Origin of the sequence: Shewanella sp. M16, from assembly GCF_018224605.1 — a bacterium.
GTDB lineage: Bacteria > Pseudomonadota > Gammaproteobacteria > Enterobacterales > Shewanellaceae > Shewanella > Shewanella oncorhynchi.
Window position 1 is genome coordinate 1 of sequence record NZ_JAGTUL010000016.1, and the last position, 57,671, is coordinate 57,671.

The window sequence follows — 57,671 nt, forward strand, 5'->3', positions numbered from 1 at the left end:
GTGATGGTTCACTTAAAAACATGGCATGTGGTATCTGAAACAAAAGGTCAGGATCAGATCAGGGTAATTGAAAATGGTTCAAAAAAATCCCCCGGGGCAAACTGAGGGATTTGTGTAGAAGAGACAGACACTATGGCAGGGATTTTTATTAGGCTGAAGAAAAGCTAAATAATGCGCTTAGGCATTACCCTTCACTTTCATATTCAGTGTTTTGGCGAAATCCAGCATACGCGTTAGCGGAATAAGCGCTTTCACTCTTAAGTCTTCATCCACAAAAATCTCATGGGTGGTTTTATCGCTGTCGGCGAGTGACGCTTCAATTGCCTGCAAACCGTTCATCGCCATCCAAGGACAGTGGGCACAGCTCTTACAGGTTGCGCCATTTCCGCCGGTTGGCGCTTCAATTAAAATTTTACCTGGCGCCGCCTGCTGCATTTTATAAAAAATGCCGCGATCAGTTGCCACGATAAAACGCTCATTTGGCATGGTCTGCGCTGCTTTAATCAGTTGACTGGTCGAGCCAACTGCATCGGCCATCGCCACCACACTGGCTGGCGACTCAGGATGCACAAGAATAGCTGCATCTGGGTAAACGCTTTTCATATCGCGCAGCGCATTAGATTTAAACTCATCGTGAACGATACAATCGCCCTGCCACATCAACATGTCGGCGCCCGTCTGCTTGGCAATATAGCTGCCTAAATGACGATCGGGTCCCCAAATGATCTTTTTGCCTTCGCTGTCTAAGTGCTCAACGATTTCAAGGGCAATACTGGAGGTCACCACCCAATCGGCGCGCGCTTTAACCGCAGCCGAGGTATTGGCGTAAACCACCACAGTATGATCTGGGTGCGCGTCGCAGAAAGCACTGAACTTATCGATTGGACAACCTAAGTCCAATGAACAAGTGGCTTCTAAGGTCGGCATTAAAATGGTTTTTTCTGGGCTTAAAATCTTGGCGGTTTCGCCCATAAACTTGACCCCAGCAACGATTAAGGTTTTTGCTGGGTGATCGCGGCCAAAGCGCGCCATTTCTAAGGAGTCTGAAACGCAGCCGCCAGTCTCTTCGGCAAGGGCTTGGATTTCAGGATCGGTATAATAGTGGGCAACCAGAACGGCATCTTTTTCAATGAGCAGTTGCTTGATACGTGCCTTATAATCGGCTTTTTGCGCATCGGACAAAGGCACTGGTTTAGGCGGAAACGGGTAATCAATGGTTTCTATTGTTGGAGCAAATGGGCTGGGGGCTAACTGACTCATAACACATCCATCAGGATAACGACGTTCGGGAATTATACGTAATCGGGATCAAAAGATTAACCCATTTGTGCAAAGCAAATAAAAAAGGACGCTTTTAGCGTCCTTTTAGTGTCAGTTATTCGTGCCAGTGGCTTAGCGCATCGCTAATAACATCTCTTGAGGCTGCTCAAGATACTGTTTCCACAGATTACAGAAGCGAGCAATCGTACCGCCATCGATCACTCTATGGTCACCTGACCAGCTCACTTGCATGATTTGGCGAGCTTCGACTTCCCCTTTCGCGTTAAAGCGCGGTAGGGTTTGCAACTTACCTAAGGCCACAATCGCCACCTCAGGTTTGTTGATGATAGGCGTAGCCACTGTGCCACCTAAAGCGCCAATGTTCGATATGGAAATCGTGCCGTCTTTCAGATCCGCTGGCGCCACGCGGCCACTGCGGGCTGCTTGGGTCAGGCGGGTGATTTCTGCCGCCACTTCTAAAATGCTCTTATCCTGCACATCTTTGATGTTGGGCACCAAGAGACCGACTTTAGAATCCACCGCCATGCCGATATTGTGACGCGCCTTGTAAGTCAGTTCAGTGCAATCCGCATTCACTTGACTGTTCATCACAGGGAACTGACTTAACGCGAGCGACATCGACTTCATGAAGAAAGGCATCATGGTCAGCTTCACTTCATCTGACGAATACTTCACTTTCATGCTTTCACGCAGTGCAACTAAGTCTGTTAAATCAAACTCTTCACAATAGGTAAAGTGCGGAATGCTCGACACAGATTCCACCATCATGCGTGCCATCACCGCTTTTACGCCGCGGATAGGCTCAACCGTGTCAGCGCGTTGAGTCACTGTCGATGTTGGAACTTGGGTTTGAGATGTTTGAGTCGCTTGAACTGACGCCTCTTTTACCTGAGCCACACTTGGAGCAGAAACATTGCTCGCGCCTTGTTGGAAGCGAGTGATGTCTTCCTTATACACACGGCCGTGCTTTCCTGTGCCAGGTACTCGGCTCAAATCGATATCTAAGGAACGCGCCATACGGCGAACTGCGGGGCTGGCTAAGGCTTTACCTTGGCGAGCAGGCTCTGCACTCACAGCCTGCGCTGCACCTGCCGCATTGGCCACAGTATCTGTATTTGTTGTTGCCGCAGGTGCAGAAGCCGCCTGTTCAACTTCAATGGCAAATAAAGGCGCATGTACTTTAGCTAGCTGACCTTTGCGATAATGCAGTTTGGCAATTTTACCCGCTTTAATGGCAGGAATTTGCACCAGCGCTTTATCTGTCATCACGTCGGCAATCGGTTGATCTTCCTCAACCCAATCACCTTCACTCACCAACCATTCAACTAGCTCACATTCAACAATGCCTTCGCCGATATCAGGTAGTAAGAATTCTTCAATGCTGACAGACGAACTGGATGACGTGGTCGCGTTTGTTACTGCCACTGGCTCAGCAGCTTTTGCGATTGTCGCAGCTGCAGCCGCAACAGATTCTTCACCCGCGATTTCAACGGCACCTTCAATTTGTACGGCATAAAGCGGCGCATGCACTTTCGCAATATCGCCCTTCGCGTAATACAACTTAGTGACCACGCCCGCAAAAGGCGCAGGGATTTGCACTAAGGCTTTGTCTGTCATGACATCGGCAATCGGCTGATCTTCAACGACGGTGTCGCCTTCTTTGACCAGCCATTCAACCAACTCACACTCCACAACACCTTCGCCAATATCCGGCAAAATAAAATCTTTAATCATACCGGACTCCTAGAAGGTCACTGATGCTTTGATGGCTTCAAACGTTTTGAATGCATCTGGCATGTATTCTTTTTCATGAATGAGTGGGTACGGGGTATCTAAACCACAAACGCGGCTGATGGGCGACTCTAGATACAAGAAGCATTCTTGCTGAATCGTCGCCGCTATCTCACCAGCAAAACCACCGGTTAATGGCGCTTCATGGTTAACCAGTAAACGTCCGGTCTTTTTGACTGAATCGGCAACGGTATCGATATCCCAGGGTGACAAGGTGCGTAAATCGATAACTTCACAGGAGATCCCTTCTTTAGCGGCCATGTCGGCGGCTTTTTCAAGGATTTCCATTTGCGCGCCCCACGCCACTAAGGTGATGTCTTTACCTTCGCGAACCACTTCAGCCTTACCCAGTTCAATTTCATAATCGCCCGCGGGCACTTCGCCAACCGATGCACGATATAAACGCTTAGGCTCAAAGAAGATCACCGGATTTTTGTCACGGATTGACGCCAACAGCAGTCCTTTGGCTTGCTCAGGGTTGCGTGGCACCACCACTTTTAACCCCGGCGTCTGGGTAAAATAGGCTTCAGGTGATTGCGAGTGATAATGGCCGCCCGCGATACCGCCGCCATAGGGCGTACGGAACACTAATCCACCGACATCGAACTCATTACCGCTGCGGTAACGGAACTTAGCCGACTCGTTGACGATTTGATCAAACGCCGGAAAGATATAATCGGCGAATTGAATTTCAGCCACGGCGGTCATGCCATTTGAGGCTAAACCATTGGCAAAACCGGCAATACCTTGCTCTGTCAGCGGCGTATTAAAGCAGCGATCGCGCCCGAATTTTTCTTGAAGACCGGAGGTGGCGCGAAATACCCCGCCAAAGTGGCCCACATCTTCACCAAAAACCACCATGCGTTCATCGGCTTGCATGGCAATCGACAAGGCCTCATTGACGGCCTGTAACATATTCATTTCAGCCACGGCTTATAGTCTCCCTGCACTTTTTGGATAGGCTTGCGGATATTTCTTGATATGTTCTTTAAGCTCGGCGAGTTGCTTTTTCAGCACTGGCGTCGGCTTGTCGTACACATCTTTAATAATTTCATCCAGCATAGGCACAGGAATTTTTTCAGCCACTTTTACCGCAGCCAATACTTCTTCACGATATTTTTCATGCAGTTTCACATCATCCGCTTCAGCCAACCAACCTTTGTTGATAAGCCATAATTTGAAGCGTTTAACCGGATCGTGTTGCTGCCACTTGGCTTCTTCATCTTTCGAGCGATAACCAGAGGGATCGTCTGAAGATGAATGCGCGCCGAGACGGTAAGTCATGGCTTCAATCAGCACAGGCGCATTATGCTCAATCGCATAGGCACGTGCTTGCTGGGTTGCCGCTAACACGGCCAACATGTCATTGCCGTCTACACGAATGGTGTGCATGCCATAACCCACACCGCGGCTGGCAATACCGTTTCCAGCAAACTGCTCTTCAGTGGGGGTAGAAATGGCGTAGCCATTGTTACGACAGAAGAAAATCACTGGGCATTTCAGTACCGCGGCCATGTTTAGGCCAGCATGAAAATCCCCTTCCGATGCAGCGCCTTCGCCAAAATAACAAACCGCGACTTTGCGCTTACCTTGCATTTTTAAGCTGTAGCCCACACCAGTCGCCTGCGGGATTTGCGTGGCTAACGGTGACGAAATCGTTTGATAATGCAATGCCGCACTGCCGTAATGGATTGGCATTTGGCGACCTTTACCAAGATCTTTCTCGTTACTGAACATCTGATTCATAAACTGTTCAGTGGTAAAGCCGCGATAACGCAGCGCCGCATGCTCACGATATTGTGCGAGGATCACATCTTCTTGATCGAGTGCGGCCACACTGCCGACAATCGCCGCTTCTTCACCCGTACAGGTCATGTAGAAGCTGATGCGTCCTTGACGCTGGGCGCCAAGCATACGTTCATCAAGTACCCGAGTGAATACACAGGTATCGTAAATTTTAGTGGCTAAGGTTTCATCTATCACAGGCAAAACCGCGGTTTCATAAGTGGTGCCGTCGGCTTGTAGAATTCGAAGGATAGGAATGTGTAGCGATGCCTTATCCAAGAAGCCGACACGGTGCACTGTATCAGTGTTGAGTGTTGCTTTGCTCATATTGTGCTCTTGTTATCTCATTACGCATCAAAGCGTTTTGATGCGTCTGTTTATACGAATATGCCCGACGAACATTACGTTAACGTAAACTACCTATCAACCATTGGCATAGCTCAAACCACAAGTTATCACTGCCACGCATGTATATATTGCTTTACAAGCCTAACGCACGTCCGCATTCACCGCAGGGATCAGGCAAATCACAGTGCGATTGCCAATAGGCACTTTGGCATTAGGGAACACGACAGACTCAAACTCATGTTCCACTTTAATTTCTTGCCCACCTTCCCGCGCTAAAACAAAGCCCTTCGGGAAAGATCTGAAGTTTTCGACATCAGTTGCGAAGGTAAATTCAAAATCATCGAAATGTTTATTGATGACGCGGCACACTTGGTACAAGTTAACCTTATCGGCATCAAATGCATCCAGCTCCAACGGCTTAGCGGTGATTAAGCGCATGAACATTTCATGGGTGGCGATAAAACGCGTCATGTCGTTCTGCCCCATGGGATACACTTTGCCAAGCTCAATGGTAAAGGCATCGGCACCGTAGCGTTCAGAGGAAAAATAGCTGAAGGTCGTGGTCGGTTCATGGTGGAAAAGTACTGTATCGACGCCGCTTGCGGCTAAAAACATAATTTGCTCGCCGCTAAAGGCGCGCCCAGGACGATAGGGATAGATAGCGAACTTTTCATGCTTCGAGGCGCGCATCGCCGTGTGCAGATCATAATGGATGCGCTGACGTCCATCGGCAACCGCAGTATAAAAACGATCGACATAGGCTTCGAGTTTTTTCGCGCGTACTCGCTCAGGGTTCACTAACCCTGGTGGATTGGAATGCTCACCACTAAAGAGACGATTCATGTTTTCGTCAATAATCCGCGTGCCGTTATTAATCGCTAATGGGTTACCAATGAGAAATAAAGTGCGCTGCTTTGCGATGATCTTTTGCTGTAGAAGTTGTTTAATTAAGCTATTGCAGAGTTCAATGGGCGCGGTCTCGTTACCGTGAACACCGCAGGAAAGCACAATATCTTTTCCTTCATTCTTTACTGGTTCGAAAACAATAACACCGGTATCCCACACTTCCACTTGAGTATGATCGCCTAAGTTAAATGAAAATTCGCCATCGAACTGTTCAGGATGGGCTAAGGTGAGCGCTAAAAAATCCTTTGAATCTAACAGAGCTTGTAACACAGAATTCTCCTTATAATGGTGTGTAACAGTATTGGCGCAATAGCATAAGTACAGGCAGTAATAACCACTTAAGCATTTATCTCACCGCGGTTAGTCTCACTCGCACCTAAAAAACGGCTTCAATACTAACACATGTTTTTAGTGCTGTTCTCAGACATTTATTGCCGTAGGACCCAGTTTTAAGCGGAATGACATTCAACTAAGCTGATTGTTAAATTCTTAGGACATTCCCTAAGAATTTCCCATGATAAATATTCCAGCTTGAGGCTTGCTTTTGCACTCAAGTTTTATCACAATCCTTAGCCATCTAGACTTCTATTGGATTTAATTATGGCGTTAGCAACCTTTGGTGCCGGCTGTTTCTGGGGCGTAGAGTATTTTTTTAGACAAGTGAACGGCGTATCGAATGCCACCTGCGGCTATATGGGCGGCAATAATGCGGCGACGAGCTATGAAGAAGTCAAAAAAGGCAAAACGGGCCATGCCGAAGTGGTGCAAGTGGAATTCGATCCCGCCCTTGTCAGTTATGAAGACTTGCTCGATGTATTTTGGAAAAACCACAATCCAACGAGTCTGAACATGCAAGGCGGAGATATTGGCACTCAATATCGCAGTACCATTTTCTTCCACGACCGTGAGCAAAAAGCGGCCGCAGAAGCCTCAAAGTTAGCTTTTGCCCGCTCGGGGCGTTGGGGATTACGCCATATCGTCACAGAAATAGTGCCACTGCAACAGTTCCATGTGGCTGAGGAATATCACCAAAATTACATCGATAAGAATAACTTATCGAGTTGTCATATCGAGTACTAAATACGGTCAAATCAGTATTAGATCAACTACTCACAGCTGAATTAGACACAAACAAAAACGCACTCAAATCTGAGTGCGTTTTTTATTTTGAGACGTTAGCTAAACCTACTACTGCATTAAGCGTTTAGCGCCTTATCAATTAATGCCTGCGCATCTTTGATGATCTCAGCCAAATGCTGCTCACTGATAAAACTTTCGCCGTAGATTTTAAATAACGCTTCAGTGCCCGATGGACGCGCCGCAAACCAACCATTCGCCGTAGTCACTTTGATGCCGCCAATCGCCGCATTATTGCCCGGCGCATGGGTTAACACGTTTTCGATTGTCTCACCTGCAAGCACAGTGGCATTTAAGGTATCGGCATTGAGCAAAGCAAACTTGGCTTTGTTTTCAAGACTGATTGGGCTATCGATACGCTTATAGAAACTTTGGCCAAATTGTTTTACTAACTCTTGGTGACGCTGACCTGGGGTTTTACCTGTCACTGCAAGAATTTCTGCGGCAAGTAACCCTAGAATAAAACCGTCTTTATCCGTACACCAAGTAGAGCCATCACGGCGTAAAAATGCTGCGCCAGCACTCTCTTCACCGCCAAAGGCGATTGTGGCTTCGGCTAAACCGTCGACAAACCACTTAAAGCCCACTGGCACTTCGAGTAACTTTTTGCCGTGGAAAGCACAGATTTTATCGATAAGCGCACTCGATACTAAGGTTTTACCTATGGCTAAGGTATCGCTCCAATCTGGTCTGTGTGTCAGTAAATAATCGATAGCGACCGCAAGATAATGATTCGGATCCATCAAACCCGTACCAGGGCAAACGATGCCGTGACGGTCATAATCGGGATCATTACCAAGGCATAAATCAAAGGATTCTTTATGGGCGAGTAAACCTGCCATCGCATAGGGAGACGAGCAATCCATGCGGATTTTGCCGTCTTTATCCAGCGGCATAAAGCTAAAGCTTGGGTCAACTTTATCATTAACTAACGTGATATCGAGCCCATAACGCGCGGCAATCGGTGCCCAGTAGAAAATCCCTGAACCACCGAGCGGATCAACACCGATATGCAGCTTAGCCTTAGCAATCGCCTGCATGTCGATAACATTTTCTAAATCAGCCACATAGGGTGTAATCAAATCAATGGCGTTGACATAGCCTGATGCCAGCGCTTCGGCATACGCTAATTTTTGCACGCCAGCTAACGCTTGGCGCAAGTAATCATTGGCTCGCGATTCAATCCAAGCCGTGATATTACCTTCAGCAGGTCCGCCATGGGGTGGATTGTACTTGATGCCACCATCCTGAGGAGGATTGTGGGAAGGCGTAATGATCAAACCATCGGACAATGCAGCACCCGTAATATTGGCTTCGCGATTGGCGCAAATCACCCCATGGGAAACCACTGGCGTAGGTGTAAATCCGTCGTTCTGTTGGATTTTCACTGTGACTTTATTTGCCGCCAGCACTTCAATTGCCGACAAATAGGCTGCATAGGATAACGCATGGGTGTCAATCCCAAGGATCAGCGGCCCATCGATATTTGCCGATTGACGGTAGTCCACTACAGCTTGGGTAATCGCCCAAATGTGTTGTTGGTTAAAACTGCCATTGAAGGCGCAGCCTCTGTGCCCAGAAGTGCCAAAGGTGACGCGTTGTTGTACGTCATCCATATTTGGCGTGATGCTGTAATAATGGCTCATCAGTTTTGGAATATTGACCAGATCCGTCTGATTAGCGATTTGTCCTGCCCTTTGATGTATTGCCACCGATGGCTCTCCTGCACTCAATTACAATTAGAAAAAGTAGAAAAATGTCGTACTAACTTGGCTCATCCGCGGATTAAACGCGCTCGGAGATACCCGCTGCTACTGTCGCATCACAACCAAATTGCACTAAAACTTCCGATAAAATAGTGCGTTTCTTGGCGGTATTGTTGTTACTCGTTACCCAGAAACCACTTGTACCAATTTCTTTTGGGTTAGCCGAAGCACTCGCTTCGAGCAGTTGCTCCTTAGAGCGAGCAAAATACAAACGATCGCGCCCTTGGATCTGCAAAATTTGTGAGAATTGCTCTGGGGCTAATTGATACAAACTTTCGAGCAAAAACAGAAAACGACCTACTGCGCCTTTTTGCTGCGATAACTGATGTTCATCGACTAAGCGACTAAAATCATTCACTGCTGGCACTGTTTGCGCCGCGATAGGCTGAATAGGTTCAGCTTCAAGGCTCGGTTGGCTAATCGCCAAAGGCTGGGGTTGTTCGACCGCATCGACGGACAGGCCGAGTAATCGACGAAGAATGTCAGAGGCGCTCTCACCAATACGCTCTGTTTTGCTGGCAATATGACGATAGAGCTCTTCATCTACTTCGATATATTTCATAACCTTAATTATCCTTTGTTATTCGACAGGCTTAACCGAAAAAAGTTTACCACAGCGATCGGGGCAGATCATTGCGATCTGTTACCAGTGTATCTATCTCTATCAATCTGATAAAGCGCCATTATTCTAAAAGTGCGGGAAATAGCACAGCAAACTAGCAGTTAATCGACAATTGCCGAAAAAGCACACAAGTTACTGGCCGCCCCCACTATAGAAATGGCAACTGACTTGTCAAGCCAACGGCATTAAGGGCACAATTCGCGTCACGCTAAGCTAAAAATCTCCAACAGGAATCACCATGAACTTTGTTTCCACAGGCCAAGGACCCGCAGTGCTCTTGATCCACGGCTTGTTCGGTAATCTAGATAACCTCAAAGGTCTAGGGCAAGTATTAGAAAATCAGTATCAAGTTATTCGTGTCGATGTGCCCAATCATGGTTTAAGTGAGCATTGGGATCAAATGGACTACCCTCGTCTGGCCACTGCAATGATCAGCTTGCTCGACGAACTGGCTATTGAACGCGCCCATATTGTGGGTCACTCCATGGGGGGTAAAATCGCCATGGCGACGGCGTTAGCCTTTCCAGAGCGCATTATCAGTATGGTGGCAGCCGATATCGCCCCCGTCGCCTATGAGCCAAGACACGACACAGTGTTTGCGGCATTAGAAAGCCTGCCCTTAGAAGGCCATACCGACAGACGCTTTGCCCTAAACCATTTAATTGACAATGGTATTGACGAAGCAACGGCACAATTTTTACTCAAAAATCTACAACGCACTGATACTGGCTTTCGTTGGAAAATGAACTTAAGTGGCCTAAAGGCTTGTTATCCTAATATTATTGGCTGGCAAAATCAGACACTAAATCCAGTACAAAGCTATGCTGGACCAAGTCTGTTTATTCGCGGCGGCGACTCAAATTATGTCACTAGCGAGCACAGAAGCGCTATCATGGCGCAATTCCCCGCGGCACAGGCAAAAACACTTGAAGGATGTGGTCATTGGTTGCATGCGCAAAAACCCGTCATTTTTAACCGGATCGTGTCTGAATTTATTGACAAACATTCAATGTAAATCAGCAGCAAACTCGACCGAAAGCATATGGCAGCCGCCATCTTGTTGTGATATATTCGCGCCTCTTTTGGCCTTAGAACACTCTCAAGGACTAAGAAAGTATGTTATCTCAGTACATGGAACAAATTGAAACCATCGGCCTGAACCTGTTTTTTGCCTCGATATTTTTCTTTATCGGCATGGCCATCCACGATGTGCTTAAACAAGGTAACGTGCCAAAATTTGGTCGATTTATTGTTTGGTTAGTGTTATTTCTCGGCTGCGCCGGGTTTATTGTAAAAGGTATTATCCAGATCACTTGGGAAGGCTCAGGGATCGGTTAACAATAAGAACATGGCAAAAGAAGCGACAGACAGAACCACTATTGACCTTTTTGCCAACGAAAAGCGCCGGGGCCGACCACGTAGCAATCCTTTGTCCCGTAGCCAACAGCTTAAGGTCAACAAACGCAATCAAATCCAGCGCGATAAAGCCAACGGATTAAAGCGAATAGAGTTAAAGGTGTCACAAGATTTGTATGACGCCTTGAATGAGCAGGCATTGGCCAGTAACATCAGCCGTAGCCAGTTAATCGAATTAATTCTTCAGCAACAAGTTGAGTGCTGAACGAGTACCAGCAAGATTAACCTAATAAGTGAACTAGACATTAAAGGATAGACAATGGCAACTGTAGGTCTTTTTTTCGGTAGCGACACAGGTAACACCGAAGCTGTAGCCAAGATGATCCAGAAAAAACTGGGTAAAAAAATGGTTGAGGTGAAAGATATCGCCAAAAGTACCAAAGAACAGATTGCAGAGTATGACTTGCTGCTGTTCGGCATCCCGACCTGGTATTACGGTGAAGCGCAATGTGACTGGGATGATTTCTTCCCTGAATTAGAGCAAATTGATTTTACTGACAAACTTGTCGCTATTTTTGGTTGTGGTGATCAAGAAGATTACGCTGAGTACTTCCTTGATGCCATGGGCATGGTTGGCGATATTGTTCAGGCCCGTGGTGGTATCATCATCGGCCATTGGCCAACTGCAAGCTACAATTTTGAAGCCTCTAAAGGTCAAGTCGATGACGACCACTTTATTGGTTTAGGTATCGATGAAGATCGCCAGCCAGAGCTGACTGAAGAACGTGTTGATGCTTGGGTTAAGCAAATTTACGAAGAAATGTGTTTAGCTGAATTAGAAGATTAATTCTGTTAACCATTTGATTAAAGCGGCTTTAACGCCGCTTTTTTTATGCATATATTTCTGACTAAGAATAACGACATACCACACTCATGAGCAACACACCTCGCTCCAATCATTGGGATATTTTTTGCACCGTCGTTGATAACTATGGCGATATTGGCGTCACTTGGCGTTTAGCCAAACAAATAGCCAATGAGTATCAGATCCCCGTTAATTTGTGGGTCGACGACCTCGCAAGCTTCTCGCATATCTTACCGACACTCGATCCACTAAAAGCCACTCAAACCTTCAATGGTGTGAATATTATTCATTGGAAAGAGCCTTTACCTATAGAGTTTGTCGCAGGAGCAGTGCTCATCGAAGCCTTTGCCTGTGAACTCCCCGAACAGGTAAAAGAGCAGCTGGCTTATTTACATCAGAACGCCCCAAAATCTGTACCTGTTTGGCTGAATTTAGAGTATTTAAGCGCAGAGGATTGGGTTGAAGGCTGCCATGGTTTGCCATCGTTACAAGCCAATGGTTTGAAAAAGTATTTCTACTTTCCCGGTTTTAGCGCCAAAACGGGTGGACTCATTTGCGAGCAAAATTTGTTTGCAGAGCGTGATGCTTGGCAAGCTGATACTGCCAATAAATTGCAGCTTTTTACTGATCTAGGTCTTAAGGACATTCAGGCACAAGACACAGTGATTAGCGTTTTTAGCTATGAGACCGAGGCGCTACCCGCATTATGTGAGTTATGGCAGCAATCGGTAGAAAAAATCCATGCGCTGCTCCCAAAGGGGCGTAGCTTAAACAGTCTGACACATTTACTGCCCTGTGAGATTGCCGATCTAGTGCCGGGTCAACAGATAAATCATGGTAATTTAACCCTGCACATTTTACCTATGACAGACCAACAGGGGTTTGATCGCCTGCTCTGGAGCTGTGATTTTAATATCGTGCGCGGTGAAGATTCCTTTTTACGTGCCCAATGGGCCGCAAAACCCTTCATTTGGCACATTTATCCCCAAGAAGATGATTATCACCTCGTAAAATTAGAAGCTTTTCTCAAACTTTACTGCGATAATCTGCCACCTAAAATTGCTTGTTATTGGTCTGAATTGAATCTCGCGTTCAACCAAGCACAGCAATCAGCCGTGAGCCTTCACTGGCAAAACCTTAATCCTGTTAATTTGCCCTTGTTGCACCATGCTAAACAATGGCCAATTAATGCATTAAATGCTGCAGATCTCGCTACTCGACTAGTTCAGTTCGTTAAAAACAGCTAAGATACTGCGCGAAAACAGAAAAATCTAAATATAGGAAATAGTGTAATGAAAACTGCTCATGAAATCCGTCCTGGTAACGTGATCATGTTAGATGGCAGCCCATGGGTTGTGCAGAAAACTGAAACAACTCGTTCTGGCCGTAACGCTGCTATCGTTAAGTTAAAGTTGAAAAACTTACTGCTTAACTCTGGTACTGAAACGACTTTCAAAGGTGAAGATAAGTTAGAAGACATCATCTTAGATCGTCTTGACTGCACATATTCTTACTTTGCAGATCCTATGTTTGTATTCATGGATGCAGAATACAACCAATACGACGTAGAAGCTGAAAACCTAGGTGATGCAGCGGCTTATATCGTTGATGGTATGGAAGAAACTTGCCAAGTGACTTTCTATGATGGCAAAGCTATCTCTGTTGAAATGCCAACCACTATCGTACGTGAAGTGATCTACACTGAGCCTTCAGCTCGTGGCGATACTTCAGGTAAAGTGATGAAGCCAGCGACTATCACTGGCGGTGGCACAGTAAGTGTTGCTGACTTCGTGAAAGTAGGCGACAAAATTGAAATCGACACTCGTACTGGTGAATTCAAGAAGCGCGTTTAATCGCCCTTCTCGTTTCCAGACAAAGAAAAGCCAGTGCTTGCACTGGCTTTTTTGTTGCTATTTTTTAGTTGAACATTTTTAAGACTCTTAAGTCATTGAAGGGGTAAAACTTTTATAAGTAATAATTCCCTTATTCATAAAAGCGTTAGCATTGCGGCCCTAAGAAACGTCGCTCCCAAGCCCCTATCTCACTCAAATAACTTTGGAATTCAATTTCCTTCACCGATACAAAGCCAGTGACAAAATCGTCCCCGAGTAAGCGTCGTGCCGAATCACTTTGGCGCATTTGCGTTAACGCAGCTAAAAATGTCTGCGCTAGGTCATGGCTGCTATCGTAGGCGCTCCCGGTTTCTGGTGCACTTGGCGATAATTTTTCTTCTATTCCGGCAAGGCCCGCTGCCAAAGATGCGGCAATCATCAGGTACGGATTAGCATCGGCGCCCGCAATGCGATTCTCTACCCGTCTCGCCACCGGAGCACTCAATGGCACACGTAAGCCAGTGGTGCGATTATCAACGCCCCAACTTAAATTAATCGGCGCTTGACTGCCGGAAATGTAACGTCTAAATGAATTGATATTGGGTGCGAATAACAACATTAAATCAGGTAGATACTTTTGTAATCCGCCGATGTAGTGGTGAAAACGGTCAGTGTCGCTACCATCTGCATGGCTGAAAATATTATGACCTTTCTCATCGACGACACTTTGATGTAAATGCATAGAACTGCCGGGTTGACCCGCTATGGGTTTTGCCATAAAAATCGCATTCAAACCATGTTTTATGGCGATTTCTTTCGCGGCATATTTGAACATAAAGGCTTGATCTGCAAGAGCCAACGGATCACCATGCACTAAGTTAATTTCATATTGTGATAGCCCCATTTCATGGATCCAAGTATCACCTTTAATCCCAATCGCATCGATGGCGGCATTAAACTCATCCCAAAATGGTGCGAGTTCATTGAGCATATTCATGCTAAACGCGGATTGACCATTTTCAGCTCGGCCACTTTTTGAAATGGGCGCCTGATACGGAACACTCGGATCGGTATTCGCCTCCGTAAGATAAAATTCAATCTCGGGTGCCACCACAGGGGTTAACCCCAAGGCTTGGTAACGAGCCAGCACATTTTTTAACATAGAGCGCGGCGCAAATGGACATAAATTACCATCCAGTAATACGCAGTCATGGATGGCAAATGCGCGCGGCACTGTGCTCCATGGGATCATCTTGAGGGTGCTGTAATCGGGGACGAGTAAAAGATCAGGATCAGCATCAGGGAAAACAGGATCGTAGGAATACTCACCGGTAATCGCTTGCATCGAAATAGCTTGGGCAATACGTAATTCAGCACCCTGAGCAAAACTTCGGGCTGGCATAAGCTTTCCCCTTGGATAGCCTGAAATATCAGGGAATAAACACTCGACATCACGTATTGTGCCGTGCTCGAAAAACGCAGTAAGAAGAGTTGAGTCCATTTGATTCGTTTGCCACTAATGTTGAAAATAATACCCTGAAGGATGCAAAGTATAATCAGGCTTTGATTTGAAAAGCTACATGGCGATGATGAAATATGTAAAATATAAATGACAATTTCGTAAAATATAATTTGACATCAGTTGAAAATCTTCATTTAACAGTGTAATCATGTTTATCCTAGTTCAAGCCTCCTCACTCTTTACTCACCTTTTACTCATTCTAGCCGCCTAACCCCATTACGGCAGACATAAAAAAACCAGCCGTAGCTGGTTTCTTATATTAATCGTGACAGAAGTTATGCAATCACAATAAAGCCGATAAATGCTATTACTGCTGCGATAAGTGCATAAGGTAACTGAGTCACAGCATGGCTCACTAAGTTACAACCTGAGCCTTGGGCGGCCAATACGGTTGAATCTGAGTAGAAGCACGCTTGGCTACCAAATGATGATGCAGACAATAAGGCCCCAATGACTAATGGGATGTCCGCCCCAACCGCTTGCGCTAATGGCATCACGATAGGAATCGTCACGGCAAATATACCCCAGCTCGAACCTGTGGCAAATGCGAGTATAGCCATAGATAAGAACACTACCGCAGGCAGCAATTTAGGTGTCATAAATGGGCTTAATGATTCAATGACGTACTGCGGCAGTAATAACTGATCGCACACATCCTTAAACACAAACGCCGCAATCACAGTGCTAATGGCCGGTAGCATGCTTTTAAAACCATCGATCATTTGGTCCATCATTTCTGAAAATGGCATCAAACGCTGCACTGCATAATAAGGAATCGTGATAACTAAGGTCGCCAGCAAACCTTTCCACACGTCGATATCAAAGTACACGGTAAAGGCAACTAACAAACCAATAGGTACTAAAAAGTTATGCAGTTTGCCCTGATTATCGGCGTGCTTAAATTCCTCTTCTATGGCTTTAACCGCATATTCATCCGAAGTTTGAACTTGGTCGAAATCCACTTGCGCTTCCGCGGGTTCACCTTGGGCAGCGCGCAGCTGCGCAGTCTTCATTGGACCAATGGCGGGCACAATACCTAATGCGACAAGTAGCACCATAGCCACAGCTAACCAAGCATAAAGCATGTAAGGAATGGCTTGCATATAAACTGCAATGCCTTGACCTTCGGCTGCCACACCGTTATCCACCAGTAATCCACCAAAAAATACCGCCCAAGTCGATAATGGCACTAACACGCACACGGGCGCGGCGGTGGAGTCCACGACATAGGCGAGCATTTCACGGGACACTTTAAATTTATCCGTTACACGCTTCATGGTTTCACCCACGGTCAACGCATTGAGATAGTCATCGATAAAAATCACGATCCCAAGGATAAAAGTCATTAATAGGGAAGATTTAGGTCCTTTCGCCAATTTAAGTGCATTGCGCCCAAACGCTAATGCGCCGCCAGTTCGTACTAAAAGTGCGATGAGCGCGCCAAAACCACCACACACCAGAATCAACCAACCTATGGTTTCATCGGCCATAACCTTCAATGACACACTAGCAAAATTGTTTAAGACTTGACTGGGATCGAGTAACAGGAAACCGGTTACCGCACCTATGATCAAAGATAAAATAGGACGGCGTAACCAAATAGCTAACACCAATACCACCAAAGGTGGGATGAGACTTAACGCTGTCGGTTCAGACATGCACTTAGGTCCTCTAAATAAATCGCCTAAAAGGCAAATGGTTTTAGAATAACGCCTGAAATCAACACGATTCAGAACGTCAACACAGCTGCTTCATGATGACTAACCCTGAAGATAAAACCCGCGAATTGCTTGCTATCTAAGGTGCCTTGCCAAAAACATCGCGCAGAAAATAAAGCGCATCGAATATTGAGTCAACTATAAATTTAACTTGATAGAAAATAAATTTATTTCCCGCGAGACAATTTTACATAACCGTATAATCTAGAAGACTTTTAACGCCATTGTAACTTAAACATTTATGATCTTCTTAGCTTAATAAGCATTCAATAAATATGCCTAATTATCACAAAATAAAATGCCACTTGCATAAGTTTACCTTATCAAAAATCTGTGATTAAAAATCAACCATTAAGTATCAGCTAAAATACATTTTCTTCTGTCACGATTGATATGGCTAATATAGAGAAATTAAATATGGGTCAGCTAATTCATCTTTCGAAATGAAAAAACATAAACAAGATTCCCCTACCAACCCAATAGATAAAAAATCTTAAAATCATGCCAATGTCAGAACATAAAACTTGTGCAGATTTCTTTAATCGACTGTTAAAGCATATTTAACTGAGGGATATTTATAAAAAAAGCGCAATTCTGTGCTTATCCCCCCTTTCATCTACAATGAAATTTCGTTATGGTGCGCTAACTTAAGCCAAAACTTTATGCATGTTCCGAGGTGTAAATGCGCCCTATCATCAAATCCAACAAGCTGGATACCGTTTGCTATGACATCCGCGGCCCAGTGCACAAGGAAGCCAGACGTTTAGAAGACGAGGGGCATCGAATCCTCAAACTCAACATTGGTAATCCGGCCCCCTTCGGTTTCGAAGCGCCTGAAGAAATAGTGCGCGATGTGATCCTCAATTTACCCAGTGCCCAAGGCTACTGTGAGTCAAAAGGATTATTCTCTGCCCGTAAGGCCATAGTGCAGCATTATCAAGCCCAAGGGATTTTTGGTGTCGATATTGAAGATATCTATATAGGTAACGGCGTTTCAGAACTCATTATGATGGCAATGCAAGGCTTGCTAAATACCGATGATGAGATCTTAATCCCCTCACCAGACTATCCCCTGTGGACAGCAGCGGCGAATCTCGCGGGCGGCAAGGCTGTGCATTATCGCTGCGATGAAGAAGCGGACTGGTTCCCCGATCTCAACGACATTAAAAGTAAAATTTCATCACGTACCCGCGGCATAGTGCTGATTAACCCGAACAACCCAACCGGAGCGGTATACAGCAGAGAATTACTGCTGCAAGTGGTTGAACTGTGTCGTCAACATGATCTGATCCTTTTTGCCGATGAAATTTACGATAAAATTTTATACGATGAAGCCAAGCATATTCCTGCTGCGGGTCTATCAGATGATATTTTAACTGTTACTTTTAACGGTTTATCAAAGGCTTATCGTGCAGCAGGATTTCGTGTTGGTTGGATGATGTTATCTGGCAATCTTAAGGCTGCTAAAAGTTACATCGAAGGCTTAGAGATGCTGTCCTCGATGCGCCTCTGTGCAAACGTGCCCAATCAACATGCGATTCAAACTGCGCTCGGCGGTTATCAGAGTATTAACGAGCTTATTTTGCCTAATGGCCGCCTCACAGTCCAAAGGGATGCCTGTTACGAATTACTTAACCAAATTCCAGGTGTGAGCGTTAAAAAACCAAAGGGCGCACTCTATGCCTTTCCGAAACTGGATATGAAGAAATTCAACCTAAGGGATGATGAGCGTTTAGTGCTGGATTTACTCAGAGAAAAGAAAATTCTGTTAGTGCACGGCACGGCCTTTAACTGGCCTGAGCCTGACCATTTACGAGTGGTTTTCTTGCCCTATAAAGAAGATCTGAAGAAAGCATTTACCGAGTTTGGTGCCTTCCTCGAAAACTATCGACAGTAAAATATCCCTTTAACGGTTTGAGACATAAAGCGATCCTAGCGGTCGCTTTATTTTTAGCTATTTCTTTAAATCCTCTACGCTCATACTCACGTGTCATCCAAGGCTGTGATAATCTAAGACTTCACTAGCGTCAATACTGCCTACTCACTCGTTTCATGTCTTCCATTGCAGCTTGTCGCCTTCCGATTTCACTCTTTAGCAGGAAAACTATGAGTCACTTATTTGCCCATTTAGCTCGCATGAAACTGATCCAACGCTGGCCTTTGATGTACAACGTTCGCACTGAAAATGTTCAAGAACACTCGCTGCAAGTTGCCATGGTGGCCCATGCACTGGTGATCATCAGTAATAAGAAATTCGGCACGACGCTCGATCCCCATCAAGCCACGAGTCTGGCGATTTTTCACGATGCCAGTGAAATTCTCACGGGTGACTTACCGACGCCGGTAAAATACTTCAATAAAGAAATTGAAGCCGAGTATAAAAAGATTGAGGCGATTGCCGAGCAGCGCATGTTAGATATGGTACCTGAGGAATTTAAAGAAGATTATCGCAGTCTGTTCATCAGCGATTACGCCGACCCCGTTTACAAGACCATAGTGAAATCGGCTGATACTCTGTGTGCCTATCTTAAATGCCTTGAGGAAAACCGCGCTGGCAACAGTGAATTCAATACCGCCCGTAAGCGTCTCGAAGACATGCTGGCGACAAATCCAGATCCCGCAGTACAGTATTTTATAAGCTGCTTTGTGCCAAGTTTCACCTTGAATTTAGACGAAATTAACAAGATGCTTTGATTTTCCACTCTCGCTAGGAATGCATATGACTTCAAGTGTTTGGCAAGAACGCCGTCATGGTGAAGATAAACAACGGCGCTTTGATCACCGCAGCCCTTACCAAAGAGACAGGGCGCGTATTCTCCACTCGGCCGCCTTTCGCCGCCTTCAGGCCAAGACCCAAGTGCTCGGCGTTGGCATGAATGACTTCTATCGCACCCGATTAACCCACTCACTCGAAGTCTCGCAAATTGGCACCGGCATAGCTGCTCAGCTCAGACGTAAATATCCACAACATAAACAGCTGCTTTGCTCTATGAGCTTATTAGAGTCCCTGTGCTTGGCCCACGATATTGGTCATCCTCCCTTCGGCCACGGTGGCGAAGTCGCATTAAATTACATGATGCGCGACCACGGCGGTTTTGAAGGCAATGGCCAAACCTTTCGTATTTTATCGAAACTTGAGCCTTACACATTAGATTTTGGGATGAACTTATGCCGCCGAACTATGCTCGGGATTTTAAAATACCCCGCGCCGCACTCGAAGCTGTTTGTCGCGGGTGAACATAATGAAATCACCAACCATAGACAGCTCAAGCCGTCACAATGGCCGCCGGTTAAGGGCATTTTCGACGATGATAACGACATCTTCGCTTGGGTGCTTGAACCTTTGTCTGAGGCGGATAGCCGTCGTTTTACATCAACGCAGCAAGGTTCACACCCCGCCCTGCACCACTATCCGCATTTGCGAACCCAGTTTAAATCCTTCGATTGCTCAATTATGGAACTGGCAGATGACATCGCCTATGCGGTGCACGATCTCGAAGATGCGATTGTGATGGGCATAGTCACAGCGTCCCAGTGGCATCAAGATGTGGCGCCGACACTGACCAACAGCAGTGATACGTGGATAAAACAAGAGCTGGCAGATATTGGCAACAAGCTGTTTTCCCATGAGCATCACCTGCGTAAAGATGCCATAGGCACACTCGTTAATGGCTTTGTCACCGCCATTGTTATCTCAGAAGATGACGTGTTCGAAGAGCCATTATTGCGCTTTAATGCGACGTTAGAGCCAGAATTTGCCATTGCGCTCAATGTGCTCAAGCAACTGGTTTATAAATACGTTATTCGTAAACCTGAGATCCAAATGCTCGAATATAAGGGCCAGCAGATTGTGATGGGATTATTTGAAGCCTTCGCTTCCGATCCCGAGCGTTTACTGCCACTGAACACCCAAGAGCGCTGGCGCGAAAGTGAGCAACAAGGCTTAAACAGTCACAGAGTGTTGGCGGACTATATTTCAGGGATGACCGATGAGTTTGCGGGGCGACTGTATCAACAGCTATTTAGCCCAAAAGCCGGCTCGAATGTGGAACTGAGCAAGGAAATGTAGGTAAGCAGACATTGCGCGGCCCGACTTGCTATAAAGCCAGACTGTTTGTAAATGCTCGTGTTACTGTAAAAACCAGACTTTCTACAGAGTCAGCTATCGCAGCCGTTCTTTATCAAAATGCGAAAGATAAAAGACAAAAACCACCTCGCGGTGGTTTTTTATTTTGTCACTATTTCAAGCTCGATTTATAAAGCGCCGATGGCATCTTTACAAAGTTGAGTGATACGATCCCAATCGCCGTGTTCCATTGCATCCGTTGGCGCAATCCAACTACCACCAATACAATCGACGTTTTTCAGCGCTAAATAATCTTTATAGCTGCTTGGCGTAATGCCACCTGTTGGGCAGAAGCGAATGTCCGCTAGCGGACCCGAGAAGGCTTTAAGAGCATCGACACCACCCGAGGCTTCGGCTGGGAAGAATTTAAAGTGGGTGTAACCGAGCGCCATCCCCGTCATCACTTCTGAAATGCTCGCAACCCCTGGAATTAAAGGGATTGGACCATGCATACCCGCTTTGAGCAGTTCAACCGTCGCGCCTGGGGTAATAATAAACTGCGCACCCGCGGCAATCGCAAGATCAAGCTGAGCTTCGTTTAGGATAGTCCCTGCGCCCACTAAGGCCTCAGGCACTTCTTTAGCGATTTTAGTGATAGCTTCGAGTGCACAAGGCGTACGCAAAGTCACTTCTAACACGCTAATGCCGCCGGCAACCAGTGCTCGCGCTAATGGCACCGCATGTTCAATCTTGTTAATCACCATAACAGGAACAATAGGGCTGCGTTTAAAAATATCTTGTGGCTGTAGTGACCAGTTATTCTCAAGCATTGCGTTATTCTTCCTTTGTATTAATAAAGTTCATCGATGGCATTAGTACAACGCGCACCAGTTTCTGGACTACTTAGATTTGAACGTAGCGCACTAAATAACTCGCGGCCCATCCCATAACGTGAGCGATGTAAATCGACTATTCCCGCGGCTCTGGTGGCAAGTTCAGCTTCAGATACAAGCAGGCTCAGTTCGCCTGTTAACGCATCGACACGGATCAAGTCGCCATCTTGGACTTTGGCAATTAAACCGCCATCTAAGGCTTCTGGCGTCAAGTGAATGGCCGCAGGGACTTTACCCGACGCGCCAGACATACGACCGTCGGTCAGCAGCGCGACTTTAAAGCCTTTGTCCTGAAGCGTTCCCAATAGTGGGGTTAACTTGTGCAGTTCTGGCATACCGTTGGCTTTCGGGCCTTGACCTTTAACCACCACAACACAATCTCTATCCAGAGCACCGGCTTGGAACAAGGCATCGAGTTTGTTTTGATCGTCAATCACCACTGCGGGCGCTTCAACGACACGATGTTGTTCTTGTACTGCTGACACTTTGATCACAGCGCGGCCTAAGTTACCTTTGAGTAATTTTAAGCCACCGTTGCCTTGGAAAGGTGATGCGACTGACGTTAACACTTCAGTATCTAAGCTAGTCGTTGGACCATCGACCCAACGCAGTTCACCGTCGAGCAGCCTTGGCTCTTGGGTATAACGGCGTAAACCAAAACCCGCAACGGTATTCACATCTTCATGCAATAGACCCGCATCGAGCAATTCTTTGATTAAGTACGCCATGCCACCGGCGGCATGGAAATGATTAATATCGGCATGACCGTTTGGATACACGCGCGCCACTAATGGTACAGCATCGGATAATTCAGAAAAATCATCCCAGTTCACAATAATACCGGCAGCACGAGCTGCGGCGACAATGTGCATCGTCAAGTTAGTAGAACCACCAGTAGCCAAAAGTGCCACAATGCCGTTAACCACAGACTTTTCGCTAACCACTTCACCGATTGGGGTATATTGAGTCCCCATTTCAGTTAAACGGCACACTTGCTTAGCCGCCATCTTATTTAACGCTTCGCGCAGTGGATCATCAGGATTCACAAAAGATGAGCCAGGTAACTGCAGACCCATCACTTCAAGCATCAACTGATTCGAGTTTGCCGTGCCGTAGAAAGTACAGGTTCCAGCACTGTGGTAAGACTGAGCTTCAGCTTCTAATAGCTGTGCACGGTCTACTTTACCTTGGGCAAATTGTTGACGAATACGGGCTTTTTCTTTGTTCGGGATACCTGATTTCATCGGCCCTGCCGGCACGAATAACATAGGTAAGTGACCAAAACTTAAGGCGCCGATAAGTAAACCTGGAACGATTTTATCGCAAATGCCGAGCAGTAAAGCGCCATCGAACATGTTGTGAGACAAGCCCACAGCCGTTGCCATCGCAATCACTTCACGACTCAGTAAGCTCAATTCCATACCGGGTTGACCTTGAGTCACACCATCACACATGGCCGGAACACCGCCCGCCACTTGTGCAACACTGCCGACTTCCTGACAGGCTTTTTTAAGCAATTCAGGATAGCTTTCATAGGGTTGGTGCGCAGATAACATATCGTTAAATGCCGTCACTATGCCGATGTTCGCCTTATTCAATTGACGCAATGCATTTTTGTCGTCTGGATTACAGGCGGCAAAACCATGGGCTAAGTTGCCACAGCTCAATGAGCTACGGTGTACACCATGGTTACGGGCATCATTCAATGCGGCGAGATAACCTTCACGTGACGCTTTGCTACGGGCAATAATTCTGTCGGTAACAGCTTGAACTACTGAGTGTATTTCTACTGAGTGCATAGTGACTCCTTAAGCGCTCCAGAACACATCAACGGGCGTTTTACGCTGCGCTAATACGGCTCTGATAGGCATAGCATGGACATCATCACTTTCTAACGCTTGACGATATACGGATAATTTCTGTTCCCCGACCAAGTGCAGATAAATTTGTCTGCTGTTCAGAATCGCACTCTTAGAGAGCGTGATCCTGCCGTGGGGCGCTGTGGTGGGGTTAGTCGCCACGCACAGGGCTTGGGTTGTGAGCGCATTTTCAAGCTCAGCGCTACAGGGAAACCAAGAGCAAGTATGACCATCGTTACCCATGCCTAACACCACAACATCAAAAGGACGTGGGAAGTTAGACAAAGACTCGGCGGCCATATCGGCGCCCGCTTCTGCGGTCGAAAACATGTTTTTTAAACCGCGGAATTTGGCATTCACCGCACGGTTTTGTAATAAATGTTCACGCACGAGACGCTCATTAGAAGCATCGGCGTCGGCTTCAACCCAGCGCTCATCGGCAAGCGTGATATAAACGTCACTCCAATCGATGGATTTCATGCTCAATAGTTGAAATAACTTAAGCGGCGTCGAACCACCGGAAACCACTAAGCTCGCTTTTCCGCGGGCATCGACAGCTTCCTGCAACTGGCTCGCAATTCTATTCGCAAGCTGTTGTTCTAACGCACTTGGCGTATCGAAAGATTTGAATACGGTTTCTTTAATCATCAAAGTCTCCTACTCGTCCCACGAACGGCCATCTTTGGTAATCAAAGCAACTGACGCAACTGGACCCCAAGTACCCGCAGGATAAGGTTTTGGTTTTTCGTTGCTTTGTTCCCACGATTGGATAATGCCATCCACCCAAGTCCATGCCTGCTCGACTTCGTCGCGGCGCACGAACAGCGCTTGATTACCGAGCATAGCTTCGAGTAATAGACGCTCATAGGCATCGGCGATACGTTCATTTTTAAAGGTATCGGAGAAGCTCAAATCGAGTTTAGTGGTTTGTAGACGTTGTTTTTGCTCCAAACCTGGCACTTTGTTCATCATCTGGATTTCAACCCCTTCATGGGGCTGCAAACGGATTGTCAGCTTGTTCGGTGGCAGATTACGGTAGCTTGAGCGATACAAGTTATGCGGTGGGTTTTTGAAATACACCACAATTTCAGAGCTCTTAAACGGCATACGTTTACCGCTACGTAAATAGAAAGGCACGCCCGCCCAACGCCAGTTGTCGATATCCACACGAATAGCCACGAAGGTTTCTGTGTGTGATTGAAGGTTGGCGCCTTCTTCTTCTAAATAACCCGGTACTGGGCTGCCCTTTAAGAAGCCAGCACTGTACTGACCGCGTACGGTATTTTCATACACATTGTCAGAATTAATCGGACGCAGTGATTTGAGCACTTTGACTTTTTCATCACGGATGCTGTCAGCGTCTAAGTTGACCGGTGGATCCATAGCAACGAGCGTTAACACTTGCAGCAAATGGTTCTGGATCATGTCACGCATTTGACCCGCTTTGTCGAAGTAACCCCAACGGCCTTCGATGCCCACTTCTTCTGCGACTGTGATCTGGACGTGGTCAATCGTACGGTTGTCCCACTTAGAGGCAAATAAAGAGTTAGCAAAACGCAGTGCAATCAAGTTCTGTACGGTTTCTTTACCTAAGTAATGATCGATACGGTAAACCTGACGTTCTTTGAAGTAAGCGGAAACTTGGTCATTGATAACGCGAGAAGAGTCTAAATCTGAGCCGATGGGCTTTTCGAGCACCACGCGTGAATCTGGGTGGATAAGATCTTGTTCATGCAAACAACGGCAAATGTCGCCGAATATTGCAGGTGGCGTAGCAAAGTAACTGACCATAACGCGCTCTTCTGGTTTGAGCAGATCATGGAAGGCACTGTAGCCCGCTGAATCGGTAAAGTTAGTGCCTATATAGTGGCAGCGGGACAGGAAACGTTGGAGAGTCTCTTCGCACAAAGGCTCTTTCACGAAGGTGTTTAATGCAAGCGTGACTAATTCGATAAACTCATCTTGAGTAAACTCGTCTTTCGCGACACCGATCACTTTCGTATCTTTATCGAGAAGTTCAGCTTTATCTAGCTGGTATAAAGAAGGTAACAACTTGCGTCGTGCCAAATCGCCTTTAGTACCAAAGAGTACGAAGTCACAAGCTTTGGCGCCTGATGTTGTTTTGCCCATTGCGTTACGATCTCCTTTGTATGTCGTGTCCCTTCATGTCGATGAAGAAATCCACACTTTTGTTGTAATATAACAACAGAATTTGTTAAATGCATCTATTTTTATAAATATTAACATTCTAGCTAACTAGTCACTTGCTGCATAAATCTGATATGCTTTTTGTGCTTAAATTACTGAAGGTAGTAAAGTCTTATTTCAAAATTGTACTGAAAAGTTACTACATAGAGTCTATTAGTGGGCCGCCAGTCTTGATCTGCTCCCACGAAATAAAAATAAATAAAATTACATTCTCAATTTAGCGGACATACGCGTATGAATACCCTAGAAAAGGTTCAAAAAAGCCTCACCCATTTTAGTAAATCAGAACGCAAAGTTGCAGAGGTGATCTTAGCATCACCACAGACAGCTATACATTCTAGCATCGCCACACTGGCTAAGATGGCAGATGTCAGTGAACCTACTGTGAATCGTTTCTGCCGCCGCTTAGATACTAAAGGTTTCCCTGATTTTAAGTTACATCTAGCGCAAAGTCTTGCGAACGGTACACCTTATGTGAGCCGCCACGTTGAAGAAGATGATTCGACTGAGTCTTATACGACAAAAATATTCGAATCTTCAATGGCTTCGCTCGATACCGCACGTCAAAGCCTAGACATTTCAGCCATTAATAAAGCCGTTGATATTCTCACTCAAGCTAAGACTATTTCCTTTTTTGGCCTAGGCGCATCCGCTTCAGTTGCCCATGACGCGCAAAATAAATTCTTCCGCTTTAATGTCCCTGTCATCTGTTTTGACGATGTTCTAATGCAACGCATGAGCTGTATTAACAGTAATGAGGGCGATGTGGTGGTATTGATTTCCCACACTGGCCGCACTAAGTCATTGATTGAAATAGCGCGTTTAGCGAGAGAAAATGGTGCAGCTGTGATTGGTATTACCGCCCGCAACTCGCCTTTGTCAATGGAATGTACACTGCCCGTGACAATGGAAGTGCCAGAAGATACTGACATGTATTTACCTATGGCCTCGCGTTTAGCCCAATTAGTCACTATAGATGTATTGGCAACGGGTTTTACCTTACGTAGAGGCCCACGTTTCCGCGATAATTTGAAACGAGTGAAAGAAGTGTTAAAAGAGTCTCGCATCAATAAAGATCCGATACTGTAACTCACTTCCTTTTCTAAAAATGGCTAGTGTTGATCCTTAACCTAGCCATTTATCGTGCAAATATCAGCGATACCTCACAATTTTCATACATAACTTTAGATCAATTTGATTGTAACTTTACTACAAAATTTGGAATTGCATGGTAATATAGTCCCAAGATTTTTTTTAACTTTAACGGAGTATCCTTATGTTCCGCAGAACCAAAATCGTCACCACTCTAGGTCCCGCTACCGATCGTGATGATAATCTACGCCGCATCATCGCGGCAGGTGCAAACGTTGTACGTCTTAATTTCTCCCACGGTTCCCCAGAAGATCACTTAAAACGAGCAACTCAAGCGCGCGAAATCGCTAAAGAGTTAGGCGTTCATGTGGCCATTCTTGGTGACTTACAAGGCCCTAAAATCCGCGTTTCTACTTTCAAAGACAATAAGAAAGTACAACTCGTATTAGGTCAAGCCTATGTACTTGATGCCGAGTTAGCCAAAGGTGAAGGCGACGAGACCCAAGTGGGTATCGATTACAAGCAATTGCCAGACGATGTGACTGTTGGCGATATCCTGATGTTAGATGATGGCCGTGTTCAATTACGCGTTGAGCGTGTTGAAGGCCGTAAAGTGCATACCACAGTGACTGTGGCAGGCCCTTTATCTAACAACAAAGGTATTAACAAACAAGGCGGCGGACTTTCTGCTGCTGCGCTGACCGAAAAAGACAAGGCTGACATTCTCACTGCAGCAATGATCCAAGTGGATTATTTAGCCGTGTCTTTCCCGCGCAGTGGTGCTGACTTGGACTATGCACGCGATCTTGCCCGTCAAGCAGGTTGTAATGCGTTGATCGTTGCTAAAGTTGAACGTGCTGAAGCGGTTGCGACCGATGCAGCTATGGATGATGTGATCTTAGCGTCTGACGTTGTTATGGTTGCCCGTGGTGACTTAGGTGTTGAAATTGGTGATGCAGCACTCGTTGCGGTGCAGAAGAAGTTAATCGCCCGTTCACGCCAACTGAATAAAGTCGTCATCACTGCCACTCAGATGATGGAATCGATGATTTCAAGCCCAATGCCAACCCGCGCCGAAGTAATGGACGTGGCGAACGCTGTGCTTGATGGTACCGATGCTGTGATGTTATCTGCTGAAACTGCTGCCGGTGACTTCCCAGAAGAAACCGTTAAGGCAATGGCAAACGTGTGTGTTGGCGCTGAATCTCACCCAAGTGTGATTGTGTCTAAGCATAGATTAGATGTGCGTTTCACTTCAGTTGAAGAGACAATTGCGCTATCAACTATGTATGCAGCAAACCACCTAGAAGGCGTTAAGGCGATTATCGCTCTGACTGAATCAGGTGCAACACCACAGTTGATGTCTCGTATCAGTTCTTCACTGCCAATCCTAGGTTTATCACGTCACGCAACAACCTTAGCCAAAATGGCCTTGTACCGCGGCGTGTTGCCAATCTACTTCGATTCAACTATCCACCCAGCCGATGAGCTAGCGCAAAAAGCGTTAGAAGCATTAACTGCGGCTGGTTATTTGAATAGCGGTGATATGGTGCTGATGACCAAAGGCGATGCAATGGAAACCATCGGCGGCACTAACACCTGTAAAGTGTTGATCGTAGCTTAAGCTTCTTCTAACAACTCAAGCTCGTTAGAAAACAGCCAATAAAAAACCACCTTCATGAGGTGGTTTTTTTATATTGACTGTTTTCTGTAAGTGCAGATTTCTGTTGGTGAAAATTTGTTGGTCTCTCATTTCAGAGGGAAATCCAAACGGCCCAAGCGGCGTAGCCATCGAACTTAACACCGCTTAGACCAAACTGCACTAACATTAAACGCTAACATCAAACACTAATAATCACTATAACGCTTCGAAATCATTCACATTAATTGCCGCTAAGCGCAGCTTATCAGCATGCTGTAACTTTTGATCTTCGTCGGCAGTAATAACGCCAGTCTCGAGTGCTTTTGCAAACAAAACTATATTCGGCACTTTTGCAGGCAAATCACCGGCACGCTGCGCTTTCTTCAGTTTTTTATAGATATCTTTACAGGCATATTGCGCGATAAATGCTTGCTCAACTTCAGCAATACCGCCCTTATCCCCTTCAAATTCAGGGCATAAGAAAGTAATACGTTCACGAGCAGGGCCAGGCTTCAACATGCCGCTAACTAAATCGGTCGCCATTTTGTCGCTCGGTGCAGTGAAGTGATTACCCAGCGGGAAGATTAAGCCACGCAGTAACCATGCCACAGGACGGCTCGGGAAGTTACGAATCGTGTCTTCCAACGCTTTCGCCGCCAAGTGCAAACGATTGGCCATTACATAACGTACCGCAGGCAAATCGTCCTGTTGACGGCCATTATCTTCAAATAACTTCAAGGTCGCTGAGCCTAAATACAACTGGCTGAGCACATCACCCATACGTGCCGACAGCATTTCTTTACGTTTTAAATCGCCGCCCATGATCAGCATAGATAAATCTGTCATTAAGGCTAATGCAGACGAAATACGCGACATATCTTTATAGTACTGCTTAGTTTCACCGCTCACTGGCGCACTGCCAAAACGGCTACCGCTTAACGCGCTAAATAAAGCACTGAAAGCATTACGCGTGGCATAACCCATGTGACCCATTAATAACGCATCAAAACGCTCTAAGGCTTCATGTTGGTTTTCCATCGCTGCGGCTTCCATTTCGGCAAGCACGTATGGATGGCAGCGAGTCGCACCTTGACCAAAAATCATCAACGAGCGGGTTAGAATATTCGCGCCTTCCACAGTGATCGAAATTGGATTCGACATATAAGGGTGGCCTAAATAGTTTTTAGGTCCTAATTGAATGCCCTTACCCGATTGAATATCCATGGCATCATTCATCACTGAACGGCCTAATTCAGTCATGTGGTACTTAGCTATCGCGGTCACGACCGAAGGTTTGACTTTTAGATCGATACCCGTGGTTGTTAAACGACGCGCAGCTTCTAACTGATAAGTGTTGGCAATAATACGCGCCAGCGCTTCTTGCACCCCTTCAAACTGACCAATTGCCATTCCAAACTGGTGACGCACATAGCTGTAAGCCGTTGTCGTCTTCGTCGCCATGTGACCAGAAGCCGTTGCCAATGCTGGCAATGAAATACCGCGGCCCGCTGACAAACACTCAACCAGCATACGCCAGCCTTTACCGGCAAACTCAGGGCCACCGATAATCCAATCGAGCGGAATAAACACTTCTTTACCTTGAGTAGTACCGTTCATAAACGCCATACCCAGCGGATTATGACGACGACCAATAACCACACCAGGATGATCCGTTGGGATCAACGCACAGGTAATGCCTAAGTTTTTCTTATCGCCAAGCAGACCTTCAGGATCGCGCATTTGGAACGCTAACCCCAGCACTGTTGCTACAGGCGCCAGCGTGATATAACGCTTATCCCAGGTAAGTTTAAGCCCAAGCATTTCTTCGCCGTTGAAAGTATCACGACACACAATACCTACATCGGGTATAGCGCCGGCATCACTGCCCGCTTCTGGACCAGTTAATGCAAAACAAGGAATTTCATCGCCTTTAGCTAAAGCAGGTAACCAACGTTCTTTCTGCTCGCTCGTACCATAGTGGGTCAGCAACTCACCTGGGCCTAAAGAGTTCGGCACCATCACAGTAACAGCAGCGCTTACGCTACGGCTGGCTAATTTGCTGACAATGGTCGAGTTTGCATAGGCAGAGAAAGCTTTACCACCGAATTTCTTCGGAATGATCAGTGCGAAGAAACCTTCTTTCTTAAAGTATTCCCACAGCTCTGGCGGTAAATCCTTGCGGTTATGCACTATGTCGAAATCATCGATCATCGTCAGTGCTGTCATCACTTGATTATCAATAAAGTCTTTTTCTTCTGCAGTTAGCGTGGGTTTGCCATAGCTATGCAAGGTATTCCAGTTAGGATTTCCGCGAAATAACTCCCCTTCCCACCAAACATCACCCGCTTCCATCGCTTCACGCTCTGTATCGGAAAGTGGCGGCAAGACCTTCTTGAAAAAACTAAAAACTGGGCGGGTAATAAACTGCATCCGGATATTTTTCACCGCAAACAACACGACAATGGCTATCAGGGCAAGAATTATAATCGTCAACATTATCAAGACCTTTTAATTAAGAAGAAACGGGGACTGATACACCAGCCGCCATGTAGGGGATCACTTTACGGATCACAGCTTCGATGTCGTTATGCTCACCAAACTCAGCAGCAGCAATGTCATTTAGGGCATCAGCGGACGCCATAGTGAACACGATAGTGCCTAAGGTAAAGTGTAAGCGCCAAAACATTTCAGCGGATGGAATATGTGGTGCACTGGCCGAAACGGCTTTAACAAAAGCATCCAGATGCTGGCCGTAATGGGTAGTGATAAACCAACGTAAATGCCCTTGGCTTTCGATATAGCCACGGCCTAAAAGCTGCAGGAAGATCGTGGTGCCTTCGGTACGTAGCGCGTTTAAATCCAATAAAGGATCGACCAAAGAAGACAGGATCTCTTCGAGTGTTGCTTGTGCTGGAGCGGCATTTAAACGATGAATTTGGCTTGAAGCGGCAGGCATAAACACGTCTAAATAGCGGGCTAACACTGCACGGATAAGCTCTTTTTTAGAACCAAAGTGATAATTGACCGATGCTAAATTCACCTCAGCTTTGCTGGTAATGAGTCGCAAGGAGGTCTCAGAAAAGCCCCGTTCGGCGAACAGTTTTTCTGCGGCATCAAGTATTCTAGTTTTTGTATCGGATCGACTTGCCATTCCGTGACCTTGAATTAATTTAAAACACTCGTTTAAATTAAACATTGGCACCACGGATGTCAAACTAAAATTGGACAAATTCACCGCTTTCTAGTCTGTGATACAAGCGGTATGTCGTACATGTCCGAATAAGTGTTAAAAACAAGTCAATTAACCCTTGTGCAATAACCCTGTGGTTTAGGTAAACTGTGTAACACAAAAACAACAAGGAAAACTAGACATGGTTATTTCATTGAATCGTCGCAGTAAAATCGCCCTCACAGTGGCACTCGCGCTGGGATTAACGGCCTGTAATGATGCACAAAGTAAAACAGACAAAACAGCTACTGCAGAAGCAGCTGTCATCAATACCGCCCCAGATAAAGCACAAGCCATTGCTTTTATTAACGATGCTGAAGCCAAGATGGCCGAATTATCGATTGAATCTAATCGCGCCGAGTGGATTTACAGCAACTTTATTACCGATGATACCGCGGCTCAGTCTGCCGCAGTCGGTGAAAAGGTCAGCGCAGCGTCGGTAAAATTTGCAACAGAGGCGGCTAAGTACGCCAATGTGCAACTCGATCCCGTTAATGCCCGCAAGCTCAATATCCTACGCAGTGCGTTAATACTACCCGCGCCGCTCGATCCTGCGAAAAATGCCGAGCTTGCGCAAATTAGCTCAGAGTTAAATGGCTTATACGGCAAAGGAAAGTACTGTTTTGCCGACGGTAAGTGTATGACCCAGCCTGAGCTATCGAGCCTGATGGCCGAATCACGGGATCCCGCAATCTTGCTAGAAGCGTGGAAAGGCTGGCGTGAAATCGCCAAACCTATGCGTCCCTTGTTTCAACGTGAAGTGGAACTGGCCAATGAAGGCGCGAAGGATCTCGGTTATGCCAACCTGTCTGAGCTATGGCGCAGTCAATATGATATGAAGCCCGATGACTTTTCACAGGAACTCGACCGTCTTTGGGGCCAAGTTAAGCCACTTTATGAGTCCTTGCACTGCTACGTACGGGGAGAATTGAATAAAGAGTATGGCGATACCGTCGCACCGACCACTGGCCCCATCCCGGCACACTTACTTGGCAACATGTGGGCCCAGCAATGGGGTAATGTGTATGATCTCGTCGCCCCTGACAATGCCGATCCGGGTTACGATGTCACTGAGTTACTCGCAAAGAAAGGCTATGACGAGCATAAAATGGTGAAACAAGCCGAAGGCTTCTTCACATCATTAGGGTTCGCACCATTGCCAGAAAGTTTTTGGGCGCGTTCTCTATTCGTTCAGCCAAAGGACCGTGATGTGGTTTGTCACGCTTCGGCATGGGATCTCGATAATCTCGACGATATTCGCATTAAAATGTGTATCCAAAAGACCGCCGAAGACTTTAGCGTTATCCACCACGAACTTGGGCATAACTTCTATCAACGCGCTTATAAGCAACAACCCTTCCTGTTTAAAAACAGCGCCAACGATGGTTTCCATGAAGCCATTGGTGACACGATTGCACTGTCGATTACGCCAAGCTATTTAAAGCAAATCGGCTTATTAGAAGAAGTACCTGATGCATCTAAGGATATCGGCCTCTTACTAAAACAAGCCTTAGACAAAATTGCTTTCTTGCCCTTTGGCCTGATGATAGATCAGTGGCGCTGGAAAGTTTTTAGCGGCGAAATCACGCCCGCCCAATATAACCAAGCTTGGTGGGATCTGAGGGAAAAATACCAAGGCGTCAAAGCACCGACTGAACGTAGTGAAGCAGATTTTGATCCGGGTGCTAAATACCATGTACCAGGCAATGTACCCTACACCCGTTACTTCCTAGCGCATATTTTGCAATTCCAATTCCATCAAGCGCTGTGTGAAACTGCAGGCGATAAAGGTCCGGTACACAGATGCAGTATTTATGGTAATCAAGCCGCGGGAGAGAAACTCAATAAGATGCTCGAGTTAGGCTTAAGTAAACCTTGGCAAGAAGCATTGAAAGAAGTCACCGGCAAAGAAACGATGGATGCAAAAGCGGTGCTCGATTACTTCGCCCCACTTAAAACATGGTTAGATGAGCAAAATACCACCGCAAACCGCCAGTGTGGTTGGTAAGGGTTCGTTAAATCATTACCCAATAACATAAAACAAAATGCCCAATAAAATTGGGCATTTTTATTCAATCCTTATCTGTTTAATCTAACGCCATCCCATTCCTTTGCGATTGGCTTCACGGTTTTCGAGCTTGAGCTGTTCAGACTTAGTTAACATCACATAAAGTGCCCCAGCACCGCCCTGCTCGGTTTTCGCCGAATGATAGGCAAGCACCATGTCGAGTTGTGATAACCAATAGCACACAGCGGATTTGAGCAATCCTGCAAAGGGTTGACTCTGATAGCCTTTACCGTGGATCAACATGACACAGCGTTCACCATGTGCCTGCGCTGCCAGTAAATAGTTAAGGACGGCATCACGAGCTTGGTTTAACCGATAAGCATGCACATCAAGCTCCATCTTGATGCTGTATTGCCCCATTCGGAGTCGTTTAAAAACGCCGCCTTGTACCCCCTCACGCTTAAAGCTCACAATGTCATCTGGCGCTTGCTGTGGAAATACTTTTAAATCCAGTGACATACACGCTAGGAAGGCTTCCCGTTGTAAAGCATCGCGTCTGTGTATTTGCTCAGCCGTCAACGCTTTCGGTGCTAAATTCACCACTGGCATATCGCCTTTTAGTGGTACGACTCCAGCCATTTCCTCAAAAAACAGTGCTGACTCATCATCCAGCATGGCAAGCTCCTTTACTTCACACTCTTGTACAGAAACACACTTTGTAAACATTCAAGGCTTTAGTTCAGCGGGCGCCTCCATTATAGTGACGCCATGATTGCCAGATTAGAATAAAGTAATGAAATTTTTGCCGCTAGTCCTGATGTGCTTATTGTCACTGCCAAGCTTAGCCAATCCAGCTAAAACTCATACAAAATCCACTGATGATCAATTGATCAATGCTAATTACCCTTTGTTTATTAGTGCTTTTAATCAATTGTCCCCTGAGGTGACTCGTGAGATTTACGCTGATGACGCTAGCTACTTATCTGAGAGTCAAAGTAAAGAAATTTACTATGGACGAGACAATATTGTCGCCATTTACAAGAAGTTTTTCGATAAAATCAGTGCCAAAAAAGCCACTATCGACGTGGATTTTCGCATTACTAAACGCAAAATTATCGGTAATGGTGCCATAGATACAGGCTATTATTTGGTTCGATTTTACCCGGCACAAGAAACCGGAGAACCTGTGAGTGAATTTGCGGGCAAATTTGCTATTGGTACAGAAAAAGTCTCATCCACCCAATGGAAAGTGAGCTTAGATACCAATAACCGCGCAGAACCTAGCTATTATCTGAATGCGAAACCGGTACCTAACTTATATTATGGTCGCCAATTTCCGCCTTTACCTGCGGGTAAAAAATTACCCTAATGTTAATGCCGATTACGTTTAAATGGACTATCTCACATCTAGCGCATTTAGATAGAAATCGAATAAATTTAAACAAATACAATTAAATTAAAGATTTAGCTAACATGACTACAACTAAGCAAACCTGCCCCTGTGGTAGTGGGCTAAGCTACCAAGATTGCTGTGGTCCACTGCATACGCATGTAGACTCTGGGCAAGTCATTGCCCGTACTCCTGAACAGCTTATGCGCTCACGCTACTGCGCATTTGTATTGAAAAATTTTGATTACATTTTAAAAACACATCATCCAGACTATCTAAATGGCCTTACTCTCACGAGCCTCAATGCTGGTCCTCACCCACATTGGTTAGGATTAGATGTACAGAGCAGTACTGAAACACCAAGCCACAATGCTCAAGCGGCGATAGCTGAACAACGACATGGCACAGTTACCTTTAAAGCTTGGTATAAGCTCGATGGTGAAATTGATGCTATCTATGAGCGATCCGAATTTATCTACCAAGCAAGTCGCTGGTATTACAGCCAAGGCCAGCAAATGACGGCTAAATTACCCGGTAGAAATGACCTCTGTATTTGCCATAGTGGCAAAAAATTCAAACAATGCTGCTTAAAATCTTAATAGGTATACAGTGCTGAGCTGCACTGGAGAATTACGGTGAAGGTTTATAGTGCTGATTGAACAAGCACAGAGATGAATAATAAAGGCAACCTAAGATTACAAACCTAGGTTGCCTTTATTTTATCGTGAGCAGCACATTTGAAATAATTGTGACTTAGTGGGTTATGACTGAAGCGCTTTTCGCCGACAAGATAAATTGTGCAAACTCAGGCTCCCGTAATGCAGGACTATAGAGATAACCCTGTGCCTGATGGCAAAAACTTTTCGCTAAAAACGCTTCTTGCTCAAGGGTTTCAACCCCTTCTGCCGTCAAAGATATATTTAATGCATTCGCCATGGCGATAATGGCTGACACAATTTCGCGACTTTCACGGCTGACGGTAAGATCTGAAATAAACGAACGATCAATCTTAAGTTTACTGATCGGAAACTGCTTCAAATAACGCATAGAGCAGTAACCCGTCCCAAAATCGTCAATCGCGAGCCCTACGCCTAATTCCGCTAATTCTTGGCATAACAAGGTCGCGTGGCGAATATCACCCATCAATTCAGTCTCAGTGATCTCTAAGATTAACGTCTTAGGTTTCAAGCGATAACGCGTCAACAACTGCCACACTTGCTCGAATAAATTACCACTGAAGAACTGGCGGGCCGATACATTCACATGCATTGTCATATCTGCATTATGATGCTGCCATAGGTTCAACTGTCGACAAGCGGCCTCTAAAACCCAACTGCCGATAGAATTAATCATCCCCGACTGCTCAGCAATATCAATAAAGGAAGCTGGAAATAACACGCCTCTTTTAGGGTGATGCCAACGGATTAAGGCTTCGGCGCCAATATAGGTATTCTGCTCAAGATCCCTCAGTGGCTGATAATAAAGCTCAAACTGACGACCACGGATCGCACTGTGTAAATCACGTTCTATCTGCGCATCCTCTTTAAATGCACTCAATAACGTGCTGTTAAATACTTGGATTGCAGTGCCTTTTTTCTTTTTAGCATACTGCACTGCAATATCGGCACAGGTTAATGGGGCAAACAAACTCGCCACAGAGGCAATATCAACCACAGCTAAAGCAGGCTTTGGTTCGACTTGCTCACGGCCGATTAAAATAGGCATAGCAAGATGTTGATACAGGCGCGTACTAAAATAATCGAGATCGTAAACCGCATTATCATCGGTCAATAGCACGGCAAATTCATCGCTGCCGACGCGGGCAATTTCGGTGGCCTTATTAATCTCAGAAAAATGTTTCAAACGGCGGGCAATTTCTATCAACAAACTATCGCCATTTTCATGACCATAGGTATCGTTAAAACGCTTAAATCCCACTAAATCAACTAATAACAACAGTCCCTTCGTGGTACGTTCAAGGACTCGATTAAAATGAGTACGGTTATGGAGTCCCGTTAATCCACAACGCCAAGCAAGCCGTTCAAGCTCTGACTTATAGTTATGCTCGTCGGTATTTTCTTCACACGAGACCAAGGCATAATGATTACCGCGATCGGTAATGAACTGACTCAGCACGTATGTCAGCCAATAACAACTGCCATCGGCACGACTAAACTGCACTTCGCCTTTGGCAATTTCGCCCCTAAAGATTTGCGCTAGGGTTTGCTCGGCTAATTGGGCATGCTGCTTGAAAAAAGCCAACTCACGGATATTCGCGCCGATAATCTGCTCACGGGGCATGCCGGTGATTTCACTGTGCGCCTGATTCACATACTCGACTTTTTCAGTATGCAGATTAATTAACATACTGATTTGTCGCGATTGTTCAGTGGCACAGCGAAATAAACTCAAGCTTTCTTCTTTATCGTAGCTGTGTTTTGTCGCTAAGGTCAGGGCTAATTGGTCAGCCATCTGGCACGCGAGGTGAATTTCACTGTCATGCCAGTGGGGAGTCAATTGTGCCCGCTCGATGCAGAGCACACCTTCGAGATGGCCATTGATGCGAATGGCGATGTCGAGACTCGAGTTGATTTGCCGCGGGATAAAATAGCACTCAGCCAATTCACTTAAACGTGGATCGGTCAGGGCATTGCCTGCATCGATATGGCGCAGAGTTTTGAGCTCGTGTACATACCGGGGACAATCTTGTAATAACTTAGGCCTATGAATGTCTTGCAACATCATAGAACCAAATTGTGCGACGAGTGATTGGGTTTGTTGATCAGATGAAAAAGTCCACACTGATACCAAAGAAACCGCTAAATTCTGGCACAACAACTCTGTGGTTAACTCTGCCGTCTTTGTGAAATCGCCCTGCTGTTTTGCAGTTGACTGTACCAAAGACTCCAATAAATGCTGATGCTGACGTCGCTTCACGCTGGTTCCCTACAAAACTTCGTGTTGGGCTAAAGGTCTTTGCTGTTAGCAAACTTACCTCAAAATGTGGAATTAAGCTGATTGAATTATTCTTATTTGGAGGCAGATTACACTAACTGTTGTAAGCACAGCAACATGTGGCACAATTTATTACAATTTGGTTAACAATAGCAGCATTTTTAGGCAATTAGCGCGATTTCCGTGACATCTATGACCGACTAAAAACTAAAGTGCTGCTTTAAAAATTACAGGCCGTTTTCCAATTGAAAAATCATTTTTTCCGCGCTGACATTGAAGGTCAGCAGTAAGTCGACGCCTTCAGTCTTAGTCACAAATTCAGTTTGCACTTCAGCAAATCGAGTTTGAGCGCGTGTTGCCATGCTTTCGGCATCCGCTTGAGCGCTATCGCCAACAAAATTTAACGTCAATAACGTATCGTGTTCATCAATAACGGCGCCGATATCGACAAAGCTGCCGCAATCGGTGCAAGTGTCATTCACTGTCGGGCTCTGTGCTTCTATTATGCCTTTCATCTGTATTCCTTAATGTATAGAGCGACTGATTAACGGCATCACTAAAATATGCTCGTTAAATTTTTAACGCGGTAAATTTTAACTCGATAGGTTAATACGAATTATAGGTAATTAAGCTTCAAGATAACTGGCTTTAGCTCACGCTTATTTATCGAAATGGATCAGATTGACTTGATGGGTATTGAAGACCACTTGCGGGAAGACGGCCTTAGGCTGAGGCGAGCAAAGGCACAAGATTACGTTGGATTGCCAATTGATCAGCAAAGTGCATGATCTCGACTTTGGGTGCGGTTAATTGGCCCCTTTGCCTCAGCTGAGTCACATGGTCACAGTTACTTAACGCTTCTGCCATTGCGACTGACTCGCCGCCACGGATGACTAAGGCTTCCGGTCGCAATGCTTGTTGTAATTGAAACGCACGTGGACCTTGAGCCATAAAAATACTGCTGTTATCAACCACTGGTTCAGCAGACGATAAATCCGCCATTAAACTTTGCTGCGGTGGCAATTCGAACTGACGTTGTAATTTTTGCGCCATATCAAATTCATTTTGCCATTGGAATTGTGCCATGTCCCGTGCGTCAACCGACAGTAACGACAGCAACAGGGCGAATTCGCCCCGTCTGTCGTTTTCTATCGCCGCGTTTAAGCGGGTGCCAATTTGGGCTTCGTTGACTAAAGGAACATCAATTTGCATAAAAAAACATCGTCAAAACAATTCGTTGTTAGTTAATCGACCATTTGATACATAACTTTAGGAATATTTTTAAATTGGGTATTTACATGGAAAAGGTTTCTGACTACTATGGCGGCCGCAATTGAGGAGGGGTTCCCGAGTGGCCAAAGGGATCAGACTGTAAATCTGACGGCTCAGCCTTCGAAGGTTCGAATCCTTCTCCCTCCACCATTTGCACTGCAAGTTTTATCGTGTTGTTCGAAAATGATGTAGAGTTTTACAAAAGCGTTAAAGGTATTCGTGGAGGGGTTCCCGAGTGGCCAAAGGGATCAGACTGTAAATCTGACGGCTCAGCCTTCGAAGGTTCGAATCCTTCTCCCTCCACCATCTTTATCTCTAACGCAGAGGATCATTTTCAAAGACTAAGCATGGCCAATGTTTAGTTTTGTCTTGATAAACAAGTCCGTTATTGATGATGTTTTGAAAGACAATTTTAAAAGTTAGTTGTAAAGCTAAAAAGAAAGTTTGTGGAGGGGTTCCCGAGTGGCCAAAGGGATCAGACTGTAAATCTGACGGCTCAGCCTTCGAAGGTTCGAATCCTTCTCCCTCCACCATTTCTTTCACTCTCGCATATCCTTCTTGTTCCACTTCCGCATAGTCTTTTCCAACTTAATCTAATTATTTCAGCTTAATCTAATTAAATTCTTAGTATTTCTATGTTAAGTAAACCTCTTGGTTAACGACATTTTTTGATTTCAATTACGTCGTGCTCGACTTTAAGCGAATGACTTCAAGGTCATCCAATAAAACCGCTTTGCCCGTCCCTGTGATAAGCTCTGAAAATGATCCCTTTCGATGTGACTACTATGATTTCTAACACGATTCAACCACCAGTGGATTCTCACAGCGCTCACAGACTCTGCCCAACATGGGAAGCCCACGCGATAGGCAAGATTGAAGCGGATTTTCAGCGCAGCGCCGATACCCACTTGATTAAGCTTGAATTACCTATGCTCGATGGCATAGATATTTATCTTAAAGATGAAAGTACCCACCCGACAGGGAGTTTGAAGCATCGCCTCGCCCGCTCACTCTTCCTCTATGCCCTGTGTAACGGCTGGATTAAGCAAGGCACGCCAATTATCGAATCCTCATCGGGCAGTACGGCGATTTCTGAAGCCTACTTTGCCCGCTTACTCGGTTTACCTTTTATTGCCGTAATGCCCAAAAGCACAGCTAAAAAGAAGATTGAGCAGATCACTTTCTATGGCGGTCAATGTCATTTTGTCGATCATTCCAGTGAGATTTACGCCGAATCGGCGCGCCTTGCCGCAGAGCTAGGCGGCCATTATATGGATCAATTCACCTACGCCGAGCGTGCAACCGACTGGCGCGGTAATAACAATATCGCTAACTCGATTTTCAATCAGATGGAGCGCGAGCCACACACTATCCCGCGGTGGATAGTGATGAGCCCAGGCACTGGCGGCACATCGGCGACCATAGGCCGCTACATTCGCTATCAGAGGTTGGCAACACAACTTTGCGTGGTCGACCCGCAAAACTCCGTTTTTTTTGATTTCTATCAGAGCGGCGATGCCAGCTTAACCTGTTGCAATGGCAGTAAGATTGAAGGCATAGGTCGACCGAGAGTCGAGCCATCGTTTATTCCTGGAGTTGTCGATACTATGCTGCAAATTCCCGACGCCGCATCAGTGGCGACGATTCATTGGTTAGAACAATTGATTGGCCGTAAAACCGGCGCATCCACAGGAACCAACCTGTACGGCGCATTGCAACTTGCAGTACAAATGCAAGCGCGTGGAGAGCAAGGCTCAATAGTGACCCTCATTTGTGACTCGGGTGAGCGTTACCTTGATACTTATTACGATATAGATTGGATTACAGCTAACATCGGCGATATTGCGCCCTATCAGCGCCAACTTGCAGCATTTAATCATTTCGGCCAGTTAAGTGAGCTTGATTAAGCAACTGTATTAAGTCATTAGGTTTAGAATCCACAAAACATCCACCATAAAAAACGCCCCACAACTGTGAGGCGTTTTTTATGCTTTGCAGATTAGCATTAATCAATATTCAAATACTTATGGGTCTGGATCGATAAGCGCCAATTACGGGCGATACACACTTTCATCGCCAGTTCTGTCGCTCTAGGCTTTTGACTAATCGGCTGCAGGCAAATCGTTTTCGCTGAAATATCGATGTCTTGCAGTAATTCATCAAGTTCATCGATGTGATTTTCAGTAGCGATAGGATGCTTAATCTCATTGGCGCGGTTCAGCGCCTGTGCTAATACCTGATAGCCCCCTTTCATGTTCACCTTGGGTGATACTGTCACCCAAGTGTCATCGGCACAGTTGATTTCGAAGGTGCCACTGGTTTCGATTTGAGTCGCAAAGCCTTGGCTGTGCAAGGTTTCGGTTAATTCGCGTAAATCGTACATACAAGGCTCACCGCCGGTGATCACGATATGCCGCGCAGTAAAACCTTTAGCGTGAAAGGCAGCGATAAGACTTTGCGCCGTATGATCAGCCCAGCGACCAATGGTGCCGTCTACGGTAATCACTTGCTCTGGCGAGACCCTATTGGCTTCAAGCACATCCCATGTCTGTTTCGTATCGCACCAAGCACATCCCACGGGACAACCTTGTAGGCGGACAAATATGGCGGGTACTCCGGTAAAGACACCTTCACCTTGAATGGTTTCAAATACTTCGTTGACAGGGTAGTTCATACTGACGTTCCACTTTTCTGGGGCGGCATTTATAGTGGATTTTAGCTTGAGCTGCAAGTTTTTGCGCCGAGAAAGCCTATTTCGACCCTATAGTCAGAGTTTGCAAGCCCTAAGGCCTGAGTTACACTAACGCCCTATTTATACCTGTTCTACGGTGAAGTGAAATCCTTTATGTCAACGAGCTTAGTGTCAAAAACAGTGGTGTCCAAAGCAGTGGTGGTATTCAGTGGCGGACAAGACTCAACAACTTGCCTTATTCAAGCCCTAACCCAGTACGATGAAGTACATGGGATCACTTTTGACTACGGTCAACGCCACCGCGAAGAAATTGAAGTCGCCAAATCCTTAGCAAAACACTTGAAGATCACCAGCCATAAAGTCATGGATGTCACCTTACTCAATGAGTTAGCTATTTCAGCCCTCACCCGTGATGCGATACCCGTTTCACACGAGTTGATGGAAAATGGCTTACCCAATACCTTCGTGCCCGGCCGTAATATTTTATTTTTAACGCTTGCAGGTATTTATGCCTATCAATTAGGGGCGCAGGCGATTATCACAGGCGTGTGTGAAACCGATTTTTCAGGCTACCCTGATTGTCGTAACGATTTTGTCAAAGCGATGGAATCCGCCTTAGTTCAAGGCATGGATAAGCAACTAAAAATCATCACGCCTTTAATGTGGCTCAATAAGGCACAAACCTGGGCACTGGCGGATAAATATCGGCAACTCGATCTGGTTCGCCACCATACTCTCACCTGTTATAACGGCGTGATTGGCGATGGCTGTGGTGATTGCCCTGCCTGTCATCTTCGCAAACGTGGATTAGATGACTATCTACAGAATAAAGCAGCGGTCATGGCTGAGCTTGACGCCAGCGAGCCTAAAGCATGACACGCAGTCCCTATTGGGTCGCGCTGATGGTGAGTCTGATCTGTGCGGGTTTGTATGCAGCAGGCTTAGCAAGCCCCACTGTCGATAACTTACTCGCCTATCGCCGCAGTGCAATTAGTGAGGGTGAATGGTGGCGATTAATCACAGGAAATTTACTGCACACGAATCAATGGCATCTATTGATGAACCTTGCAGGGCTGTGGGTGGTGCTATTTTTGCACCATTTTCATTATCATCTCAAAGGCTTAAGTGCACTATTTTTCGTGTTATGTTTACTTGAAGGTATAGGCTTGTATTTAGGCTATCCGCAATTGCTTGGTTATGTCGGCTTAAGCGGTATGTTACATGGCTTGTTCGCCTACGGCGCAGTGCAGGATATTGTTCTTAAGCTACGCTCAGGCTATCTGCTGCTCGTTGGCGTTATCATCAAGGTCGGTTACGAACAGCTTTATGGTGCCAGCAGTGATGTCACCGCCATGATAGGTGCGCGCGTAGCAACCGAGGCGCATTTGGTCGGCTTAATCTGTGGGCTGATTTGCGCTTTAGCGGTGTTTATCAAGCTAAAAATGAGCCAATCAAAAGTCCCTGCTTAATCCAAGTCAAGATATTAAAAAGCCGTCGCTGCATGATTGCTGGACGGCTTTTTTAATACTGAGCGTAAGAATAAATCTAGGCTTTGATCAACAGGTCCCGCAGGTGCTTGACTTCATCACGCATTGCCGCCGCTTGTTCAAACTCTAAGTTGCGCGCATGTTCATGCATCTTCTTCTCAAGCTGATCGATTTGATGGCTCAACTCTGCCGCATCGGCTTTATGGTAATGGGGCTTAGGCTCAGCCACTTTGCCATACACAGCTTTACTGTCGCGGCCATCATCCACATCCATCACATCGGTGATCCGTTTAACGACGCCCTTAGGCGTGATACCGTGTTTTAAGTTGTGCGCCCGCTGACGTTCACGACGTCGGTCAGTTTCACCTATCGCTTTCTCCATCGAATTGGTGATGCGATCGGCATAGAGGATCACTTTACCATTGACGTTACGCGCCGCGCGGCCAATCGTTTGGATGAGCGAGCGTTCAGAGCGCAAGAAGCCCTCTTTATCGGCATCTAAAATACACACCAATGACACTTCAGGCATATCTAAGCCTTCGCGCAATAAGTTGATCCCAACCAGCACATCAAACTTACCTAAACGCAGATCGCGGATGATCTCAACCCGTTCGACAGTGTCAATGTCCGAATGCAGATAACGCACTTTTACGCCATGTTCGTCGAGGTATTCAGTCAAATCCTCCGACATACGCTTAGTGAGCGTCGTCACTAACACCCGCTCATTGACTGCTACTCGCTTGGCGATTTCAGACAATAAATCGTCCACTTGGGTCCCAACAGGGCGCACTTCTAATTCAGGATCGAGCAATCCCGTTGGCCGCACGACCTGCTCAGCAATCTCACCTTCGCTCTTTTCCAGCTCGTAGGCACTCGGTGTTGCCGACACATAGATAGTTTGCGGCATCAATTGCTCAAACTCTTCAAACTTGAGCGGCCGGTTATCCAAGGCGGACGGTAAGCGGAAACCGTATTCGACAAGTGTGGTTTTACGGGAACGGTCACCTTTGTACATAGCGCCGATTTGCGGCACAGTCACATGGGATTCATCGATAATTAATAAGCCGTCGGCAGGCAAGTAGTCGAGTAAGGTTGGTGGTCCTTCCCCTGGTGCGCGGCCAGACAAATAGCGCGAGTAGTTTTCGATGCCAGAGCAGTAACCCAACTCCACCATCATTTCCACATCGTATTGCACTCGCTCATGGATACGCTGGGCTTCAATTAACTTGTTGTTATCGAGTAGATATTGCTTACGCTCACGCAGTTCTTCTTTAATAAACTCAGTGGCAGCGATAATTTTTTCCCGCGGCGTGACATAGTGTGTTTTAGGGTAAACCGTCGTACGGGCGATACGTTTAATAATATGGCCCGTTAACGGGTCAAACTCACTTAAGCGTTCAATCTCATCGTCGAACAACTCGACTCGAATGGCATTACGCTCAGAATCGGCGGGGAAAATATCAATCACTTCACCGCGCACACGATAAGTACCACGTTGTAGCTCAATATCATTGCGCTTGTACTGCAATTCGCTGAGACGAATTAAGATGTCACGCTGCCCCATCACATCGCCTTGGCGTAGATGCAGCAACATTTTCAAATAGGAATCGGGATCGCCCAAGCCATAAATAGCCGACACCGAAGCAATCAGCACCACATCTTTACGCTCTAACAGCGCCTTAGTGGCGGATAAGCGCATCTGCTCAATGTGAGCATTAACCGAAGCGTCCTTTTCGATAAAGGTATTTGATGCAGGTACATAGGCTTCGGGCTGGTAGTAATCGTAGTAAGAAACGAAATACTCGACCGCATTATGGGGAAAGAACTCTTTCATCTCACCATAAAGCTGCGCCGCCAAGGTTTTATTAGGCGCCATGATAATCGTGGGCCGACCTAATTTTTGGATCACATTGGCAATCGTGAAGGTTTTACCTGAGCCCGTCACCCCGAGTAAGGTTTGGCAGGCCAGACCCGCTTCGAGTCCATCGACTAATTTGGCAATCGCTGTAGGTTGGTCGCCTGCGGGGGCGAATTGCGATTCAAGCTGAAAAACAGATTCTGACACGCGCACATATCCTTTTAGTGAGTCGCCCCATTCTAATCAAGTCACCGACTAAGCTCCACAGTTATCCTTCCTGTCGTCATATCAATACGATCTAAAACCGCAAGATGACAATTTAAAGGAAGAAACATGAAACTTTTAAACTAAGGCGTTTTCAGCGTTTTTTGCTCACAAAACACCCGCAAACTAAGCAAAAATGCCAATTTAATACACAAGAAATCAATTTCGTTCGATTACAAAATTGCAACCTTGTTTTCCCCCTCAACAAAAACCACTTGCTTTTAGTATGCATTTGATAATGCTTAAATTTATTTTTTAACCCCAAAATAGTGCATTTTAAGTCCGCCGCCCATACCCCAAGGCTTTGGCGGCCATTTTTCAGGACAACTCACAGGGTTATCCACAGATTTTGTTGATAAGTCGAAATAACCTAGAAACCACGCGGGATTGGAGGCTGTCATGTGTCTTAACAACCGTCTCGCAGCATTTAGTAATTTAATTACATTTGATAAATGTTGCTACTTGTATCAATTTCACTAACTGTAATTAACACGAGCTGTAGTAGCGCATCTGGTGCCACAACTTATAGTGAAGTGCATCACTTCATTTGAAAAACAGCTCACGCTAATTCGATAAAGCCTCAATTAACACCTCCATCAACAACAGCAAACTTGTTAAAACAGAAAAACGGACTTTAACAGCGAAAAGATAACCCACGTTTTCTATCGGCATAAAGAACTGAGTAAATTCACATTACCCACCTGAGATCCTTTTTTGAGCGGTTTGAGTCTTAAGTACTCGACCAAGTACCGAAAACGGTGTCGATTATTTAGCGAATGATTTCAATTTCATAGAATCACCGCTTAAAAACGATGGACTCAATTATGGCTATATTGCGAATTGTTAAGTGGTTTTTCACGGAAAATGTCGAATTCTGCACCACGATGCACATTAGATGAGCACTTAACAGCATAATTACACTTTTTTTAGTAACTCGAGTTGACTCATCCAACAGAGCGTTTTACTATGCGCTCCGTTCTCAACGAGTCGCTACGATTGTGTGAAACGATTCCCCTGTAGTTCAGTCGGTAGAACGGCGGACTGTTAATCCGTATGTCACTGGTTCAAGTCCAGTCAGGGGAGCCAATTTAAGCACATGATAAAAATGAGTTAGAACAAGCAGTAAGATAAGTTGTAAACAATTCCCCTGTAGTTCAGTCGGTAGAACGGCGGACTGTTAATCCGTATGTCACTGGTTCAAGTCCAGTCAGGGGAGCCAATTACATTATCAAGCTGATGCATTAAAATGATTCCCCTGTAGTTCAGTCGGTAGAACGGCGGACTGTTAATCCGTATGTCACTGGTTCAAGTCCAGTCAGGGGAGCCAATTTAAGCAAGCTAAAAAGTCGATAGTAATATCGCACCTCGATTCCCCTGTAGTTCAGTCGGTAGAACGGCGGACTGTTAATCCGTATGTCACTGGTTCAAGTCCAGTCAGGGGAGCCATTTAAGAAGTGTTGTTTCTGTAAAGTCGATAGCAATATCGCACCCTCTACTCCCCTGTAGTTCAGTCGGTAGAACGGCGGACTGTTAATCCGTATGTCACTGGTTCAAGTCCAGTCAGGGGAGCCAATTTATTCTTCGTTTTGTTCCCGTGTCTTTGCCTCTTCTGGCTTCTAGTTACCCTATTCTTTTCCGTTTTGTTTTTAAGCAAATGCAGTTACACTGTTATCAGCTTATTAATAAAAATTTATGAGTGTCATCACACAGATAGCAGCAGTTAAGTATTCTTGACTTAAACTTATCCTGTTTGAGCTCACCCAAAAAAATAGAGCGGATTTTTATGGCCATGTCAAAATCATATCCAATTTTTTTACTGCTTATTTTCTTAGGTCTTTTTGCTTGGGTATATCAAAGCGAAAATAGCCAATTACAAATCCAACAACAGCAAGAACTGGATAGCTTTAAAACCAGTTTAACCCGCTACCAACAATGGCAAGGTGATGGCGCCGAACTCTTCAAAAAGCTTTCTGAAAATTACCCATTCCAATTTTTCCAATATATTGATGATACCGATGGCCAACGGAGTCATACCGAAGGTCGTTTAGACAGCCAACATCCTCATCCTTTAGCCCGTTTATTTTCTATTGAGCTCAGTCATACACAAAAATTGGCAACCGGTCGTTTACAAGTCAAACTCAGTGCAAACCAAGCGATTGAAACTTCGATTAGTCATACTCAAAAGCTCGGTGTCATGTTACTGGTGGCTTACCTTATCTTGCTGTTAGTGTTTATTCTGTTAATGTCAAAACATAGGGCGGCGATACGTTATGCTGCTGATTATATTTCAAAAATACCTGAGTTAGGGTTTTCTGCTGTCGCATCATCAAAACTCACAGATGAGCTCAACCCCATTGGAATATCCCTTGAAGAGTGTCGTCTTCAACTTAAAGCCCAAATCGATAAACTCAATCAAGAGAATGAAAAGCTGCATAAAGCGGCCTATCAAGACACAGTGACAGGTTTTGGTAGTCGCCAGCGCTTTACCCAAAAATTAGAAACCATAAGCAATCCCGATATTCCTCAATTGGGGCTGATGGCAATGGTTAAGGCCACGGAGCTTGCGCAAATCAATCAAAAACAAGGGCGAACTGCGGGGGATGATTATCTTTCAAGGGTGGCAAATTGTATCCGCAAAGCCTGTAGTAAGTATTCAGATGCAGAATGTTTCAGGGTATCGAGCGCTGATTTTGCCATCTTTATTCCTGATGTCATGCTGAAGGATGCGCCAAAATTTTTAGACCAATTAAAAATTTATCTCGATGAATATTTGCAGATGACAAAAGCGGAATCTGTTGCCCATATCGGTTTAGTTCCCTATCACCAAGGTACCGATGCGGTTAATTTGCTGACGATTGCGGATACCGCAGTCAGCATAGCGCAGACCCTTGGACCTAATAGCTATCATATCCAAGAAAAACTCAATGGTGACGAGCAGTTTGGTGATGATCGCTGGAAAATGGCGATCAATGATTTAGTCACTCGCCAAGCATTAAAATTCTACCAACAGCCAATTCAGCCCTGCCGAACTGATGTAGAGGTTTACCGCGAGTTGTTGGCGCGCTTTTACAATAGCGAAGGTAAGTTTTTACCGACCACCACAGTGATCGCTATGGCAGAACGTCACGGTATGAGTTCTGAATTAGATAAACTGGTGGTGATCAGTGCATTAAGAATGCTTAAGGAAAACCCGACCATTTCGGGTAACTTTGGCATCAATATCAGCGCATTTTCTGCGCATCAGGATATGTTTGTCGCTTGGCTAAAGGACATTTTAGGCAAGCAAAAATACATCGCCTCGCGCTTAGTATTTGAGATCAATGAGTCAGGTATGCAGTCTAACTTAGGGGCAAGCTATAAGTTCGTTCGCGAAATACATAGCGTTGGATCACGGGTGTCGATAGAGCGTTTTGGCATGAGCTTTACGTCCTTCAAATTCTTCAGTGAAGTGCGCCCAGACTACATAAAGCTTGATGGCAGCTACACATCGAATATTGATGAAGACAGCAATAATAAGTTCTTCGTCCGTATGATGGTGGATGTTGCAAGACGGATAGGCATTCGGGTTATTGCGACCAGCGTCGAACGCCAAGAAGAAAAACTCACCCTCGAAAAACTCTTAGTTGATGGATTGCAAGGCTATTACATAGCACAGCCCCAAGCCATGGCGATTACAGATCAAATTTAATACTTTAACGGGCTAATTCGTCGCCAAAATTTACAGTAAAGATGGTTAACCCTGCATTCTATATGTTGTTTATGCAAACGGAAAAGTCGATAATACGGCCAAGATCCGTTTAGAAAAGTATTGAGATGACTGAATATCTCCTCTTGTTGATCAGTACAGTACTGGTCAACAATTTCGTTTTAGTGAAATTCTTAGGCTTGTGTCCTTTCATGGGGGTCTCCAGTAAACTGGAATCCGCTATTGGCATGTCTATGGCGACCACTTTTGTGCTGACGTTAGCCTCGATTCTCAGTTACCTCGTCAACCAGTATCTACTATTGCCCTTTGATCTGAGCTACCTGCGAACCATGAGCTTCATTTTAGTGATTGCGGTTGTGGTGCAATTTACTGAAATGGTGGTGCAAAAAACCAGTGCTGCACTGCATCGCGCTTTAGGGATTTACCTGCCGCTGATCACAACTAACTGTGCGGTGTTGGGTGTTGCCCTATTGAACGTTAACGAGAAGCACGATTTTATCCAATCGGCTATCTATGGCTTTGGTGCTGCATTAGGCTTCTCATTAGTGTTAATTCTCTTCTCGGCGATGCGCGAACGTTTAGCAGCCGCAGATGTCCCCTTACCTTTCAAAGGCGGCGCCATAGCGATGATCACCGCAGGTCTTATGTCCCTCGCCTTTATGGGATTCACAGGATTGGTTAAGTAAGATGTCCGGAATTTTAATTGCAGTCATATTGTTGACCCTATTGGCATTAGTTTTTGGGCTATTACTCGGTTTTGCCGCCGTTAAATTTAAGGTTGAAGGCAATCCGATTGTCGATGAACTCGAAGCGATTCTGCCACAAACACAATGTGGTCAATGTGGTTACCCTGGCTGTCGCCCTTATGCTGAAGCGATTGCCAACGGTGATAAAGTCAACAAATGCCCTCCCGGCGGCACTGCCACCATGGAAAAACTGGCGACCCTGATGGGCGTCGAGCCCGAGCCGCTGAATGCCGAAGCACAATCTCAAGTGAAAAAGGTCGCCTACATACGTGAAGACGAATGTATTGGTTGCACTAAGTGTATTCAAGCCTGCCCCGTGGATGCGATTATCGGTGCAGGTAAGCTTATGCATACTGTGCTGACAACCGATTGCACGGGTTGCGATCTCTGTGTTGAGCCTTGTCCCGTCGATTGTATTGATATGATCCCAGTCACCCAGAATCTTAAAAATTGGAACTGGCGCTTAAATGCCATCCCAGTGACTCTCATTCAAGAGAATCTCATCAAAGAGATTCAGAACCAAGACCCACAGTTAGAAGAGGAAAAGCGGTGTTAACTTTATTAGATCAATTAGATAAAGGAACCCTTTGGCGCTCACCCGGTGGTATACATCCACCCGAAGTCAAATTCCTCTCGAACGCGACGCCGATTAGCCAACTGCCCTTAGCCGATACGTACTTAGTACCCATCCCTCAAGTCGGTGAAAACTGCACACTTGCGGTAAACATCGGCGATAGCGTATTAAAAGGCACACCGTTAACTCAAGGTACCTCCATTTGGCATTTACCTGTGCATGCGCCGACATCGGGTACTATCGTTGCCATTGAGCCAAGGGCCAGCAACCATGCCTCAGCATTGCCAGTTAACACTTGCGTTATCCAAGCCGATGGCAAAGACACTTGGTGTGAGCTGGTGCAAAATGAGCTTGAGGATTTAACCCATCAGCAGATGATCGATAAGATCCGTGCTGCTGGCATTGCAGGCATGGGCGGCGCGGCGTTTCCAACTCATATTAAGCTTAATCCGGTCAGTGAAATTGATTTAGTCATCATCAACGGCGTCGAATGCGAACCTTATATCAGCGCCGATGACAGATTAATGCGCGAATACAGCCAAGATATCCTCGCCGGTATTGGCATTATTCATCGGTTATTAACGCCAAAACGCATTGTTATCGCTATTGAAGATAATAAGCCAGAAGCGGCCAAAGCCATGCAAGCTGCAGTCGTCCAATGTGGGCTCCCAGCGGACAGCATTCGGGTAACCGTCATTCCGACAAAATACCCTTCTGGTGGTGAAAAGCAGTTAATTCAAATCATTACTGGCCGCGAAGTGCCCTCGGGCGCGATTCCCGCCAAACTCGGTATCGTCGTGCATAACGTCGGCACTGCCTTTGCGATTCATCAAGCGGTTACCCAAGGTAAACCGCTGATTGAGCGCGTTGTGACTGTGACGGGCAAAAATGTCGGCAAACCGGGAAACTACTGGTTACCGATAGGCACACCTGTTGAGCATGTGCTGGCTGCGACTGAGTTCACGCCAGAGCCTGAACAAAAGGTGATTATTGGCGGGCCTATGATGGGCCATGCATTGGCGAATATCCAAGTGCCTATTTTAAAAGGTACTAACTGTATTCTGGTGCCAAGCAGCCAAGAAATAGGAACTACGCCAGAAGAAAAAGCCTGTATCCGCTGCGGCGAATGCGCCAATGCCTGCCCTGCACTCCTATTGCCACAGCAACTCTTTTGGCACGCCAAGGCCGAAGAATATGACAAAGCTGCCAGCTACAATCTAAAGGATTGTATTGAATGCGGTTGTTGTAGTTACGTCTGTCCTAGTGATATTCCTTTAGTCGAGTATTACCGCATTGCCAAATCTGCACTTAAACAAACCGCCGATGAAAAGCAGCAAGCGGAGCGCGCTAAACAGCGTTTCGATGCCCGTTTAGCGCGTCTTGAAGAAGAAAAGCTTGCCCGTGAAGCTAAGGCAAAAGAAGCCGCAGAGCGCAGACAAGCAACTATGACTGGCACGGATAAAAATGCCGTCGCTGAAGCCATGGCACGGATCGCCGCGAAAAAAGCCGCAGCGGCACAATCAGCAACTGAAGAGTTGTCGACTGAAGAATCATCGAATCATCAATCAAACGTAATAAGCACTGATACGACAGACGCGCCCAAGGGTAAAGCTGCCGTTGCCGCAGCCATCGCCCGCGCTAAGGCGAAGAAAGCCGCCCAAGTGAATGCCAATGGTGCTGATACAAACAATGTGGTGAATGTTGATGCCAGTGATGAATCCTTCTTAGCAACAGATGCAATCGCGCAAGAAGCGCCGTTATCTCAGAAGGACAAAGTCGCCGCGGCCATTGCTCGCGCCAAAGCTAAAAAGGCCGCTCAGCAAGCCGATACCGCGCCGCTTGAAACGGCTGACAGCACACCAGAAGCCAGCGCTGCCGATGATAAAAAGGCCAAAGTGGCTGCCGCAGTCGCGCGGGAAAAAGCCAAGAAAGCGGCGCAGCAAGCAGAAACCGCCGCTAGTGATATTGAAGTTAGCAATACTGACGTTAGCGTTAGTGATGTTAGCGTTAGTGACGTTAATGATTCAGAAGCGATTAAGAAAGCCAAAGTAGCCGCCGCGGTTGCCCGTGCTAAAGCGAAAAAAGCCGCGCAGCAAGTTGAGACAAATGCTGACAATGATTTAACTCAGACCGCGACTCCAACAGTTGATTCCGCAGCTAGCGTTCAAGCAGATGTGAATGATGATACAGAAGCAGCCGCTACTGATGTTAACGATGCTGAAGCGATTAAAAAGGCTAAAGTTACCGCCGCTGTTGCTCGGGCTAAAGCGAAGAAAATAGCTGCGGCATCAGCAGCTGAGTCTGAAATAGAGTCCGTTGACGACATTCAAACTAAAGCTAACGTAGAATCGCCGTCGATAGCAGCAGCCCTTGATGCCGTAGCAGCTAAACCCGAAGCCGTTTTACCATCCGCAGAACAAATTACAGAACCCATTGAAACGGCAGCCTTATCAGGCGATGTGCTTAAAAAAGCACGGATTGCTGCGACCATAGCCAAGGCAAAAGCCAAAAAAGCGGCACTCGCTCAACAAACCGAAGCTTCGAGCGATTCAAGTGTTGCTAATGATTAAGAACAGAATGATGAAAAGGGAACACAATGGCGTTTAAAATAGCCTCATCACCCCATGTTACACGTAATTTGCATACCTCAACTGTGATGCAAAGGGTGATTTTATGTTTACTGCCGGGCCTTGTGGTGCAATGCGCCTTTTTTGGCTGGGGCACGCTTGTTCAAGTGCTACTTGCGATTATAGTTGCCTTAAGCTGTGAGGCTGCGGTGATGAAACTTCGCAATCGTAATATCAAAGCCAGCCTTAGCGATAACAGCGCCATGCTGACCGCAATCTTGATTGGTGTCGCCATACCTCCCCTAGCACCTTGGTGGATGATAGTGATGGGTACCGCCTTTGCGATCGTTATCGTTAAGCACCTTTACGGCGGTTTAGGCCATAACCTGTTTAACCCTGCAATGGCGGCGTATGTATTGCTGTTAATCTCATTCCCAGTGCAAATGACCACTTGGATAGCACCGAGTACCGTTGCGCTGCATTCGCCTAGCCTAGCTGAGAGCTTGCAACTTATCTTCAACATTGGCGCCCACGTTAACTTGGAACAGTTTCGTTTAGGGATAGATGGCATCGCAATGGCGACGCCACTCGATACCCTTAAAACCGATTTATCCCTAGGATTAACCACCACAGAAAGCCTGACTAAAGCCATCTTTGATGGCAGCACAGGCGTAGGTTGGTTCTGGGTGAATTTAGCTTATCTGGCTGGCGGTTTAGTGTTACTTAAACTGAAAGCCATTCGTTGGCACATCAGTACTGGCGTGTTATTGGGGCTCTTTGTTGCATCGAGTATCGGTTTCTTACTGTCGCCCGATACCCAAGGCAGTCCCCTATTACATTTGTTTTCTGGCGCGACCATGTTAGCGGCATTTTTTATCGCAACCGATCCCGTCACAGCAGCAACCAGCCCCCGTGGTCGCATTATCTTCGGCGCGTTAATTGGTGTGTTGGTGTACATCATCCGCATTAAAGGCGGTTACCCTGACGCCTTTGCCTTTGCCGTGTTATTGGCTAACCTCTGTGCCCCCTTTATTGACTACTATGTGCGGCCACGCACCTATGGTCATTCAGCTAGCTAAGGCCATTTGGCGGACTACAGTCATGCTACAAGATAATGTCATTCTGCTGGCAACGAGAGCTTAAGGAAAAAGAGTTGAAAAATCCGATGATTAAAAATGGTTTTTTATTGGCGCTGTTTGCCTTGATTTGCACGGGTCTCGTCGCCGCGGTCAATCAACAAACCTTTGACAAGATTAAGCAGCAAGAACAACAGGAATTGATGCGAGTATTGCAACAATTAATCCCTGATGAAATACATGATAACGAGCTTACCGCTCAGTGTACCTTGCTATTAAACAAAGAAGCATTAGGCACGGATAGTCCAATGCCGGCCTATATTGCTACCCATGCAGGCAAGCCTGTCGCTATCGCCATGGAAGCCATAGCACCCGATGGCTATAGCGGTAATATCAAATTAATTGTTGGAATTAATATCCAAGGTGAAGTCTTAGGCGTACGTACCTTGTCCCACCAAGAAACCCCTGGGCTGGGTGACAAAATTGAACTACGTAAATCGGATTGGGTCACTCAGTTTGTTGGTAAAGTGCTGGGCTCTGCAGATGATAAGCAATGGTTAGTTAAAAAAGATGGCGGCGATTTTGACCAATTTACCGGTGCAACCATCACCCCGCGCGCTTATGTTAAAGCAGTCAAAAACGCGGTATGGTATTTCAGCACTAACCAAGCACAAATTTTCAGCCAGCCGCTAAATTGTGAGGCCAACCATGACTAATTATCGCGAAATTGCGTGGCAAGGACTGTGGAAAAACAATCCAGGCCTAGTGCAACTGTTAGGTTTATGTCCGCTACTCGCGGTTACTGCAACGATCACTAACGCCCTTGGCCTTGGTCTAGCCACTATGCTGGTGCTGATTGGCTCTAACATTTTGGTGTCACTGGTGCGCGACTATGTGCCAAAAGAAATTCGTATTCCTGTGTTTGTGATGATCATCGCCGCGCTAGTCACCACAGTGCAACTGCTCATCAATGCCTATGCCTACGGCCTGTATTTATCCCTTGGGATCTTCCTGCCATTAATTGTGACGAACTGCATCATCATCGGCCGCGCCGAAGCCTTTGCCTCGCGTAATAATGCGTTTAGTGCCGCCTTCGATGGTCTAATGATGGGCCTTGGTTTTACTTTAGTGCTTACAGTGCTGGGCGCAACGCGGGAAATCTTAGGCCAAGGCACACTGTTTGATGGTGCGGATCAACTGCTCGGCCCATGGGCTAAATCATTAACCATGCATCTATGGCAAGTCGATACCCCATTTCTCCTTGCTATGCTGCCACCCGGCGCATTTATCGTGATGGGATTATTGATTGCATTGAAAAATGTGATTGATAAAAAAGTCAAAGAACGCCAACCTCAAGTCGCCGCAGAACCGAGCGTTACCCGCGCACGGATCACTAAGGTAGGTTAGGCTTTCAAGTAACGACAGGCATTATGGCGATCAGATATGCCCTAGTGTTAACGCGTTTAATGTGTGCCTAGCACATGATTAGCGGCAAAACTCAAAGCATAAGAAAATCAGCGAACGTGGGTTGTAAACTCATCAATCATCATTAATAAGATAGTGATAATGAACGGTTGAGAGTTGAAACCCACCACAGCGCAGGAATCGTACATGAATCAAGAAAAACGTATCCAGATCCTCACTCGTCTTCGCGATAACAATCCCAAACCTGAAACCGAACTCAATTTTTCAAGTCCCTTCGAACTGCTAGTGGCAGTGACGTTATCGGCCCAAGCAACAGATGTGAGTGTCAATAAGGCAACAGACAAGCTCTTTCCTGTAGCAAACACAGCCCACAGCATTTATGCCCTTGGCGTAGAAGGTTTAAAGCAATACATAAAAACCATAGGCTTATATAACAACAAAGCCATCAATGTGATCAAAGCCTGTGAGATCTTGATTGAAAAGTACAATGGCGAAGTACCAGAAAACCGCGAAGCCCTAGAGTCTCTGCCCGGCGTTGGCCGCAAGACGGCTAACGTGGTACTAAACACTGCCTTTGGTTGGCCAACCATCGCCGTCGACACCCATATTTTTCGCCTCGCCAATCGCACTAAATTCGCGCCCGGCAAGAACGTAGTCGAAGTGGAAGAGAAAATGCTAAAAGTCGTGCCAGCAGAATTTAAAGTCGATGTGCACCACTGGTTTATCCTGCACGGACGCTACACTTGCCTTGCGCGCAAACCCCGCTGTGGCAGCTGTATCATTGAAGACTTGTGTGATTTTAAAGAAAAAATATACCCTGAAGAATAAGCTTCGAATCAACTGAGTGGAGCAAATTGACGTTTCAGTGTTGTTTTCACATTGATTAGACTGGATTTCAAACAAACAAAAAGCCGCAATAGCGGCTTTTTTGCTTAACTTGGAACTGGGTTAACTCAAACTTGTATTAGTCGTTAAAACATTGAAACAAAAAAAGCACTGAAAAATAAAGCAATAACAACTGTGGTGCCTAAAGCCATTTTAAGTTCGGTGTTCATCATTCACTCTCCTAGTTGGTATGGCTACATTATTATCAACCCAGTGATAAAAACCCATGTTTGTATCTGTGTTTTGTGAGCGATAGCCAATTTATCGGCAATTTTCTCTTCTAAATCCTGAAAATTCCTCTTACAGACAATCATTTCCCTATCCTAAGCTTTAATCTGGGTCAAGCGCTGTAAAAAACAATGGCTGACATTTATCGAGGTCCATCTACGGATTTTTGGTATACTCCACCCCGTAATCTATTTAGAGAGAGGACCTATGTCGCAACTATTACATACTATGATCCGCGTCGGTAACTTAGAACGCAGTATTGCTTTTTATACTGAAGTGCTCGGCATGAAACTACTTCGCACCTCTGAAAATCCAGAGTACAAATATTCTTTAGCTTTCGTGGGTTACGGTGAAGAATCCACAGGCCAAGCCGTGGTTGAACTGACCTATAACTGGGGCACTGACAAATATGATTTAGGCACAGGCTTTGGCCACTTAGCGATTGGCGATGAAGATATCTACGCCCGTTGCGCTGCTATTGCCGCAGCCGGTGGCAAAGTGACTCGTGCTCCAGGTCCTGTCGCAGGTGGTACCACTGAGATTGCATTTGTTGAAGATCCAGACGGTTATAAAATTGAGTTCATTCAAATGAAATCAGCGACCCAAGGTTTAGGTTAAGT

At 45.9% G+C, this 57,671-nt stretch carries 49 protein-coding genes and 8 tRNA genes; 35 read left to right on the forward strand and 22 right to left on the reverse strand.

The window, feature by feature from the left end; all coding sequences use genetic code 11:
• Positions 1-177: 177 nt before the first annotated feature.
• The 5 genes from nadA to astE form a co-directional block, all read right to left on the reverse strand.
• On the reverse strand, positions 178-1,260 hold the full coding sequence (gene nadA, locus KFE26_RS12070; RefSeq protein ID WP_028759980.1) for a quinolinate synthase NadA: 1,083 nt from the start codon (positions 1,258-1,260) through the stop codon (positions 178-180).
• A gap of 132 nt (positions 1,261-1,392) precedes the next feature.
• The gene (locus KFE26_RS12075) at positions 1,393-3,015 is read right to left on the reverse strand and encodes a dihydrolipoyllysine-residue acetyltransferase (protein ID WP_212600536.1); all 1,623 of its coding nucleotides are present in this window, start codon (positions 3,013-3,015) and stop codon (positions 1,393-1,395) included.
• A 9-nt stretch (positions 3,016-3,024) separates the two neighbouring features.
• A complete protein-coding gene (locus KFE26_RS12080; protein ID WP_012089197.1) occupies positions 3,025-4,002 on the reverse strand; it encodes an alpha-ketoacid dehydrogenase subunit beta in 978 nt (325 codons plus the stop codon).
• A 3-nt stretch (positions 4,003-4,005) separates the two neighbouring features.
• Entirely contained in the window at positions 4,006-5,184 is a 1,179-nt protein-coding gene (locus KFE26_RS12085) for a thiamine pyrophosphate-dependent dehydrogenase E1 component subunit alpha (RefSeq protein WP_212600537.1), read from the reverse strand.
• Between the two features lie 162 nt (positions 5,185-5,346).
• Complete coding sequence (gene astE / locus KFE26_RS12090) at positions 5,347-6,381, reverse strand: succinylglutamate desuccinylase (RefSeq protein WP_212600538.1); 1,035 nt, start codon at positions 6,379-6,381, stop codon at positions 5,347-5,349.
• A gap of 330 nt (positions 6,382-6,711) precedes the next feature.
• On the opposite strand from astE, the gene msrA reads away from it, so the two are divergent.
• The gene (gene msrA, locus KFE26_RS12095; RefSeq protein ID WP_212600539.1) at positions 6,712-7,191 is read left to right on the forward strand and encodes a peptide-methionine (S)-S-oxide reductase MsrA; all 480 of its coding nucleotides are present in this window, start codon (positions 6,712-6,714) and stop codon (positions 7,189-7,191) included.
• Between the two features lie 116 nt (positions 7,192-7,307).
• Here msrA and pgm read toward each other — a convergent pair whose 3' ends face one another.
• Entirely contained in the window at positions 7,308-8,960 is a 1,653-nt protein-coding gene (gene pgm, locus KFE26_RS12100) for a phosphoglucomutase (alpha-D-glucose-1,6-bisphosphate-dependent) (protein WP_212600540.1), read from the reverse strand.
• A gap of 73 nt (positions 8,961-9,033) precedes the next feature.
• The gene (seqA, locus tag KFE26_RS12105) at positions 9,034-9,576 is read right to left on the reverse strand and encodes a replication initiation negative regulator SeqA (RefSeq protein WP_173244937.1); all 543 of its coding nucleotides are present in this window, start codon (positions 9,574-9,576) and stop codon (positions 9,034-9,036) included.
• Positions 9,577-9,874: 298 nt separating this feature from the next.
• Between seqA and KFE26_RS12110 the strand changes: the two genes are divergently transcribed.
• The 6 genes from KFE26_RS12110 (at position 9,875) to efp (ending at position 13,710) form a co-directional block, all read left to right on the forward strand.
• On the forward strand, positions 9,875-10,651 hold the full coding sequence (locus tag KFE26_RS12110) for an alpha/beta fold hydrolase (protein ID WP_173496693.1): 777 nt from the start codon (positions 9,875-9,877) through the stop codon (positions 10,649-10,651).
• A gap of 101 nt (positions 10,652-10,752) precedes the next feature.
• Complete coding sequence (locus KFE26_RS12115) at positions 10,753-10,974, forward strand: DUF2788 domain-containing protein (RefSeq protein WP_006081578.1); 222 nt, start codon at positions 10,753-10,755, stop codon at positions 10,972-10,974.
• A 10-nt stretch (positions 10,975-10,984) separates the two neighbouring features.
• The gene (gene ybfE / locus KFE26_RS12120) at positions 10,985-11,257 is read left to right on the forward strand and encodes a LexA regulated protein (RefSeq protein WP_006081577.1); all 273 of its coding nucleotides are present in this window, start codon (positions 10,985-10,987) and stop codon (positions 11,255-11,257) included.
• A gap of 54 nt (positions 11,258-11,311) precedes the next feature.
• Positions 11,312-11,839 (forward strand): flavodoxin FldA, encoded by a 528-nt coding sequence (gene fldA / locus KFE26_RS12125; protein ID WP_006081576.1) that lies wholly within the window; start codon positions 11,312-11,314, stop codon positions 11,837-11,839.
• 86 nt (positions 11,840-11,925) lie between these two features.
• A complete protein-coding gene (gene earP / locus KFE26_RS12130) occupies positions 11,926-13,104 on the forward strand; it encodes an elongation factor P maturation arginine rhamnosyltransferase EarP (protein ID WP_212600541.1) in 1,179 nt (392 codons plus the stop codon).
• A gap of 45 nt (positions 13,105-13,149) precedes the next feature.
• Positions 13,150-13,710, forward strand: coding sequence for an elongation factor P (gene efp, locus KFE26_RS12135; protein WP_105252465.1), 561 nt, complete (start codon positions 13,150-13,152; stop codon positions 13,708-13,710).
• Positions 13,711-13,855: 145 nt separating this feature from the next.
• Here efp and KFE26_RS12140 read toward each other — a convergent pair whose 3' ends face one another.
• Together KFE26_RS12140 and KFE26_RS12145 are read right to left on the reverse strand one after the other, a co-directional pair.
• On the reverse strand, positions 13,856-15,190 hold the full coding sequence (locus KFE26_RS12140) for a glutamine synthetase family protein (protein ID WP_212600542.1): 1,335 nt from the start codon (positions 15,188-15,190) through the stop codon (positions 13,856-13,858).
• Positions 15,191-15,486: 296 nt separating this feature from the next.
• Positions 15,487-16,869, reverse strand: a complete 1,383-nt coding sequence (locus KFE26_RS12145) for a Na+/H+ antiporter NhaC family protein (protein WP_113939692.1) — start codon at positions 16,867-16,869, stop codon at positions 15,487-15,489.
• Between the two features lie 742 nt (positions 16,870-17,611).
• Here KFE26_RS12145 and KFE26_RS12150 point away from each other — a divergent pair.
• The 3 genes from KFE26_RS12150 (at position 17,612) to KFE26_RS12160 (ending at position 20,998) form a co-directional block, all read left to right on the forward strand.
• Complete coding sequence (locus KFE26_RS12150; protein ID WP_105252462.1) at positions 17,612-18,826, forward strand: pyridoxal phosphate-dependent aminotransferase; 1,215 nt, start codon at positions 17,612-17,614, stop codon at positions 18,824-18,826.
• Positions 18,827-19,035: 209 nt separating this feature from the next.
• Complete coding sequence (gene yfbR, locus KFE26_RS12155; RefSeq protein WP_173244950.1) at positions 19,036-19,623, forward strand: 5'-deoxynucleotidase; 588 nt, start codon at positions 19,036-19,038, stop codon at positions 19,621-19,623.
• 25 nt (positions 19,624-19,648) lie between these two features.
• Positions 19,649-20,998, forward strand: coding sequence for an anti-phage deoxyguanosine triphosphatase (locus tag KFE26_RS12160; protein ID WP_113939691.1), 1,350 nt, complete (start codon positions 19,649-19,651; stop codon positions 20,996-20,998).
• A 185-nt stretch (positions 20,999-21,183) separates the two neighbouring features.
• On the opposite strand, the gene KFE26_RS12165 is transcribed toward KFE26_RS12160, so the two are convergent.
• The 4 genes from KFE26_RS12165 to zwf are packed head-to-tail and all read right to left on the reverse strand — an operon-like array spanning position 21,184 to position 25,877.
• Entirely contained in the window at positions 21,184-21,825 is a 642-nt protein-coding gene (locus tag KFE26_RS12165; RefSeq protein WP_028759995.1) for a bifunctional 4-hydroxy-2-oxoglutarate aldolase/2-dehydro-3-deoxy-phosphogluconate aldolase, read from the reverse strand.
• Positions 21,826-21,845: 20 nt separating this feature from the next.
• Positions 21,846-23,672, reverse strand: coding sequence for a phosphogluconate dehydratase (gene edd, locus KFE26_RS12170; RefSeq protein WP_028759996.1), 1,827 nt, complete (start codon positions 23,670-23,672; stop codon positions 21,846-21,848).
• 24 nt (positions 23,673-23,696) lie between these two features.
• Positions 23,697-24,395 (reverse strand): 6-phosphogluconolactonase, encoded by a 699-nt coding sequence (pgl, locus tag KFE26_RS12175; RefSeq protein ID WP_198573471.1) that lies wholly within the window; start codon positions 24,393-24,395, stop codon positions 23,697-23,699.
• Between the two features lie 9 nt (positions 24,396-24,404).
• Positions 24,405-25,877: a glucose-6-phosphate dehydrogenase gene (gene zwf, locus KFE26_RS12180; protein ID WP_028759998.1), complete on the reverse strand. Its 1,473-nt coding sequence runs from the start codon at positions 25,875-25,877 to the stop codon at positions 24,405-24,407.
• Positions 25,878-26,189: 312 nt separating this feature from the next.
• Between zwf and KFE26_RS12185 the strand changes: the two genes are divergently transcribed.
• Positions 26,190-27,044: a MurR/RpiR family transcriptional regulator gene (locus KFE26_RS12185; protein WP_006081563.1), complete on the forward strand. Its 855-nt coding sequence runs from the start codon at positions 26,190-26,192 to the stop codon at positions 27,042-27,044.
• Between the two features lie 187 nt (positions 27,045-27,231).
• The gene (gene pyk, locus KFE26_RS12190) at positions 27,232-28,671 is read left to right on the forward strand and encodes a pyruvate kinase (RefSeq protein ID WP_105252459.1); all 1,440 of its coding nucleotides are present in this window, start codon (positions 27,232-27,234) and stop codon (positions 28,669-28,671) included.
• Between the two features lie 234 nt (positions 28,672-28,905).
• Here pyk and KFE26_RS12195 read toward each other — a convergent pair whose 3' ends face one another.
• Entirely contained in the window at positions 28,906-31,185 is a 2,280-nt protein-coding gene (locus tag KFE26_RS12195) for an acyl-CoA dehydrogenase (protein ID WP_212600543.1), read from the reverse strand.
• Positions 31,186-31,201: 16 nt separating this feature from the next.
• On the reverse strand, positions 31,202-31,840 hold the full coding sequence (locus KFE26_RS12200; RefSeq protein WP_212600544.1) for a TetR/AcrR family transcriptional regulator: 639 nt from the start codon (positions 31,838-31,840) through the stop codon (positions 31,202-31,204).
• A 220-nt stretch (positions 31,841-32,060) separates the two neighbouring features.
• On the opposite strand from KFE26_RS12200, the gene KFE26_RS12205 reads away from it, so the two are divergent.
• Positions 32,061-33,926: a M2 family metallopeptidase gene (locus KFE26_RS12205; protein WP_212600545.1), complete on the forward strand. Its 1,866-nt coding sequence runs from the start codon at positions 32,061-32,063 to the stop codon at positions 33,924-33,926.
• 84 nt (positions 33,927-34,010) lie between these two features.
• On the opposite strand, the gene smrA is transcribed toward KFE26_RS12205, so the two are convergent.
• Positions 34,011-34,601, reverse strand: coding sequence for a DNA endonuclease SmrA (gene smrA / locus KFE26_RS12210; protein WP_212600546.1), 591 nt, complete (start codon positions 34,599-34,601; stop codon positions 34,011-34,013).
• Positions 34,602-34,719: 118 nt separating this feature from the next.
• On the opposite strand from smrA, the gene KFE26_RS12215 reads away from it, so the two are divergent.
• On the forward strand, positions 34,720-35,295 hold the full coding sequence (locus KFE26_RS12215) for a nuclear transport factor 2 family protein (RefSeq protein WP_212600547.1): 576 nt from the start codon (positions 34,720-34,722) through the stop codon (positions 35,293-35,295).
• 104 nt (positions 35,296-35,399) lie between these two features.
• Positions 35,400-35,915, forward strand: a complete 516-nt coding sequence (locus tag KFE26_RS12220) for a YchJ family protein (protein ID WP_212600548.1) — start codon at positions 35,400-35,402, stop codon at positions 35,913-35,915.
• 154 nt (positions 35,916-36,069) lie between these two features.
• On the opposite strand, the gene KFE26_RS12225 is transcribed toward KFE26_RS12220, so the two are convergent.
• The 3 genes from KFE26_RS12225 to KFE26_RS12235 all read right to left on the reverse strand — a co-directional run bounded on the left by KFE26_RS12225 (position 36,070) and on the right by KFE26_RS12235 (position 39,483).
• The gene (locus KFE26_RS12225; RefSeq protein ID WP_212600549.1) at positions 36,070-38,253 is read right to left on the reverse strand and encodes a bifunctional diguanylate cyclase/phosphodiesterase; all 2,184 of its coding nucleotides are present in this window, start codon (positions 38,251-38,253) and stop codon (positions 36,070-36,072) included.
• A gap of 245 nt (positions 38,254-38,498) precedes the next feature.
• Positions 38,499-38,786 (reverse strand): DUF406 family protein, encoded by a 288-nt coding sequence (locus tag KFE26_RS12230; protein WP_113939682.1) that lies wholly within the window; start codon positions 38,784-38,786, stop codon positions 38,499-38,501.
• A gap of 208 nt (positions 38,787-38,994) precedes the next feature.
• Positions 38,995-39,483: a VC2046/SO_2500 family protein gene (locus KFE26_RS12235; protein ID WP_212600550.1), complete on the reverse strand. Its 489-nt coding sequence runs from the start codon at positions 39,481-39,483 to the stop codon at positions 38,995-38,997.
• Positions 39,484-39,608: 125 nt separating this feature from the next.
• Between KFE26_RS12235 and KFE26_RS12240 the strand changes: the two genes are divergently transcribed.
• The 4 genes from KFE26_RS12240 to KFE26_RS12255 all read left to right on the forward strand — a co-directional run bounded on the left by KFE26_RS12240 (position 39,609) and on the right by KFE26_RS12255 (position 41,450).
• A tRNA-Tyr gene (locus KFE26_RS12240) sits at positions 39,609-39,693 on the forward strand.
• Between the two features lie 71 nt (positions 39,694-39,764).
• A tRNA-Tyr gene (locus KFE26_RS12245) sits at positions 39,765-39,849 on the forward strand.
• A gap of 142 nt (positions 39,850-39,991) precedes the next feature.
• A tRNA-Tyr gene (locus KFE26_RS12250) sits at positions 39,992-40,076 on the forward strand.
• 228 nt (positions 40,077-40,304) lie between these two features.
• Positions 40,305-41,450: a PLP-dependent cysteine synthase family protein gene (locus KFE26_RS12255; protein ID WP_212600551.1), complete on the forward strand. Its 1,146-nt coding sequence runs from the start codon at positions 40,305-40,307 to the stop codon at positions 41,448-41,450.
• Between the two features lie 98 nt (positions 41,451-41,548).
• On the opposite strand, the gene queE is transcribed toward KFE26_RS12255, so the two are convergent.
• A complete protein-coding gene (queE, locus tag KFE26_RS12260) occupies positions 41,549-42,217 on the reverse strand; it encodes a 7-carboxy-7-deazaguanine synthase QueE (protein WP_212600552.1) in 669 nt (222 codons plus the stop codon).
• Positions 42,218-42,388: 171 nt separating this feature from the next.
• Here queE and queC point away from each other — a divergent pair, with 171 nt between their 5' ends.
• Together queC and rrtA are read left to right on the forward strand one after the other, a co-directional pair.
• On the forward strand, positions 42,389-43,111 hold the full coding sequence (gene queC / locus KFE26_RS12265; RefSeq protein ID WP_212600553.1) for a 7-cyano-7-deazaguanine synthase QueC: 723 nt from the start codon (positions 42,389-42,391) through the stop codon (positions 43,109-43,111).
• On the forward strand, positions 43,108-43,704 hold the full coding sequence (gene rrtA, locus KFE26_RS12270) for a rhombosortase (protein ID WP_212600554.1): 597 nt from the start codon (positions 43,108-43,110) through the stop codon (positions 43,702-43,704). The genes queC and rrtA overlap by 4 nt, the downstream gene beginning before the upstream one ends.
• Positions 43,705-43,780: 76 nt before the next feature.
• Here the strand turns inward: rrtA and uvrB are convergent, their stop codons facing one another.
• Entirely contained in the window at positions 43,781-45,787 is a 2,007-nt protein-coding gene (gene uvrB / locus KFE26_RS12275) for an excinuclease ABC subunit UvrB (RefSeq protein ID WP_212600555.1), read from the reverse strand.
• A gap of 305 nt (positions 45,788-46,092) precedes the next feature.
• Entirely contained in the window at positions 46,093-46,245 is a 153-nt protein-coding gene (locus KFE26_RS12280; protein ID WP_212600556.1) for a hypothetical protein, read from the reverse strand.
• Between the two features lie 609 nt (positions 46,246-46,854).
• Between KFE26_RS12280 and KFE26_RS12285 the strand changes: the two genes are divergently transcribed.
• From KFE26_RS12285 to gloA, 14 genes are all read left to right on the forward strand, one after another.
• Positions 46,855-46,930: transfer RNA gene (locus tag KFE26_RS12285), tRNA-Asn, on the forward strand.
• A gap of 57 nt (positions 46,931-46,987) precedes the next feature.
• A tRNA-Asn gene (locus KFE26_RS12290) sits at positions 46,988-47,063 on the forward strand.
• A 32-nt stretch (positions 47,064-47,095) separates the two neighbouring features.
• A tRNA-Asn gene (locus KFE26_RS12295) sits at positions 47,096-47,171 on the forward strand.
• Positions 47,172-47,214: 43 nt separating this feature from the next.
• A tRNA-Asn gene (locus KFE26_RS12300) sits at positions 47,215-47,290 on the forward strand.
• Positions 47,291-47,340: 50 nt separating this feature from the next.
• Positions 47,341-47,416: transfer RNA gene (locus tag KFE26_RS12305), tRNA-Asn, on the forward strand.
• A 211-nt stretch (positions 47,417-47,627) separates the two neighbouring features.
• A complete protein-coding gene (locus KFE26_RS12310; protein ID WP_212600557.1) occupies positions 47,628-49,532 on the forward strand; it encodes a GGDEF domain-containing protein in 1,905 nt (634 codons plus the stop codon).
• Positions 49,533-49,657: 125 nt separating this feature from the next.
• Entirely contained in the window at positions 49,658-50,236 is a 579-nt protein-coding gene (gene rsxA / locus KFE26_RS12315; protein ID WP_006081543.1) for an electron transport complex subunit RsxA, read from the forward strand.
• A 1-nt stretch (position 50,237) separates the two neighbouring features.
• A complete protein-coding gene (gene rsxB, locus KFE26_RS12320) occupies positions 50,238-50,852 on the forward strand; it encodes an electron transport complex subunit RsxB (RefSeq protein ID WP_212600558.1) in 615 nt (204 codons plus the stop codon).
• The gene (rsxC, locus tag KFE26_RS12325; RefSeq protein ID WP_212600559.1) at positions 50,846-53,440 is read left to right on the forward strand and encodes an electron transport complex subunit RsxC; all 2,595 of its coding nucleotides are present in this window, start codon (positions 50,846-50,848) and stop codon (positions 53,438-53,440) included. The genes rsxB and rsxC overlap by 7 nt, the downstream gene beginning before the upstream one ends.
• A 26-nt stretch (positions 53,441-53,466) precedes the next feature.
• Positions 53,467-54,516, forward strand: coding sequence for an electron transport complex subunit RsxD (gene rsxD, locus KFE26_RS12330; protein ID WP_028760017.1), 1,050 nt, complete (start codon positions 53,467-53,469; stop codon positions 54,514-54,516).
• Between the two features lie 74 nt (positions 54,517-54,590).
• Positions 54,591-55,229 (forward strand): electron transport complex subunit RsxG, encoded by a 639-nt coding sequence (gene rsxG / locus KFE26_RS12335; protein ID WP_131524983.1) that lies wholly within the window; start codon positions 54,591-54,593, stop codon positions 55,227-55,229.
• Complete coding sequence (locus tag KFE26_RS12340; RefSeq protein ID WP_028760019.1) at positions 55,222-55,920, forward strand: electron transport complex subunit E; 699 nt, start codon at positions 55,222-55,224, stop codon at positions 55,918-55,920. Before rsxG ends, KFE26_RS12340 begins: the two co-directional genes overlap by 8 nt.
• A gap of 204 nt (positions 55,921-56,124) precedes the next feature.
• Entirely contained in the window at positions 56,125-56,766 is a 642-nt protein-coding gene (gene nth / locus KFE26_RS12345) for an endonuclease III (protein ID WP_113939645.1), read from the forward strand.
• Between the two features lie 492 nt (positions 56,767-57,258).
• The gene (gene gloA, locus KFE26_RS12350; RefSeq protein ID WP_006087315.1) at positions 57,259-57,669 is read left to right on the forward strand and encodes a lactoylglutathione lyase; all 411 of its coding nucleotides are present in this window, start codon (positions 57,259-57,261) and stop codon (positions 57,667-57,669) included.
• Positions 57,670-57,671: the final 2 nt, after the last annotated feature.

Excerpts from the sequence above, each read along its gene's own strand:
- KFE26_RS12235 (WP_212600550.1), bottom strand. The coding sequence starts at position 39,483 with ATGCAAATTGATGTTCCTTTAGTCAACGAAGCCCAAATTGGCACCCGC.
- KFE26_RS12085 (WP_212600537.1), bottom strand. The coding sequence starts at position 5,184 with ATGAGCAAAGCAACACTCAACACTGATACAGTGCACCGTGTCGGCTTC.
- yfbR (WP_173244950.1), top strand. The coding sequence starts at position 19,036 with ATGAGTCACTTATTTGCCCATTTAGCTCGCATGAAACTGATCCAACGC.
- pgl (WP_198573471.1), bottom strand. The coding sequence starts at position 24,395 with ATGATTAAAGAAACCGTATTCAAATCTTTCGATACGCCAAGTGCGTTA.
- rsxD (WP_028760017.1), top strand. The coding sequence starts at position 53,467 with ATGGCGTTTAAAATAGCCTCATCACCCCATGTTACACGTAATTTGCAT.
- earP (WP_212600541.1), top strand. The coding sequence starts at position 11,926 with ATGAGCAACACACCTCGCTCCAATCATTGGGATATTTTTTGCACCGTC.
- KFE26_RS12200 (WP_212600544.1), bottom strand. The coding sequence starts at position 31,840 with ATGGCAAGTCGATCCGATACAAAAACTAGAATACTTGATGCCGCAGAA.
- queC (WP_212600553.1), top strand. The coding sequence starts at position 42,389 with ATGTCAACGAGCTTAGTGTCAAAAACAGTGGTGTCCAAAGCAGTGGTG.
- rsxA (WP_006081543.1), top strand. The coding sequence starts at position 49,658 with ATGACTGAATATCTCCTCTTGTTGATCAGTACAGTACTGGTCAACAAT.
- KFE26_RS12165 (WP_028759995.1), bottom strand. The coding sequence starts at position 21,825 with ATGCTTGAGAATAACTGGTCACTACAGCCACAAGATATTTTTAAACGC.
- pyk (WP_105252459.1), top strand. The coding sequence starts at position 27,232 with ATGTTCCGCAGAACCAAAATCGTCACCACTCTAGGTCCCGCTACCGAT.
- nth (WP_113939645.1), top strand. The coding sequence starts at position 56,125 with ATGAATCAAGAAAAACGTATCCAGATCCTCACTCGTCTTCGCGATAAC.
- KFE26_RS12115 (WP_006081578.1), top strand. The coding sequence starts at position 10,753 with ATGTTATCTCAGTACATGGAACAAATTGAAACCATCGGCCTGAACCTG.
- KFE26_RS12310 (WP_212600557.1), top strand. The coding sequence starts at position 47,628 with ATGGCCATGTCAAAATCATATCCAATTTTTTTACTGCTTATTTTCTTA.
- KFE26_RS12255 (WP_212600551.1), top strand. The coding sequence starts at position 40,305 with ATGATCCCTTTCGATGTGACTACTATGATTTCTAACACGATTCAACCA.
- KFE26_RS12205 (WP_212600545.1), top strand. The coding sequence starts at position 32,061 with ATGGTTATTTCATTGAATCGTCGCAGTAAAATCGCCCTCACAGTGGCA.
- zwf (WP_028759998.1), bottom strand. The coding sequence starts at position 25,877 with ATGGGCAAAACAACATCAGGCGCCAAAGCTTGTGACTTCGTACTCTTT.
- KFE26_RS12150 (WP_105252462.1), top strand. The coding sequence starts at position 17,612 with ATGCGCCCTATCATCAAATCCAACAAGCTGGATACCGTTTGCTATGAC.
- KFE26_RS12195 (WP_212600543.1), bottom strand. The coding sequence starts at position 31,185 with ATGTTGACGATTATAATTCTTGCCCTGATAGCCATTGTCGTGTTGTTT.
- KFE26_RS12185 (WP_006081563.1), top strand. The coding sequence starts at position 26,190 with ATGAATACCCTAGAAAAGGTTCAAAAAAGCCTCACCCATTTTAGTAAA.
- KFE26_RS12230 (WP_113939682.1), bottom strand. The coding sequence starts at position 38,786 with ATGAAAGGCATAATAGAAGCACAGAGCCCGACAGTGAATGACACTTGC.
- KFE26_RS12075 (WP_212600536.1), bottom strand. The coding sequence starts at position 3,015 with ATGATTAAAGATTTTATTTTGCCGGATATTGGCGAAGGTGTTGTGGAG.
- KFE26_RS12160 (WP_113939691.1), top strand. The coding sequence starts at position 19,649 with ATGACTTCAAGTGTTTGGCAAGAACGCCGTCATGGTGAAGATAAACAA.
- rrtA (WP_212600554.1), top strand. The coding sequence starts at position 43,108 with ATGACACGCAGTCCCTATTGGGTCGCGCTGATGGTGAGTCTGATCTGT.
- KFE26_RS12215 (WP_212600547.1), top strand. The coding sequence starts at position 34,720 with ATGAAATTTTTGCCGCTAGTCCTGATGTGCTTATTGTCACTGCCAAGC.
- KFE26_RS12340 (WP_028760019.1), top strand. The coding sequence starts at position 55,222 with ATGACTAATTATCGCGAAATTGCGTGGCAAGGACTGTGGAAAAACAAT.
- fldA (WP_006081576.1), top strand. The coding sequence starts at position 11,312 with ATGGCAACTGTAGGTCTTTTTTTCGGTAGCGACACAGGTAACACCGAA.
- KFE26_RS12220 (WP_212600548.1), top strand. The coding sequence starts at position 35,400 with ATGACTACAACTAAGCAAACCTGCCCCTGTGGTAGTGGGCTAAGCTAC.
- smrA (WP_212600546.1), bottom strand. The coding sequence starts at position 34,601 with ATGCTGGATGATGAGTCAGCACTGTTTTTTGAGGAAATGGCTGGAGTC.
- gloA (WP_006087315.1), top strand. The coding sequence starts at position 57,259 with ATGTCGCAACTATTACATACTATGATCCGCGTCGGTAACTTAGAACGC.
- rsxB (WP_212600558.1), top strand. The coding sequence starts at position 50,238 with ATGTCCGGAATTTTAATTGCAGTCATATTGTTGACCCTATTGGCATTA.
- KFE26_RS12145 (WP_113939692.1), bottom strand. The coding sequence starts at position 16,869 with ATGTCTGAACCGACAGCGTTAAGTCTCATCCCACCTTTGGTGGTATTG.
- seqA (WP_173244937.1), bottom strand. The coding sequence starts at position 9,576 with ATGAAATATATCGAAGTAGATGAAGAGCTCTATCGTCATATTGCCAGC.
- KFE26_RS12110 (WP_173496693.1), top strand. The coding sequence starts at position 9,875 with ATGAACTTTGTTTCCACAGGCCAAGGACCCGCAGTGCTCTTGATCCAC.
- msrA (WP_212600539.1), top strand. The coding sequence starts at position 6,712 with ATGGCGTTAGCAACCTTTGGTGCCGGCTGTTTCTGGGGCGTAGAGTAT.
- KFE26_RS12140 (WP_212600542.1), bottom strand. The coding sequence starts at position 15,190 with ATGGACTCAACTCTTCTTACTGCGTTTTTCGAGCACGGCACAATACGT.
- KFE26_RS12280 (WP_212600556.1), bottom strand. The coding sequence starts at position 46,245 with ATGACAGCCTCCAATCCCGCGTGGTTTCTAGGTTATTTCGACTTATCA.
- ybfE (WP_006081577.1), top strand. The coding sequence starts at position 10,985 with ATGGCAAAAGAAGCGACAGACAGAACCACTATTGACCTTTTTGCCAAC.
- queE (WP_212600552.1), bottom strand. The coding sequence starts at position 42,217 with ATGAACTACCCTGTCAACGAAGTATTTGAAACCATTCAAGGTGAAGGT.
- efp (WP_105252465.1), top strand. The coding sequence starts at position 13,150 with ATGAAAACTGCTCATGAAATCCGTCCTGGTAACGTGATCATGTTAGAT.
- nadA (WP_028759980.1), bottom strand. The coding sequence starts at position 1,260 with ATGAGTCAGTTAGCCCCCAGCCCATTTGCTCCAACAATAGAAACCATT.